Genomic DNA, 57,671 nt, shown 5'->3' with positions numbered 1-57,671 from the left:
CTGATTCGCAGGACAGATGGAAAGAAGCAATAAAAAGGGATAAAGTTGAACTTTGGCAGCATGGGCTTTCAGATCGGTATCAAAATGATATTATGGTTCTTTACGGAGTATCTATTTTACCTACTAAAATATTGATTGATCCTAAAGGAATGATTATTGGGCGTTACGAGAATGATAATAATCGGGCCTTGATAAATGATATAAGTCGAATTTATGACAGATCAGGAAATGATAGCCTATAAAGGTCGTTTAAAAAGTGAATGCGGGAGTAGATGGCGACGCCATTTTACTCCCGTATCCGGATTCTTTTATTGCCTTTTGAATAGTTCCTGGCGTTATCGCTTACACAATGGCATTGGTTGTTTTCGCGAAGAAATCATTTAGCGTTAATACTTTTATATGCTCTGCCTGTAAGGCTGTTTTCAGGTTTTGTGCATGCCAGTCGCCCATACCAGCCATTATATAATCCCCATCATTCTTTGCTTTTACAACAGCCTTAAACATAGAGAAGTCTCTGTATGCAAAAGCCTTCTTCCTATCATCACTCCATCTTGCAGCAAAAGCAGCATTGTTAACAGCAGTTACCCTTTCTCCCATGGTGGTACCGTCTGTAGGAAACTCCTGTTCTTTTGCTTCTTTTTTAGACAGGTATTCCATAACATACGACAGCTTGTCAATCAATACTATTGCATTCTTTAAACCCTTTACTTTTTCATCTGCATCTACCAGCGTGTCCGTTCTGGTTAATTCATTCAGCATGGCATCCACCAGCGTGCCTGCATATGCAGCAGCTTTGTTCTTATGTTTGGTAAGATAAGTTACGATGGCAGTATTTAACTTAGTGAGTAAGCTTTTAGCGGTAGCAACTACATCGTAATTTTCTGCAGCTGAACCGGTAGTAGCATAATACTTCTCACCATGATGCTTATAAAAAGGCAACTTACTACCAGCATCTTCACCGCGATCAGCCGCAGCCTTATAATCCCCTAACCAGGCACTTTCTGCCTGCATGTTCCTGGTACTCGCAGGCATCACTCCCCTATTACCGATCATTGCCTCCAATCCCACTTTTAATTCGGCTAATGCATAATAATTTTTAGCGAAAGTAGTTTCCATTTTCCCCTCTCTGGACGTACCATTTCTCTCTTTTAAAGCATCCGCACTCTCATTCATCTCTATCTTAGCATTGCCGGTAGCAGAAAGGATGTCCCTTGTACCGCCTTCGCCCAACACTTTCCCCGACAGGTTACTCTCCGCCACCAATTCACGGTACCCAAAAGTGCCATGGCTTTCACCCAGCACAAAAAATTCTTTATTTGATTTCAGTTCCGGTAACCTGTACCATCTACCCATTTTCCGGGCCAACCCCACTTCTACCGGTCTGGACTTACTATGATCGTTAAATTCAGCTTCATCGTTGTATTTTCGTATATATTCATCTTTTACAAATCCTAGTCCTTTATCCCTGCTATCAAGTGTCTTTTTTACTCCATTCAACAGTGCATTGTGCGATCGCTGCCCGTTTACCGGGGTCATCTCATTGGCACCAATAAAAACTCTCCGTTGCGCAACAGCACTATTGCTTACATGCCCAGTCATCCTGGCCTGCATGGCTTTCAGTTGTTGCACATGCCTGCTGTTGCCTGCTATTTTCTGAAACTGTCTTAACTGTTGTAACTGAATACTGTTATTCTGGTGTGAAGAAGTTTGTCCAACAGCGACAGGCGCCCGCTGGGACGTTTTTTTATCGGCATGGGTTTGCATTATCAGCAGTTTTAATGGAAATCAAATATACATGCAATTTACTATATCATAGTACAGCCACTTCCTCCGGTTTACATGGCCTTATCAGCCAGTATGTTGTAATAGTTTATGGCAATATCCCGAGAAACTACTGCTGCTAAAATCTTACAGGCATATCCCCTGCTATATACGGCAGCAAATAATTCTGTAACAGCATACAGATATTGTCTATTCCTAACATCACTTTTTCCCGGGAAGCATCCGGGCCTAATTCATTGAATTCATCCGGCTCATTAAAACCAGGTATCTGCTGCCGGAGTAACCTTACTTTACCAGCAGCCTCAAAAACACTGAGCGATGCCTGTGAGTCAGTCCGGCCAGACTGGCTGTTCAGGAAATAAGCATTCATACTGCTTTCAAAGCCTTCCATAAACACCAGTGTACAGGCAGGAAAATGCACCAGTATATTTCCGGCAACTCCATCTGTAAGGTCATAAGGTGCAGGCCAGGGATATTTATCCAGTACCTGCTTTAGTATATCAGCGGTTAAATATTTTTCAGGATAGTACGACATAATTCTTTTTTTATAGCAGTTCCATCTGCCTGTATCTTATACCCCTTTGATGTAATATACGCTACTTCTCTGCCAAAGATGGATGGCACCTTTTTTCCATTGCTCAAAACAAATTCACCCTTAGCATCCGTAACAAAAATAGCACGGTCTTTTGCAGGGTTCGACTCTAACCTGATCGGATCTCCCAACAGCACCGCTGCTTCCAGCCATGGTTCGTTAATCTCTTCCCAAAACTTATTTGAAATGCTTTCCCAGTCGTATACCCATTCATTCTTCCCCACCTTCTTTCCATATTCTTTTTTAAGCTCTCCCCACCGGGGCGACCGTAAAATATTTACACCACCGTCATTCACCTCACCCGAAAGCGTAATACCGTTGAGTGCTTTACCATCAGAAGTTCTTCCTCTCAACGCCACCACTTCCACATCATCCATCGTTCCTGTAATGGTAGTTGTTTTATCAGGCGCTAACTGAATTACGTTACCACCGTATAGCAAAATAGCTGGATCAGTAATAATCAACTGCCTTCCCCTTTCAAACTTCCCCATCTCCTTCCCCTTCCTATCTGTAAGAATAGGTTGAGTGGGCGGAATGATAGCTGGCATACTTTCCAGATTCACTACTTCTATCAGATTATCTGTAACAGGAAATGTCTCACTGCGCTTTTCGCCATCTTCAAAGGAATCTGTTTTGGTTACCACCACCCCATACCACTGTCGGCTAAGGGCAACAGCCCTGCCTGTATGTTTAATCTTAACTCCTGATAATGTATTCTGGCTACTATCATCCCGCTTATACATATAGTCCATATAAGCCTGGCAAGCCTGCATAACGGTCTTGTAAGTTTTCTCACTATACAAATACCCCGTTTGTGCCGACACGGAACAGGTAAGAAAAACCGTAACAGATAAAAGAACTGCCACCAGGCAATTTTTACCACATAACAACTTCTTCATAATTACTTTTTACAAATGTTGACGATACCATTATTGACATGAAAAAAAAGATAATGCACTGTCTCATTGGGGAAATGAGCAGAAAAATACATTGCCAATGCCCGACAAGCAGAATAGGCACCTGGTGAATAACATAGATTAGGTTCACCGTAGCTTCTGCTATTAACCGGCTTCATTTAAAATTAAGCATTTTCCAGGATGGCCACAAACCTTCACTACAAAAAGGCGCTATTACAACGAACTTATACTCTACCCAACTGCCAGTAAACCCTTTTTGCTTCGCCAATTATTTAATTACATTTACAACAGCAAACCATACCAATATCTATGAGTAATGAAAGAATCTTCTACGTCAAAGGTGACAGTCCCGCCATGCTTGCAGCGTATAAAAAAGCCCAAAACACATTTAAATACTTCTGGAGAGAGCTTTCGTGGGAATACCGCAGAATAGTACCTGCCTTAAACGTAGCCTGTGTAAAAGCTGTGTTTATGGAAGAAACCGGACCTGATACAGAACCGATCACAGAAAACATGTGGATCAACAATGTTGGGTTTGATGGCGAATACATCTACGGCATACTGGTGAACACTCCCAACGAGCTTACCAATATTGAAAACGGCGCAGAGGTAAAACTTACTCTGGATCAAATCAGCGACTGGCTTTTCGTTTGCCAGGACCTTACCTTCGGCGGTTTTACCATCCATGCCATCCGCTCTGAAATGAACGAAGAGGAAAGGGAAGATCATGATGCCGCCTGGGGTTTAGATTTTGGCGACTATAACGACATCAGCATTGTATACCAGCAAAAAGAGCATCCTGAAAACCTGGTGGAGCATCCCATGAGTAAAAACATGCGGCAACAAGTGATAGAACATATTCAACAAAACCCCGCTGAAATACATGTAGCAGATGAAAACGGCTACACCCTGTTACACACAGAAACCATTGCCGGCAACAGAACCTATGTAGAGGAGTTGTTAGCTGCCGGTGCAGATACATCACTTACCACAAACAATGGCAAAACAGCCCTTGACTTTGCCATAGCATTGAACTGGGAGCATATTATACCATTACTGAAAAAATAACTACCCGCCTGCCACAGTAAGCCTACATGCACCGCGCTTACTGTGGCAAGCTCTTAAAGTTTCTGATACCACACACTGAATAGCCCCTCTCCTATATGCATCCCTCTTTTGAAACTATCACAGTAACAGACGCCAAATCTCAGTATACCATCCACGAGAACATCTTTGAAAATAGCGATATGTTTGAGGATAGTATAGATACTAACAGTAGCTTCTATCTCCACAAAGGCGACCTTATACTAACAGATCATTTCCTATTGAATACAGATAAGCTACCCGCAGGTATAGAAGGATATATTGTTGATGGCAATCTGCAGGTACAAGGAAATATCATCAATGAAGAAGGAGACTACGGCCCGGCCTTATATGTAACAGGTAATATAGAATGCCGTAGCCTGCTCATTGGCGGATCGCCCACGCATGTCAAAGGGAGTGTTACCGCAGAAGAGGTGATCATGCTGCACTACAACCACGGCTGGATGAAATGCCCTGGCCTGTTTACAGCACCGGTAATGATTGTAGAAGACTATCACTTTATTCCAACCCGTAAAAACATTCGCGATTTTTATTACAACGACAACGATCCTGCCAGTCCGGAAGAGAATGCGTGTTTTGAAAATGACGAAGAAGACGAACATATCTCCCTTAACCTGCAAGCAGTACTGAATAATAAACTCACCTCGTCATTTGAGGAAATTCGTTACGACCTGGCAGAGGGTGAATACGTATTACAACCTACTGAACACAACATTCACTATTGGCAAAAAAAGATAGATCGAAACTACCGGAACCTGAAAAGAGTGCCACATGAACAGCGAACGCAGACATTATGCATGCAGGCACTTCACAAATCGGTTTTTGCCTTGCAACATTTCCCGCCCTCTCTTATCACTCCTGAACTGGCACTACAGGCGGTGAACATTAGCGGAATAGCCCTACGCAACCTTCCGGAAACACTCATTACCAGGGAACTTTGCCAGATAGCAGCTACCAAAGGCGCCATCATTGATCTGGACATTCCCGAACGCTTTTATGATGCAACCTTATTACAAACCCTCATCAGCCACAACGATTCCCAAATGGAACGCATACCGGCATCCTTTATTACAGAAGACCTGCTGGTTACGTATGTAAAAAGCGGTCGTGGTGCATGGCTTGATAAATATTGTAACGCTGCCGGAGTATCCAAAGAAAATGTACTAAAGCGCGTTATTGAAGCGGATGCTCAATATCTGGAGAACATCTTCGGTTGGCATTTTTCAGCCGACACCTATGCTTATAGCCAATTACTATATAACAATGAAATGCACAGTAAGGCCTGGAGTGATATTACGCAGAAGTACCAACGAAAACTGGATCGGCTTTAGATCAAGTAAAAACACCCAGGTCTCTATATAAAATAATCACTAATTATATCCTACATCAAAACAACCATCTGTAAACAGTAACGCTATCACAACCTGTTTTGATAATGCCATTCTGCGGTAAACCACAACTGAATATAATTATTAACATTTTTCTAATATTAGAAAAAACACGTACTATTGCGACGAAATTATAAGCCAGCTAAACTGGTTAATCACTCATAACCTGAACAAAATACTAGGACTATGCTAACTCATCGCATTTTTATCGCCTTACTTATTACACTTTCTTCTACCTCAGCGATTGCAAGACTTAAAATTCCTTTTGGAGAAAGAGAAGTACTCAACAAAGTGTATGACTTACCAGACACAGAGGAGTTTAAATTAAAGGATGGTACCCATCTTGACCTTGCTACTTTTCACAAAGAATTCAACATTGCCTACATTCTACCGCTGTACATTATAGAAGAACCAAAGCTGGTGGGATATAATAAGCAATCAGACACTTATTACGACATCCCTGAAAGCGAACTAGACGGCATTCTTGCATCGCAAAAGGTCAATAAGGCTGACATCAATAAATTACCTTTTTACACAAAGTATGGCGGTAAAATAGTGGCTGTATTGATTATTGGCCTTATCGTATGGGGTGCTGTTTCTTCTAAAAAAGAAGAAAAGACAGTAGAACCTACAACCGTATAATGCTAACGCCTTGCAAATTTTGATACACTATGAACCCAATGTATTTTATACCGGTAGTAGTTATTGTTGCAGGTATAGTGTTTTCGGTGATCATAAACAAGCGTCACAAATCTGCAAAAGCGGAAATAAATATCGACCAGGAACGCAAGTTGTATTCGCTTTATAAAACCGAGTTATTAAACCAGGATTTTGCCTTCCTCCAAAAATGGATGAAAGACAAACCCATTGACGCTTTCAGTACTGCATCCTCACCTCAAAGCACCGCCAATAAAGTGCAACAATTTATCGGAGACGGGGTTAAAAATGTAGCATTATCAACTGTTGGCGTACGGGTTCAACGCGTTGAAACAGATGCATTCTGGGTGTTGAGCGGTAAAGAATTACATCTTCTTTCTGCTGATACAGAAGGCGATCTGGAAGAACATTTAATTTTTAATGAATCGCGCATAGCCAATGCCCAACTACAAAATAACGGTGTATTAAAAACATCACTGGGATTTTATGCTAAGCAGGCAGAAGAATATCTACCCAAAGTGCACACGATTACCTTTGATGTGGATGGCAAGCCACTATCGCTGGAAATTCATGACAGATTAAAATATATTCCTACTACTACAGAGATGTGGAACCAACAAAAAAACCTGCAAACCAGGGCAAAGTACCAGGTTGTTGGGGAGCATTTTTTGGAGGAATTAAAATCCAGGTATCCCCATTTAGCAATCGTAAAGCAAACGGTTTAAATTAATTCCGAATAAATAAAACGAAAAGGTCTCACAGTTTTCACTTGTGAGACCTTTTCGTTTTGGGCATTGTTTAACTACAATTACAAGTCATAACAATACCTATGCACAAATTATGCTTACAACAACTTATAAATTATTTTACGACATCTCCTGTCGGCAATCTCTTGTATTTTTTTAGTTCTATTTATTATATACTTTCCCAAAAACAGCATCGCATCAGAAACTTGTCAATTTGGTAACACAGGTTATACATTCTCTACATTTTCATGTTATAACTTTCAATAACCAAACCTTAAACCTAAACACCTTATGAGGTTGCTATTCCTATTTTTGATTCTGTGCCTCTCGGCCTGTACAGAAAAACCTGTTATTGATCCCTGCGACAAAGAATTCACAGCAGATTTTAGCATAGGCGAAGATTTGCCTGGCTATGGCTTTACCGAAACTGATACCATTATTCGATTCGCATTCACTGCCCATTCAGTAAAGAAATACACCTCTTATATCTGGCAAATAGGAGAAGATACCAGAATTTTTCACGACTCCACTGTAGCATTAAAATTTACCGCCGTTAATGCAGGCCAAAGCATCCCCATAGCCTTTACTGCTACCGGCAATCCGGAAGGCTGCGCGGCAATAACAGATCTAACCAGTAAAACAATAAAACGCGTAACCGTACTATATCCTAAAGGCTTTGGACGCGACTCTTTATTTGAGCCAGAGCAATTGATTGAGCTGCCTTATGCAGGAAGATGGCAGGGCGCTTTTACAGATACCCCTGCTGACACATTCAGTGTTTATATCGTAAACAATGGCCCTGTACCAGACGGATCTTTCACTACCAGATCTTATGGTATGCGTATCTACAATTTACCACGTGGCTGTGCCGGCAATCCTACTACAGGAGCATGTGGTTTCAGCACACCTGGCGTAGACTATTTCGGTTACCCCATGGAAGCAGGCTACAAGGCTTTTTATTGCGATAATACCGGATTTTTACCCTGCTGCCCTAAAGCAAAGCTTTATGGCCGGGTAGACGACACTAACAGAAACAAAATAAGCATTACCTGTTCTTTTTTCACGGATGACAACGGCGTCTGGAAAGAAACAAAACGGGTATTTGCCGCTAACAGACTCTTATAAAACACGCTCTCCCGCTTTCTTATTACCTGAAACAAAACACTGGAACTATGAAGAAACTATTTACGCTATTATTTCTTATGGCGGCATTACACGCAAACTCACAGATTGTTTTTCATGACAATGCTCCCTGTATTAACGGCAGTGGCTCTTCCGGCAACTTTATTGACTGGACCACAGAAACCTACACCATTTATACTAACAGCCTTGGTCCGAGAACAGTACAATCTCCTTACTTTTCATCTGGATTAACCAACCCCAACACGGTTGAGTTTTCTCAGTATACGTTAAAGGATTTTGCCAATGCCGATGGCTGGGAGTTAATTCAATACGACTTTGGAAACCCTACCGTAGGAACAGATTTCCCTTACCTGATTTTGTACAACAAAAGAACAGGGCTTTTACGGGTATTTGTTGCATTTGCCAATTTGCTGAATCAGAATAACGCCATTACCATTGAGCTCAAGTATGTAGACAATGAAAGCCGTTCAGCTGTACTGGAAAACTTTTCCGGCACAGGCAGGCACGCTACAGAAAATTTCAATAACAACGTAGCTCCTATAGGCATCAATAACTTTTACCTGAATCAGATATTATACTGGTATCATGCTGATTTTTATTTACAGTACGATCCCTGTATCTGTAATTTTGAAACAGCACTGGAATTAAACGTAAAGCTGGCCAGCTCCAGCACCCTGCAATTCAACATTGAAGGAACCGCTATTCAAAACCTGGGCCCCGGAGTAGCCACCGACCTCTATGGCAGAACAGGCAATATAGGCAACCAGGCTAATGCAACATCCCCGTTATCAAGCATTGTAAGCGTACTAAAAAATGCCGGCAAAGGTGCAGAATGGGCGGCTGATCTGGTGAAGAATAAAAACAATTATCTGAACCTGAAACCCACGCAGATATCTAAACTATCTTCTCTGTTCTCTTCTATCTCCAATATACTTCCGGGCGTTGCCGGAGCAGCCGATTTCCTGATTACGCTATTTAACGGCAGCTCAGCAGAACCTCCACGCCCTTTAGTACTGGACATTTCGTTGCATGGCACCGGAAGCATAGTTACCAGCTCTCCTTACGGTTATAAAAAGCTGATTGTGCCTGGCTCGGAGCAAACGTTGATGTCCACCATTGTAAAACCATATTACAATAACTCTCCCGGCATTTTCACTTTGTTGAAGGAGCCGATTGTAAGAAATGCCTTCAATTATGTTTATTATGATGAGTGGACACCAGAATCTCATGAATTCCTCTCCTGGTCTACTTTCAAATTACAGGACAATATCTCTTATACAGTAAACCCTAATGCTGGATTCGACCTCTCTCAAAGCGAAATCACCGCATCTATTATTTACACAGATGGCAATCAGTCTTACGAAACAGACTATTATGGCCTGGGTTGCTTAAAAGACGTGGTTAAAAACTTTGACTATTATGAATATAATGGCTGGCTGGGCCATATGGTTACCGGATGGTCGCCAGGAATTGTAAAAATAAAAATAGTAGCCAAGTTTAAAGTAGCAGGGAGCAGCACTGTTGTGCCATACGTTGCTGTATATGAAACCAAGGCAGTGAGCGACTATGTGATGAACCCCGATTCAGACGATTATCTTCCGGATGCCAGCTGCGCTACAACATTGGCACCGGCTACCACTGCAGAAATTAAAGCGCTTTGTAACGGTTCACCTTATCAGAACAAAGTTACTCAGTATTTAAGGGTAGACCCATCGGTTATAGACACCAGCAACGCCGGGATAGACACCAGCGCGTTTAACAGAAACAGCGCCATTAAAATATACCCTAACCCTACCAGCGATCTGCTGAACGTAGATCTTACTGCTGTGCCAGGTTCAAGAAGGGCAACGCTGTTAATATACGACATGAAGGGGACGCTTCAGAAAACCGACAAAGTACAAACAGGAACCATCAACCCGGTTCATGTTGATCAATTGACAAAAGGCCTTTATATAGTCAATATACTGTATGGAGACAAAAAAACTTCTTACAAAATAATTAAGCTGTAAAAGAAACGTTGTTTATAAGAGTAGCGTAAAGAGACCTGATAATGCAGGTCTCTTTGCTTTTTAAGATACACCTGATAATTTCCGCAATGAGGTGATATCATTTTTATTTATATCTTTTGTCCATGAACACTAATATCTCCCTTTTCGGAAAAATCGCCGCCCGTTCATTCCTTGCCTGGCTCAGAGTTACTATTCCCGGCATACTACTCTGCATTACCGCATTCGTCTTTAGCCTTATTCTATTTCCCGTTCAGAGTCCCGGGTTTGCCGGAGCAGGAACAGGCCTTCCGGGTGTTATCTTGGCCATTCTCGTTTTATTATCTAGTGCCTTCTGGCCCACCCTACTGCTTATACTTTCACTTGGTGGCATGCTATTGTTCTCATCCATGGCTTCGGGCTATGCAGTAAGAACAGCACTCTCGCTGTGCTGGGAAAATAAACTGGGCGACTACCTTATTCACAAACTGAGTGGCTACCTGGACCGCGTACTGCCACGGCTGGCACTAAAAAACAACGAATCGGACGCCGCGCTTACCAAAGAATCTATTAAAGAACTGAAAGCAGAAACACGCCAGGATACCGGTACCAATAAACTACAAAAACGATTATTGAATTACCTGCTTGGCAAGGTAAAGCTCGAGGATATCAACTGGCATGCACCAGCTCCGGAAATAAAACAAGCCATATTGGCAAAACTGAAAGCACTTATTACAGACAAGCTCACACCTTCTCCATTGTGGATTCGTTTCACTATGATACTGTACGTAGTGGCTATTATTCTGGCCTGGCGCTATGGCCGCTAACAAAAATTACCTGCGTAAGATATATACCAACAGGGCGGCTTAAAAATAAGCCGCCCTGTTATTTTTAAGCCGGGAGGAGGAATATCAAGCCCACTTACCGCCTTTACAATAGCGGACAAAAAAGTGTTCATTTTCGTACACCTTCCCCCCTACCGCTACTCATAAAGCTTACAAATAATGTAGTTACCAGCCTGGCATACCTGTTGAAGCTGAAAACTATGGTTCGCATTAACTACCTACACAAATAACGTTATGTTTAGAAATTATGCCCTTATTGCTTTTCGCCATTTTACAAAGCATAAGCTGTTTTCTGCCATCAACATATTCTGCCTTTCCATAGGCATCACCTTTTCCATGATCATTGGGGTGTATGTGTTGGACCAGCAACGGATAAACAGTACACTTCGCCATGCAGATCGCCAGTACTACATTAAAACAGCCTGGAAAGAAAAGGGATTGGGGTCTGAAATCGTTTCCATTTCCCCCTGGGCTAAAACCATCAAAGAAGAATACCCCGCGCTGGTGGCAAATTATTTTCGTTACAACCCGGTTACCAATGTAGTATCGAGTGGTAACCTGCACTTTAAAGAAGACATTGCTATCTGCGATACCACACTGGTATCGATGTATGATTTTCCACTATTGCATGGCGATAAAAATCACGCCTTTACCAGTAACAATGCAGCTGTTATCACGGCCCAATTTGCCAAAAAGCTATTTGGCACTACGAACGCCATAGGTAAAACACTCAGCATTCAAACAACAGTAGCCGGCACCTCCCAAGACTATATGGTATCTGCGGTATTAAAAAATCTTCCTTATAATTCAGTTACCCATTTACTAAAAGACGAATACAGCGTGTATGTGCCCACCACCGGCAACAGGTATTATAACTCAGGCGATCCTTCGCTCAGCTGGGATAATGTAAGCATGCTCAGCTTTATAGAATTGAAGCCCGGCGTACATGTACAAGCAGTAAACGCTGCCCTAAACCAGCTTATTAAAAAGTACTCCTCCGATTTTATCTGGAAAAACCTGTGGGCCAACACGGTACCAGTGAAAGATTACTACCTGAACGACAACAACGCTGCTGTAAAAAAGATGACCACCATCCTCTCTACAATAGCGATGTTTATTTTACTCATGGTCATTATCAATTATGTAAATATTAATATAGGCACCTCTGCTTACCGTTTAAAAGAAATTGGCCTGCGCAAAACATTTGGTAGTGCTAAAAGACAGGTGGTACTGCAGTTTTTGCTGGAGGCACTGATACTTACTTTTATGGCCGCCCTTTTTTCCCTGCTCTTTTATCAGTTACTGACACCGGTGTTTTCAAAAGTGCTGAATACCACACTAAAACCGGTATGGAATTTTTCAGCAGCCGAATGCATGCAGCTACTGGGCCTGGTAACCGCCATAGGCTTGCTGGCAGGTGCCTACCCGGCTTTTGTATTAAGCAGCACGCATCTTATACAGGCAGTAAAGGGTAAAATAGATAGCTCCAAAGGCGGGCGGGGCCTGAAGCGCGCGCTGGTAGTAGTGCAATTTTCCCTGGCTATACTGGTGTTCATTTGCGCACTTAACTTATCCAAACAGGTTACCTACCTGTTTCACAAAGATCTTGGCTATAATAAAGAACAGATACTGGTAATATCGGCGTTTCCCAAGCAATGGGATAGCGCAGGGGTGTTAAAAATGCAAACGATTAAAAATGCGCTGTTACTGGTACCCCATGTACAAAACGTTACCGTAGCCTTTGACCTCCCTGAAAGCACGCCGTTTGGCAGAATCATATTGTTTCCTCCCGGTAGCACAGGCACAAAGAAACAGTTGAACTTACCCATCTCCAACGCCGATGAAGATTATGCAAAAACCTTTGGTATAAAAATGAAGGCAGGCACTTTCTTCGATCCTTCCGGCGGCGGCCTGGTACTAAACGAAACAGCAGTGAAAGAGCTGGGACTTACCAACACCAATGCAGTGGGACAACAAATTGAAACACCTGGCGGGCCTGCTACCATCAGCGGCGTAATAGGCGATTACAATTTCTCATCCATGCAGGATAAGATAGGCCCTTTGGGTTTTGGCAACCTGAAATATGCAAAAGCTTACCGGTACATGGCCGTGAAACTGAACACCAGCAATATCACTGCTACCCTGGATGATATAAAAGCGCAATGGCATACCCTGTCACCCAATGCCCCTTTTGATTATTCTTTTATGGATGACAGGTTTGAAGCTATGTACCAATCAGAGCTACAGCTGAAAACAGCAGCAGATGTGGCCACCGTATTAAACCTTATTATAGTACTACTGGGTGTACTGGGTGTAATAGTATTTACACTCAATAAGCGCATGAAAGAAATTGCAGTACGCAAAGTACTGGGCGCCAATGTGGGCAGTATCGTGATGCTTTTCTTACAGGAATACGCCTGGCTTATTGTCATTGCCAACATTATAGCATGGCCGCTGGCCTATATGTGCACCGAACATTTTTTACAAAATTTCGCCTATCGCGTTCAGCAAAACATGGCCCCTTACTTATTAGTGTTGGTGTCTGTAGCCGCCATGGCGTTTACCCTGATAAGTATACATTGCACTAAAGCAGCCATTGCCAGCCCGGTAAAAAGCCTGAAGGCGGAATAAAACAAAAGGCCGCCTCCCTGCAATACACTGCACAGATACGGCCTTTTTTATTGTAGCAATATTAGCTTTTATGCTCCTGCAACCATTTTTGCCTGCGCAAATCGGGTAAATGCTTTACACCAAAATTTTCAAAAGTAGCATCAAAGCCATTGCCATCCGGCGAAGCAGCCATTAACCCTACCATTACCGGGTGATTATCCTTTAAAGGACAATTACGCGTCATTACATAATTTTTGTCATCAAAAGAATAATATATCTCAACGGCATCCAACCGGCGCACTGCTTTTATCCAGATAAATGGCGGCGCTTTCTCCAGCTTCGTTACACTCCAGTCACTGGTGGTGTGGGTAACCACCGTGCTCACATTAAACTTACCATCTACGAACTCAATACCAGTTTTAATATAGTTTTCGTGATCCGTTCTTATCATTAATCCCATTTGATCAAAACGGGCCTTATAATCGCCTGTCAACTTTACTTTCACTTCAAACTCCCCTCCGTATGTACCATAGTAAAACGGAGCATCGTCTACCGTAAATCCATAATGCGAAATACGCCAGTAATCACTTTGTGGGGTTACAAACATGTGCAAAGCGTTATCCTTAATTTCCCATTTCTCCGGTTCGTTATACCAAAGCATTTTTTCCAGCTTTTGGGCAGCTAAACCGGTAACCATACAAAAAACCATTAGCACTGCGGTGATTTTTTTCATACGACTTGAATTATTGGTTTGAATGTTTTTTTCTGGCAACTTGAGAATTCACATCCCAGGCAACACTACAACATTACCTGCATTTCCGCATATTATTTCCCATAATGCCTGAATATTCTTATTCTTTATTGCATCCATATAAAGAATCGATATAAATTGCGCCGCCTAAACCTTTTTTTCTCAACGTAATCTTTTTCTCAACCAACATAAAAAATCTCTATGAACGTAAAATCATTGCAATGGTACAAAACGGCCATTGCTGCAATCATAACATTAAGCACTGCGGCCTCTTGTAGCAAAAGCGACAACAGCAGCCCTGTGGCAACCCCGGCACCTGCTTATCTGCCTTCTGTCATTTACGAGAATGAAACAGCCATAGACAGCTTTACCTACAACAGCAACAACAGCGTTGACAAAATCTACCTTAGCGACAACAGCGGCTCCAACAGCTACTACATGTACTTCCAGTTTAGCTATGATGCAAGCGGCCTGTGCACCGGCGCACGTGAATATACCATTGGCAGCAGCAAGCTGCCCGTACTGGATACCCTGGTATACAGCACCGGCAAAGTAACCTGGTACACCTTCTACCTTAGTCGGAACGAAACAATCGATCTTAGTGGAGAAGGCCTAGAGTGGACGCTTACCACTGACGGCATAGTACAGGAAGGAAGTAAAGACACTACCAGACTTGATGGTGAAAAACGCCTTCAATATGCAACATGGACATTCAGTGCAGGTAACCTGCTTACCTATGCTTATACAGGCTATGTAGCGTATTCCAATGGCAGTATTATCGAAAACCAGTCATTAAAACATACTTACACCTGCGATGCAAAAGACAATGGTTTGTACTGGTTATTCAAAAACAATCCATTTGCCGGTTACCTGCTTACTGGCAGAGATTATTCAGAGGGCCTGTATCTTTCGCAAGGAAAAAACAATTTCACAAAGATATTACGTGAATATACAAGCACTGATGGCACCACCTCAGCTACCTTTAACTTTACCAATACATACGATAGTGAGTCTGGCTTTGTAAAAACACAACAGACTGTAATAGGTGATTACACAAGCCCTATGCATACCTTCTACTATGTAAAATCTAAATAAACCGGCATCCGGAAACACAAACGAAAGGGCTTCTGAGTAATCAGAAGCCCTTTTTATATTATCCGGAACAGAACCGCTTACTACTTAGTCTGCACTAAACGGTTCTGCATTTGCCAAATGCCATTTCTCACTGAATAAGGTTTTCAGCTGCTGCAATTCGTTTTCATACATCGTTTTCTTGCGGGTGCCAAAATGCAGGGTATTCTCCCAGGGCAAACGCCCTTCCCATACCAGTTTAATCTTTCCTGCTTCAATGGCTTCCCGGCACAAAAAATCAGGTACTACCGAAAAGCCTTCTTTCTTACTCAGGCAACGGATAATAGAGCTGATGTTAGGTACAATATAATTAGGTGAAAAGTCAGGATGCTCCTCAAAATTCCTGCGCCAGAAGTTTTTCAAATGCTCCATATCAGCAGCAGTGCTATACCAAAGCTGTTGCTTCAGCCAGTTGCGGGCTGCCTCCATATCATCACGGGACAGTAATTCCTGTATCATTTCCGTGTCCGTTTCGCCGCCAGCAATCAACACAATCCTCTCTTTGGAAAAAGGCACAAATTCCAGGTTCTTCTCCTGTCCTTTTTGGGGTGTTACAATCAGGTCTAACAAGCCATGTTCCAGGTCTTGCAGCATTTGCGGGTACTCGCCAAACTTAATAATCAGGTTAAAAGGCAGTTCGGCAATATGCTCTTCCAGGGTATACTGAAAAGTTTCAAAACACATACCCACGCTAATAGTAGCCCTTTCGGCCTGTGAGCGTTTATGAAAATGCTTTTCAGCCGCTTCCAGCTTCAGCAACGGATCAAGGATGAAATTGTACAGCATCTTCCCTTTTTCCGTAGGCACCATGCGGCGGGCCGAACGATCGAACAGCTTACAGCCGGTAAAGTCTTCCAGCGAGTTCAGATGCAGGCTCACTCCTGGCTGTGATATATATAATTCCTGTGCTGCGCCCGATAAGGTACCTGTTTCATAAATAGCCTTAAAAGTGCGCAACCATTCCAGATTCGACAGCATAAGTATCATTTTTCTGATACAAAGATAGCATTTAAGTTATTTTACTAATACATTTTTCTGATAGAAATTTGCATTATCAATCATTAAAATAATAACTCATGCTATTTGAATCGTATACATTACAACATATCCCGTTGAAAAACAGGATAGTTATGCCACCTATGACCCGTTCCCGGGCCGCCCAGGGCGAAGTAGCCACTGACCTGATGGCAGCCTATTACGCACAACGCGCTTCTGCCGGACTGATTATATCAGAAGGCACTCAAATAAGCAAACAGGGGCAAGGCTACGCCTGGACACCCGGCATTTACACCCAGGCCCAGGTAGAAGGCTGGAAAAAAGTAACCGAAGCCGTACATCATAATGGCGGCAAAATATTCGCTCAGCTGTGGCACGTAGGCCGGGTATCGCACACTTCCTTACAGGAAAATGGTCAGCAGCCCGTTGCCCCTTCCGTGTTAGTAGCAGAAGGCGTAAAAGTATTCTTATCCAAAAACGGCCAGGGCGCCGAATCCGGCGTGGGCGAAATGATACAACACTCTACTCCACGCGAATTAACCATTCCCGAAATTCAGCAGATCATTAAAGACTATGCACAGGCAGCTAAAAATGCTATAGCGGCAGGTTTTGATGGCGTGGAGCTGCACGGCGCCAACGGCTACCTGATTGAGCAGTTTATTGACTCACAAACCAATCAGCGTACCGATGCCTATGGCGGCTCACTGGAAAACCGTCTGCGTTTTCTGAAAGAAGTAACCACCGCCGTTGTTGATGCTATCGGTGCCGATAAAGTAGGCGTGCGCCAAGCTCCCTTAACCACCTTAATGGGCGCTATGGACGACCATCCGGAAGTGACCTATATTGAAGCCGCCCGAATACTCAACGAAATAGGCGTTGCCTATATACACGTAGCAGAAGCCGACTGGGATAATGCCCCGGTAATGCCTGTAGCCTTTAAAGAAGCTTACCGCAACACGTTCAAAGGCACTTTAATCTATTCCGGTAAGTATAGCGTGGAACGTGCAGAAGAAGCATTACAAAACGGCTGGGCCGATTTAATTGGTTTTGGCAGGCCATTCATTGCCAACCCCGATCTCCCCCACCGCTTACAGCATGGACATCCGTTAAACGAACCCAAACGCGAATACTTTTTTGGCGGCAGCACTGTAGGCTATACCGATTACCCCGTTTACGCACATTAATAGCATCTTTTATGAACACAAATATTTTTGAACCGGCCACTATCGGTTCTTTACAACTGAAAAACCGTATTGCTATGGCCCCTATGACACGGGCACGCAATATCGACAGCATTCCTAACGATAACAACGCACTCTACTATACACAACGCGCCGGTGCAGGCTTAATTATTACCGAAGGCACAGCAATTTCACCCACCTCGGCAGGCGTGCTGTACATTCCAGGTTTATATAAGCAGGAGCAGGTGGCAGGCTGGAAAAAAGTAACCGCCGCCGTGCATGCCTCGGACAGCAGGATATTTACACAGCTGTGGCATGTAGGCAGGGTATCGCACACCTCCAACCAACCTAACAGGCAAGCACCCGTAGGCGCTTCTACCATACAGGCCGCCAACTCCAAAGCCTGGGGTTATGATGAAAACGGCAACGAAGGCTTTGTTACCTGCTCGGTACCACGGGCACTGGAAACAGCCGAGGTAAAACAGATAGCACTGGACTTTGCACATGCTGCCCAAAACGCAATAGCCGCAGGCTTCGACGGCGTGGAGCTGCATGGCGCTAACGGCTATTTAATAGAGCAGTTTTTAAACCCTGCTATCAACAACCGTACAGACGAATACGGCGGCAACATTCAAAACCGTTCCCGCTTTTTGCTGGAAGCCATCGACGCGTGTATCGCCGCTATCGGTCACGATAAAGTAGCTATCCGCCTTACCCCTTATGGTGGCTTGCACGAACTGCCCCACTACTCCGAAATAGAAGCCACCTATCAATACCTGGCAGAAGAACTGGGCAAAAGAAAGATAGCCTATATCCATATTATGGATCAGCAATCCCGCGGCAGCTTTGCCTTACCCGAAGGCTTTTTGGCACGTTTCCGCAACTGGTATAATGGCGTTATCATACTGGCCGGCGGTATGAACCGCGAAAAATCAGAGCAACTGATCAACGCAGGCCTGATAGACATAGCAGGCTTTGGCGAACCGTTTATTGCCAACCCCGACCTGGTAGCAAGGTTGCAGAACAACTGGGAATGGACGCCCCCTAAAAGAGAACTGCATTACGGTTTAACAATGGAAGGATATATCAACTGGCCTGTTTACCAGCAGCCAGCATAACATCAGGAACATATAAAAATTCAAGCATGGAATACAGAACATTAGGCAATACCGATTTACAATTATCCGCTATCACTTACGGCGCCTTTGCCATCGGTGGTAACATGTGGGGTGGCAACGAAAAACAGGATTCTATCGCATCGGTAAAAGCATCTATCGACAACGGTGTAACCACTATCGACACCGCGCCCTTCTATGGCTTTGGCCTGAGCGAAGAACTGATTGGCGAAGCCATCAAGGGCTACGACCGCTCCCGCATTCAACTACTTACCAAGTTTGGCCTAGTATGGGACGGCAGCAACCAGGGCAAAGGCGATTACTTCTTTGACGCAGAAGAAGACGGCAAAAAAATACCGATCTATAAATACGCATCCAAAAGCAACGTAATTAAAGAAGCCGAAGAAAGCCTGAAACGCCTAGGCACTGATTATATTGATTTGCTGCAAATACACTGGCCCGACAGCACCACTCCCATCCACGAAACCATGGAAGCACTGGAGCAGCTGATTCAACAAGGTAAGGTACGCGCCGCCGGCGTTAGCAACTACTCCCTGGCACAGGTGCAGGAAGCCCGCCAAACCATTCACATAGCCAGCAACCAGGTAGCCTACAGTATGCTGAACAGAAGCATAGAAAAAGACCTGGTGCCCTATGCAACGGATAACCAATTGGGCATTATCGCCTATAGCCCCATGGAAAGAGGCTTGCTTACTGGTAAATATTTCCAGGATAATAAGCTGAAAGATAATGACCACCGCAATGGCTATTTCCAGCAGTTTAACCTGGAGAAAGTGCAAGCTTTTCTGGACGCTATTACGCCTATGGCTAAAGATAAAAACGCTTCTTTATCACAACTGGTGTTGCGCTGGACCACTTTGCAACCGGGGATTTCGGTAGTACTTACCGGGGCGAGGAATGCGGAGCAGGCTGTGCAGAATGCAAGGACTATGGATATTCAGCTTTCAGATGGAGAGTTAGGATTTATTGAGCAGGAGTTGGCGAGATTGTAAAGCAGCAACACACTCTATTTATATATTTAGCAGCATTTATACATAAAGCATAGATGCTGCTAAATATAATGCTACACAATACACCTACCACTGTGCTAGCTTCAAGCCATCTATTTCGGAAAAGTGGTTATCACGAGTCACCAATGTTATATTATATCTTTGGCTGATAGCTGCAATCCAAATATCATTTTCCGGTATTGGTTTGCCTTTTCTTCTAAGTGTAGATTTTATATCACCGTAGAGGATTGTAGTGTCTTCATCAATCAACAATAACTCATAATTACGAGTTATTTGCTGTACATCTTTGATGTTTTTCTGTACATGCAAAGAATAAGCAGCGCCATAATACAACTCCCCTATAACTACAATAGGGACATATACTTCTGCATTATCTATTTTATCAGCAACCCCTTCTTCTCCCTTAAGCCATGCAGAAACGATATTTGTATCCAGAGCAAATCTATTTCCAATCATCTTCGTTTATTTGTTCGCATCCTTCCTCAATCGCTTTCTCTATCAAATCAGCATCTTCCTTATTCCAAACACCAGAAAGCTCATGTGCAGAAAAAGGACGAGGAGTACTGTGTATTCTTGTAAGTTCTTGCAAAATGGATTCCAAGCGAGTTAACGCTGCATCGTCGTTTACTTTCAACATCTGCTCAATTAAATGAATCTTTCTTGCCTCTATCATAATACCATTTTTGCTGTTAACAAATATACTAATTCCTTGGGCATTTAAATAGAAGCACCATTTACATTAGCAATATTCACATATAAGCTCCATAGTCCCTCAAAAACAGATGATTAAATAATACGGCTGCATCATCCATAAAACATCTCCGTTTATAAAAAGACATACCATTCCCCAAAAAGATAATGTAGCGAATTAGGACACAACAGAGAAGGCATCATAATCTATATCAAACTACTATCATACTAATTCTATAAATCACATCTCCAATAATAAATATAAAAAAACATAAACAATCCAATCCCACACACATCACCTCAGTTCCCCAAAAGCAAAGAGCCTGAAAGCTTTATGCTTACAGGCTCTTGCGTTTCATCTCATATGTGTGTAACTACAGTGTGTGTATTTGTGTGTAACTGCTTTGCTCGTGCAAAATACACTGGAAACTTATAAATAATACACCACATACACAAGAAGTATGATTATAAAAATATTAACGAAGTAAGCTTCTAACACTATGTAAGAATATTACAATTGTCAGATTCTTACATTCCCATCGTTAATGTATGGTATCTGCTGCCAGTTGGCGTGTGGTAGCCGTTAAGTCGGCAATGTCCTGGTAGGTGATTAATTTGTTCAAAAACACCTCTCTGCCGTTCGCGGTCATTATTTTCCGCTGCAAACTGGAATACAAAACCTGGATGCGCTCCCTGGGTTCGTAAGAACGGATATTGGCCAGCATCGATTCCGTTTTATTCCAGCGGAAAACGATTTTGGAAAAGGCCCAATCGGCCAGTTGCGGGTCGTGCGTTATTAAATGTTTAAAATAGGGCGTTTTATAGTAACGCAGCTCGGTGGCTGTTAGCACTTTACAAAATTCACAGAAATCCGGCCCTAAAAAAGCCAGATTTCCGAAAAATTCACCGGGTGTCAGCAATTCATATATGTATTCTTTGCCTTTGTTAGAAATACCCCCCAGTTTTACCGCACCGCTTACTATTTCAAAAATACCGGTGTCCTGCTGGGTAGTATCATAGAGTATATCTCCCTTTTTCAGCTTTTTAGTGATAACATTCTCCTTCAAACCGGCTTCTTTCCGGTCTGTCAGATACGCATATAATCCTTTTTCCATTATGGTAGGCATAAGAAATACTGGTTATCAGCCCAATGTTACAAAAAGTTAGGCAAAGAAGTTTTATCCATGGACAGTATGCCGCCGCAAAACGGTGGAATTACCCAAAATTGCCGCTATGCCAGCAAGGCAATCAGCAACTTAGGAAAACCGATGGCAATAGCCAGTCCATAGATCATGTCCAGCCAGAAAAAACTACTCAATGCCCCCAGGTACATAATACCCACAACAGGCGTTACCAACACTTTCAGCCAAAAAGGCGTTGTTTCGCGCCGGATAGACGACCATAGCGCGTTGGCATCACCAGTGCTGGGAAAAGCATGCATGCCAATGGCTACTGACAAGTACATCAGCAGGTAATGAAACAAATTGGCATTGCCATATTCAAACACAGGCAACGCAGCCGGTAAGGCTATTAAGGCGGCCACAAGGGTATTAAACAGGAAGGGACCAGTGCTGATAAACAACTGGTGCCATAAATTATCGGTGGCTTCGTGCAGCACATACCCTGCCGGGTTCTGCGCCTGAAAATACACCACTTTAAAAACCGGCACTTTGCAAATTCTGCAACAGATCTGATGAGCCAGTTCGTGTACAATAACACCGGGAAAGGTGACTATGGTGATTAAAATTCCTGGAACAAACATATAGTAGAAGGATAAGGGTTATTTAAAATTGTTCTTTGCCGCCGATTACGTCAGATACATATTTTGCCTGCTCGGAACCGGCAGAATCCTTCAGACAGTCTTTCAGCAAGGTATCACGCTCTTTTACCTTGTTGTTTACATGATAGGCCAGCACCATAGTAGTGCGCACATAACTATCACCGGGAAACAGTTTATAAGCCTGCTCGGCAACCCGGTAGCCTTCTGCTGTTTGCTTCTGCTGCAATAAAATGCGGGCTTTAGCGCTCAGCCCAAAAGAGCTTTCCTCGTTCTGTCTCAACAACCTGTTACAATAGTACATGGCAGAGTCAAATTGTTTCAGCTGCCTTTTAACACTTACATGTAACATCAGGCCAGGCACATAATCGGCATTCTCTTTTTCCATGCCCATTAAAAGCGTATCACACCTGGAATACATTTCTTTGTCCATCAGCCGTCTTATATAACTAGCTCCTGCTGCCAGATCTTTAGGATAATTTCTGTAATAGTTGGCAAATTCTGCATCAGGAACACTATCCAGTTCCTTATAAGTTTCCACCAACGTTTTCATTAACTCTAAAGGATACATGGCGTCCATGCCTGTCAGGCACCCATTAATTTCCGCCAGCAGTTCTTTGTTGTCAAAGTTCCTTTTCTCCAACTTTTTATACAGCTCTACAACCTTCTCAAATTTATTGTTGTGGTAAGATGTTACCATCAAATTACCCAGTGCTTCGGTGTAATCGGGCTCGTTGGCCAGCACTTTTTCCAGCTCAGCTTCGGCAGTAGCATAGCGCCGTTCTCTTTTAGCCTGTTCAGCACGCTTTAAGTGAATGCCCGTGCTTAGTTGTGCAGGCAGGCTTATCAAAGCTATCAACACTATCACACCTACTCCGGCGGCAAACAATTTAATGTTGCGGGGAATGGGGTATTTAATAAATCCTTCCCGGCATTCGTAACATAACTTATGTGCATGGCCCGGTACAGTGATAGTGTGGCCGCATTGAATGCAGCCATTGTTCACTACCTCTTCGGCAGTGTCGGTTTGGGGTTGGTTGGGTTGTTCCATAAAATAAAACTAATAAATAGCGTCAACCTGCCCAACAAAAAAGCGCCCCATGCAAGGCATGAGGTGCTTTTATCTGTATGTATTCCGTTACTGGATAATAACAGTTGACGATTTGGAAACTTTTCCGTTAGTCCAAATGATCTTATACATGCCTTTAGGCACAGAGGAGAAATAGAGCGTAGTTTGTACATCTCCCGGATTCACTGACTGCACCTGCACCAGCACACCGTTCATATTATACAGCATAATCACTGCTTTCTCTTTAATAGCCGGGTGCTTAACAGTAGTACTGTTTATTGCCGGGTTAGGATAGTTAGAGATAGCTGCTTTAGCCAGGGTATCTGTGTTGTTAGGCACCGTATCAATCACAGTTCCGAGGTAAGTAAAGCCATAGGCCGTGTCAATACCATACGTATTGCCTACCACCACCAGGAAGCTATCGAAACCAGCACCATAACTACCTACAATAGCCCTGATAACACTATCAGACAATACAGTGGAAGTATATGCATAATAGCCCCCTAAACGCACCTGGTTGATATTGCTGAAATGAGCGCCGGTGATCAGCACCGTATCGCCTGCATGGCCCGATTTAGGGGTAAAGTCAACAATTACAGGAGGATAGTTTTGTGGAACAGTATCAATAACAGTACCGCTAACAGCCATACCATATGCCAGGCCTGTACCATATTCACTGATTACAGCAACCAGGCTATCGCTACCTACACTATAACTACCCACAACAGCGCTGATAACGCTATCAGATAACACAGTGTAGCTGGATGCATAATAACCATCTAAACGAACCTGACTTGTTCCATTGAAATGAGTACCTGTAATAAGTACAGTATCTCCCACATAGGCATACTTAGGAGTAAAATCAACAATCGCAGGAGGATAGCCCAGGTATACGAATCCGCTATCTCTTGCTACGCCAAAGCTGGTAACAACTTCTACAACTCCTGACGCACCTAAACCAACTACTACCTGCAATACAGAATCGCTAAATTGACCAATTCCAACGATATCTACACCACCGAATAATACCCTTTCAGCATACTGAAATCCGCTGCCGTATATAGTAACGGTATCACCAGTTTTAGCGCTATCGGGTGTAAAGCGGTAAATGTGCGGAGTTACAGCACTGGCGCTATCCACGTACGTGAAGTATTGTCCAGATCTTATTGTTGAATCTGGCAGCACCATTTCAACAAACCCAGTTGCACCGGCACCTACTACTGCTTTAACAATAGAGTCATTTATTACAAAAGTGCGGGCTGCATATACCCCACCAAATACAGCATTGTAAGCATTTCTTAACCCTTTGCCATGTATAATAACAGTATCACCACTTCTGGCTTTGTCTGGGGCAAAGTAATCGATCCTTGCCAGCCCTTGTGGCTCATAGCGAAACGTGTCAACCGAGAAGCCACTAACACTATCTGTTAATATTACTTTCACTAGTCCCGTTGCCCCCTCACCTACATTGGCGTAAATAAGAGAATCCCCTAATAATTGATAACTAATGGCTTTAACACCCCCAAATGTAACACCGAGTAGTTTATTGTTCCACTCAGCACCAACCGGCGTAGGGAATAAACCACGTATTGCAACAAAGGCTCCTTTACCGCCCGATTGAGGGGTAAAACTGGTTATTTTGGGCAATAAAGTAAAATAAGCGCGTTTGAGCGTGTCCTCGCCATCATAATTCGACACAGTCACCTTCCCGTAATTCCCATTACGAATAACCACTTGTATTATCGAATCGTTCAGCTCTCTAAACCACTCTACACCATAATTGCCTATTACCACATATCGTGTACCAGTAAACCTGCTACCATGAATCAATACAGTATCACCTACATTTGCTTTACTAGGCCAGATGGAGTTTACTACCGGCAGGTTTTTAATGTAGGTAAACCCGATGGCACTCGCTTTTCCGTTATTGGAATATACAGTAACCGCTCCAGAAGTGGCTTGTGTTATAACAACAAACAACAAAGAGTCGTTCACATGATAAACACCTTGAGAATAACTTGCGCCAAAAGATGCTCCGTAAACAGCATTCAACTTTTTACCATAAATCCAGATAGTATCACCTATTCCACCACTTGTAGGTGAAAAAGAATAGATAGCTGGTACAAACTCATTAGCGCTGTCTATAAAAGTAAAGCTTTGACCTCCGCTAAAACCTGAACGTTCATGTGAATATACTGTAACACCACCTGAAGAACCCTCACCTACTACCGCATTAATAGTAGAATCATTCAATTGCGTAAAAGAAGCCGCATTTGTTCCACCAAACGTTACATTTACAGCAGGGCCATCTACAGTAAAAACACCATGCAAGGTAACTACCGTACCTTTCTTACCAGATAGCGGGCTAAAGCTGTTAATCTGCCCCCATAAATAAAAGTTAGCGCGCTGCAAAGTATCTGTACCGCTGGTAGTTGTTACATACACCGGACCGTAATTACCATAGCCTACCTTTGCTTTGATAATAGAATCACTTACCACATAAAATGATTCAACATTCCTCCCCTTGTTTCCTATGGCAACGTTTGTTGCATTGGAAAAGCCGTGGCCACAAATAGTAATTTCTGTTCTTAAGTAACCTGTACGTGGATAAACAGAATCAGTAACCGGTGCATTAGTGCTATAAGCAAACCCACCTAACGTACTTGAGCCATTATTACCATACACAGTAACATTACCTGAAGCACCAGCACCTACCACAGCCTTAATAAGGCCGGCATTCGCTACAGAAAAACTGCGTGCTGCCACTCCCCCGAATTGCACAGCATATACATTGGTCAGGTTTTGACCATAAATGTTGATGGTGTCACCTGCCTTGCCACTGGTAGGCGTAAAATAATACAATGTTGGGCTTGGCTGCTGATAACGAAAGGTGTCAGTAGAACTAATCACCGAGCCATCAGGCAATGTCAACGTTATCCGGCCGGTAGCACCCTGTCCCACTCTTGCCTCAATCAGGGAGTCGCTATAATACCCCCGGAAGGCGGTAGCATTCACTCCACCAAATGCTACGTTCTTGATAGTATCACCCGTAGCTACATTGTAGGGAAAAGTACCTGAAATAATTACATACTGCCCAATCGTTCCCGTTTTAGGATAAAAACCGGTAATCTTATAATTCTGGGCAAAAGCACTCATGGTGCTCAGAAAAACCAAAAACAATGTTGCCCATAACAACGACATTGCTTTCCTGTAGTGTAGATGTTTAATCATACAAGGTTTGTTTAGGTTTAGGTTTGAAAATTTAGATATTGTATCTATTATGTCTGAAACTGATCAATGATAATTCCCGTACTTGCCACCCCGGCTATAAAACAATTGATTACTAACACCTTACACCACTTTTTCTTTTCGTTAGCTGCTGTGTGCCATGCCCTCTCCTTCTATTACGTGTGATCCATGCAAAACGTTGGCAAAACATCACTTTTTTTATTGATAGGTTTTAAACGCACAGATGTGCCAAATTAGCCGCCATTATCCTGGTAATAAATGGTAATATTGGTGGCCGAAAAACATTTTCGCTATACCAAACACTCTAAACCATTCCACTTTTATGAAAGGAAGTATTCTCCTTTTGGCTTTTACCAGCTTTTCGTTTACCCTTGGCGCTTTTACCTGTTCCAAATCATCCGATAATCCAAATAGAAGCATTCCTAACGATAGCACTTCTACTATAGATTCTGTCATAGATTCTTCTATCACCAATGTCCCGGTAACGTTTATCTTTCAGGCCGACAGCACCGATATAGATGATGTGCACCTCGATTACTATATCAACAACGACGGCAACAATAATGCAAATGGTGGCAGTTTAAATGAATTACCTATTTATACCTGGACAGTAAACGGCAACCTGGTAATGGGCCGGGCTTTACTTCGTTTTAACCTCGATAAAATTCCGGACAGTGTAGAAATCACCTCGGCAAAGCTTTCGTTATACGGCATGCCGGCCAATTTTCCCTCTATTTCTATTCCGCAAGGCAACTACGGCGATAACGCTGTGCTGCTGCAACGTGTAACCAGCCCCTGGAACGAATACACCGCCACCTGGAATAACCAGCCCACCACCACCACAGTAGGCCAGCTTACCCTGGCAGGCACCAGCAACACCTGGGGCTACGATATAAATGGCGTAGATGTAACCAGCTTAATACAGGATATGAAAGAAGGAGATAATTATGGCTTTTGCATTAAACTGGAAACAGAAAAAGCATACCGCTCCATTGGCTTTTTAAGCAGTGAATATGCCGACTCTACCAAAAGGCCCAAACTGGAACTTACCTATAAAAGGAAATAGATCATTGAACCAATCTTTACTATAACCAACGGGTATCACAAATGTGGTACCCGTTTTGCTTATAGCCCGTCACGTAAAATTTATACTATATTTGACCGCGCAGGCAACTGTTTTTTAAGACCAGAAAACATCCAATATGCTTCAGAAGTTTGTCATTCCCTTTTTTATCATATGCCTTACAGGTGTTAATGTAACTGTTATCGCCCAACAAACAACTTTATGGAACCATAAGAAATGTGCGGTAGTTCTCACTTACGATGATGCCATTGATATTGACCTGGACAATGTAGTACCTGCACTGGATTCAGTAAACCTAAAAGGTACCTTTTACATTATAGGCGCATCGCCGGCTATTAATAACCGCATACCCGAATGGCGTAAGGCAGCATCCAACGGGCACGAGTTAGGCAACCATACCTTGTTTCATCCCTGCGATGGTTCGCTACCTGGCCGCGGCTTTGTTAGCCCGCAGCATAATTTGTATACTTATACCGTACAACGCGCTGTGGACGAAATACGGGCCAACAATTGCTTACTCAAAGCCATTGATGGTAAAACACGCCGCACTTTTGCCTATCCCTGTGGCGACCTCACCATACACGACACAGCCTTTTACCAACAGGTAGCCAGCGAGTTTTCAGGCGCAAGAGGTGTAGTCCCCGCCCTGCTTACTCCACACGAAGTGAAACTGGATAACATTAACAGCTACGCAATTATCAATCACGATGCGGCGTATATGATTAACCTGGTAAAAGAAGCTATGCGCACCCATACCTTGCTGGTATTCCTGTTTCATGGTGTTGGCGGTGGGCATGCTCTCAACGTAGATAAAACAGCACACAGTCAGTTGCTGCACTTTCTACAACAAAACGAAAAAGACATTTGGGTAGCTCCGATGGTAGATGTGGCTGATTATATTCAGCAACAGCAAAGCCAACCCTAACTATATATAATACCACTAATTGTTACTATCCATGAAAATACTTTTCTTCTCCGCCAAACCTTACGATAAAGTATTCTTTAACAAACACAACACCCACTCCCTGCAATTAGATTTCCTGGAAACCCACCTGGGGCCGCATATAGTGAATGCAGTGGATGCCGGCACCGAAGCAGTATGTGTGTTTGTAAACGACAAGCTTACTCCTGAAGTGCTGGAAGTGCTGGCTGGCAAAGGCGTAAAAATAATTGCATTACGATGCGCAGGCTTTAATAATGTGCATCTGGAAACGGCTAAAAAACTAGGCATGCGGGTGTGCCGTGTACCGGCTTATTCGCCCGAAGCAGTGGCCGAGCATGCAGTGGCGATGTTACTTACCTTAAATCGCAAAACGCACAAGGCTTATAACCGCGTAAGAGAGCAGAACTTTTCATTAACCGGCCTGCTGGGCTTTAACCTGTTTCATAAAACAGTGGGGGTAATAGGCACGGGTAAAATAGGTAAAGCCTTTTGCAAAATAATGCTGGGCTTTGGCTGCAAGGTACTTGCTTACGACCTGTATCCGGATGCTGAATTAAGTAATACCGGTGTGGAATATTGCCCATTGGAACAAGTGTTGCAGCAATCGGATATTATATCCCTGCACTGCCCGCTTAGTGCCGATAACAAACACCTGGTGAACGAGCAATCGCTACAGTTGATGAAGCAGGGCGCTACATTGATCAACACCAGCCGCGGCGGCCTTATTAACACCAGCGATGTTATACAGGCACTGAAAACAGGCAAGCTGGCCTATCTGGGCATTGATGTGTATGAGCAGGAAGAAAAGTTGTTTTTTAAAGATCTCTCCGGCAGCATTATTGAAGATGATACCATACAGCGTTTAATGAGCTTTCCTAATGTGCTGGTTACCGGCCACCAGGCATTTTTTACAGAAGAAGCGCTTACCCAAATAGCCGAAACCACTCTTAATAACATATACCTGTTAGGCGAAGGCAAAGAACCCGATGCCGCCTTTATGCTGGTATAACATACATTACACACACGTAATATCCCTTTATCTTTTATTTTTAATTTGTATCTATGGCACTGACAAAGACCCGATGGAAAATTGAACCGGATCGTATTGTAATTCACCCGAATGGACTATTCTTTATTTTAGGCGGCCTGCTGGCACTGGTGTATGCAGGCATTTTTATTGCGTACCGCGGCATTGGACAGCAAAACCCCATAGGCTCCGGCACCTTTGCCCTGTTTCTGGCGTTGATTGTGGTGGTGTTTATTATGGGCGGTTTTACCTACATTGAATTTAACCGCAACACCAGCACCATGCGCAAAATGTGGCTGGGCTTTATTCCTGTTACATCCATTGCTTTTGAAAAGCTGCATGCCGTAAACATTGTAACCAAAAGTGCAGGTGGCTATAACTACCGCATCTTTAGCAAAAGCAATAAGTTTGGCCGGGGCACTGCTATCTCTTCCGGCTATAGCAAGGATAGCGATAAAAATGCAGTGGCTTTTAGCAGTGAAGTAATTCCGTTAATCCACTCCTACCTGGACGCTGCTGATCCCTTACCGGCAGCGCAAACAACCACCATTACCGACTACCAGTATTTTACCATAGAAGAAGGAGGCCTATATAAACTAAAAATAAACAAAGCCCGCGTAGCGTTGCTGGGCTTAGTGTTTGTAGCAATAGGCATGTATGCATTCACCGGTGCTGGCTTTGTAAAAGACCTGAACCCGATAGGCAAAGCCCTTGTTACTTTCGGGCCGGTTATCCTGGGCCTGCTGGTTATTGCAGCTGCTTTTACCACAGTTACCTTTAACACCACCACCCGCACAGTAGAAAGAAAAAGCCCCATAGGCATCAATAGTATGAAGCTGGGATTTGAACAATACATCAATTTTCAAACCGTACGTAAAAGCTACAATGGCATTTACCAGGGCACGGATGTTATACTTTATTTCCAGAAAGAAGCAGGATCTGACAAAACCAAAAGCCTGTTATTATCCACCTTTCGCAACACGCAAAAAATTGAGCGCCTGATGCTGGAAGTGGAAAGCCTGCTGAAATAACAGGTCGTTTCTGTGTTCGTTTTTGTATCAAAAGCGAACACAGAAACGTTACACAATAGTACGATAGACAACCATTACCACACACTAACCTGCTGACAAATAATACTTTACAAGGCTGGTATATTCATTGGTATCCTACAGTAACACATAACACTGCTAAACGCACCTACTATGTTTAAAAGTTACTTTATAGCCACGCTGCGCAACATCCGGAATAATAAATTTTACTCTTTTATTAATATTACCGGCCTTACCACCGGGCTGGTGGCCGGGTTGTTTATACTGCTATGGGTGCAGGATGAATACAGCTTTAATACCTTTCATAAACAGCAACGCAATATATACCGCATCAGCATTAACGGCGGCGGCATTACTACACCGCAGCTATTCAATTATATTATAGCCCCCGCTGCCACGTTTGCTAAAAACGAGCTGCCCGAAGTGCGCAACGCTGTTCGTATTATGCCCGTTGGTAACACCCCTTTTATATATAAAGACAAATCTTTTTTAGAAAACGATGTAGCTTTTGCCGACCCTACCCTGTTTAGCGTGTTCGACTTTCCTTTAATAGCAGGCAACCCCAGGCAACCGTTTACAGATGATGCATCTATTGTCATTAGCCGCTCCGTGGCCAACCGATATTTTGGAAAGGAAAACCCGATAGGCAAAATGGTGATTGTAGGTAAAAATGAAAGTTTTCATGTCAGTGGTGTGATCAATGATATGCCTGGTAATTCCGATATACATTACGATGTAGTATTACCCCTTTCCCGCTTTAACCGGCTGGCCTACCAGGAAGGGCATACCAGCTACAACAACACCACCCGCATTGCCAGTATGGATGCCGACTGGCATAGTTTCAACTTTGCCACTTACCTGCTGCTAAAGCCTGAAACGGATATTACTGCACTGGAAAAAAAGCTGCAACAAATTCATGAACGCAATAAGCCGGACGATGCGCCTGTACCCTACCTGGTACAGCCGATTGCTAAAATGCACTTATACACTGCCGATGGCAATAACGCCGGCATTAAAACCGTGCGTATTTTTTCGGTGGTGGCCTTATTAATACTACTGGTAGCCTGCATCAACTACATTAACCTTAGCACCGCCCGCGCCATGCTGCGTGCACGGGAAGTGAGCCTTCGTAAAATAATAGGCGCCAACAGATGGCAACTGTTTATACAATTTCTGGCAGAGGTGACGCTGTTGTTTGTTTTGGCCACACTACTAGCCATAGTGCTGATGTTTTTATTGTTGCCACTGTATAATAACCTGGCAGGTAAGCAACTTAGTTTATCCTTATCCAACAAACAGGTATGGCTTACCATTAGTGCGGCTTTACTGGGCACCCTGGTTAGCGCCGGTATATACCCTGCATTACTCCTCTCTTCCTTTCAGCCTATACAAGCCTTACAAGGCAAGCTGGCAGCAGGTATTGGCAATGTAGCTTTCCGCCGCACGCTGGTAGTGATGCAGTTTTCTGTGTCTGTTATCCTCATTATCTCCACCCTGGTAATAGGTAAACAGCTACATTATATTTACAGCCGGGACCTCGGGTATAACAAAGAGAACATTATCCGCTTTCCTATGCGCGATAACATACCCGCCCATTACGAAACAGTGAAGGCTCAGCTACTGCAGCAACCTGGTGTGCTGGGTGTTACCCGCACCGATGCCGACTTTATCAGTTATGAAGGCTGGACAGGCGATAACGAGTGGGAGGGCAAACCCGCCAATAGTACCCTGTATATTCACCCGGTGAATATTGACGAAACCACCATCCCCTTCTTTCATATGCAAATGGCCCAGGGTAGCAATTTTACCGGAGCGGTTGCCGACTCCACCCATTTCATTATCAACGAAGCCGCTGCACGGGCCATGAACATGAAAGATGCCGTGGGCAAACCCCTGCGCATACGAAAAGTAAAAGGCACTATTACCGGTGTGGTAAAAGATTTTCATTACACTTCTATGCGCAAACAAATAGAGCCGCTGGTATTTACCTGCCAGCCCTCTGCTTTCTGGCAGCTGGCTATTAAAACCAACAACGCCCAGGCCCCGCAAGCCATAGCCGCAGCCGAAAAAATATGGAAGCAATACAATAGCCAGGTACCCTTTAATTTTCATTTTATGGATGAAGATTTTAACAGGCTTTATAATGCCGAACAAAAAGTAGGCGGCCTCTCGCGTTTGTTTGCCATCATTACTATTATTCTTTCATGCCTGGGTTTGCTGGGACTGGCCACTTACTCGGCACAAGTAAAAACAAAAGAGATTGGTATTCGTAAAGTATTGGGCGCCAGTTTAGCCAGTATTATTCAACTGCTTACCGGTGAATTTATTATGCTGGTGTTGCTATCCCTGCTTATTGCAGTGCCATTGGCCTGGTACGCGATGAGCAAATGGCTGAACGACTTTGCCTATCATGCCAGTATTGATTGGAGCATTTTTGCCATAGCCGGCATTTCGGCCATTGCCATTGCTTTTATTACTGTAAGTGTGCAATCGTGCCGGGCCGCTTTAGCCAATCCCGTAAACAGTTTAAAAAACAATGAGGGGCGTTAGCCGCACACCAGGCATCCCCAAAAAAACACACCTAATTAACATTTGCTGCTATATCACCAACAACATCAAGGGCCTTCTGGCCCTTTTTTTGTCTGCAAAGGATGGCTGCCGCAATAACCCGAACAGCTATTATTGGTAAACCTTTATAAACCGTCATTATTCCTATGATAAAAGCTATTCTTTTTACCGCCGTATTACTGGGCATTGTGCTCCCTGCCTGCTCCCAAACGGATACAGAAAAAGCGCTGACCGAAAAAGCAGATGCCTTTATGGCTGCACATCAGTCGCAGTGGGATAACCTGCAACAAGCAATGGACAGCATTCCCGACACCGCTTCCCCCTCCCGCATACAATTGTATAAAAAGCATCCGTTTTATATAGCCTACTCGCAATACCTGGCCGAAAACGGTAATGATTATGCAGCAATACGCAGCGAAGAAGTGAAACAATACGCTGTACCTCCTACCGCCCTGCAAAAGCTCACCTGGGAAAAATCTGCTTTACCCCAGGAGGAGAGCAAAGACGATATGCACCTGATGTCCATTGTTTTTTTGCGGGCGTTTGATCTTTTCAGTCCCGCACAGCTTACGGTGAACATGGTGATGCCCTATATCACTTCGGAGAATAATTTAACAATAGAAGAAGTGCAACGTATTTACCGCCAGCGGGAACTATACGGCTCCCTGGTATATGCCGCCCCCGCTTCGGACAGCGATAGGATAGTATATGTGGCGGATCACGCTTTTGCCGTGCGCTTTCGCTTTAACCTGCGTAATGGTATGATTTCGGAAATAGCCCATACCCGCTATAACGATCCCGCATACCATGCCCTTCAATGGCCGGAATCTATTACACAGCCCACCACCGAAAAACAGCAGTTAACCGCGCGTATTACACAAATGTTATGGAACAGCTACGCTGCCGACACTGACGCCAAAGCCAGCTATACCGAACTGCAATATAAACGCCGGGAACTGGTACAACAATTCAATACACAAAACAAGCAGCTGATTGTACAGGTGCGTGAACAGCAGTTGCAAACACTGGATAAAGGCAAGCCTTCTTTACAGGGTTTTAAGCAGGTGATCACCGAAAAAGACAACCTGCTGAACAATGCAGACACGGCTTATTACAACAACATAGCCTATCATCCTAAACAATGGGCGTCTGTATTGAGCAATGCCGCCAATCTGTATATGGAAATGGATACTAAAAAAATCATTAACCGGTTACAGGCCAATGCCATGTATTCCTCTGCCGCTTATGCCACCAAACTATCGGCCAATGAATGGGAAGTATATGTAGTAAACAATGCCGATGCAGTGCGCTACACCTGGAATATACAAACAGGCCATGTACACAATATCGGCTTCTGGTTAAAAGAAGCCGGCTTATAATAACAGCTTGCAGGTGATGCCTTTTACCAGCTTACCGGGTGAGCATTGAATTGCCACCTCTTCGGTTTCCGATAAGCTGCAGGTATCGCCACTGGCAAACATAACATCGTTTTCCAGTATATAGTGGGCTATGTTAAACAGAACAGAAGTGATGGCTTCGGGGCTGGCAGTAGCATCGTTTATTTCCAGCTCCATTTTACCAAACTCTTTTAAACCGCTGGTATATCCTGAATTACCTTTTTCATCCTGCTGCCGGCCAAAAGTCAGCCATAAATGCAATGGATAATAATATTCATCCATACTTTCCGCTTCTTCCAGGTAATAGGCTTTGGGTATCAGCAACGATTGCCCGGGCATGTATACCACCGTCCCTTCGGAAGTACGCAGCAAGGAAGCAGCCACTTCGGTCAGTATCATATAATGTTTCAACGCATCAGCTTCTTCTTCTGATATGGCAATCACCAGCTGGCTTTGATGCTTCTGCGCCTGCTGCACCACGTTAGGCCACTGGTAAGCATTACGACCCGCAGCGTTGATTTCTTTGGCATCTACCGGGGTGTTAACAGCAGAAATGGCCACCGTAGCGCCTTCTATGTTCAATAATAAAGTATTGGTGTCGCGCACCAGTTCTTTCATGGCAGCGGCCGACCATTCTGTAAAGTCTTTTACAAAGCCATCCGCATTCAACGCAGCAGCACCTTTTACCAAAACAATTCCTGTAAACATATTTCCCGGTTTCACACAAAGCTATTGATATACTGCAAACACAACAAAAAGGCCAACCAGGAATGGTTGGCCTAAACATTAACAGTGACACATAATTACTACTCAAATATGCCAGCGGGCACTTTGCCCTGTGCCGTAGGAAAGGAAATTCCTAAAGCTTTGGCTACAATGGGGGCTATATCGCGCAGGTTAAACTCCTGCACAGTAGCGCCTTTTTTAATGCCGCTACCTACCGCAATAAAACCTGTTTGTATATTATGAAAATCGGGGAAATAACCATGCGTACCGCCTTTACCGCTGGCAACAGCGGGCTCTTCGGGCTTGCCGCCAAAGGCTGCATTATTCTCGGCCGTTAAAGCCAGCACCACCTGCGGGTTAGCACCTATTTTATCCAGTTGCTTACGGTCAATGATGCGAAAATAACGCTGCACACTATCAGGCAAAGCCTTCAGTGCTTTGGTAGCAGCAGCCAGGCTGGCCTTATCATTGGCATCTTTTAAGTATAACCAGGCCGAACCACCGGAATAATTAAACTGTGCTTTCCAGTCGCCCTTTTCCCTGTTGTTCAACAGGCCCGCCTGTTGCAAACAGTTGTTAGGGTTAAACGTAGTGTGTACATCTACAAAACCATGATCGCCAGTTACAATCAACAGCGTGCTATCCCATATCCCCTTTTTTTGCAGGGCTGCTTTTACTATGCCTACCGCTTCATCCGCTTCTGCAATAGCTTCGTGTACCATTTCTCCTTCTCTACCGGTTACATGCTCGGCATGATCCACCGCAAACAGGTGCATGGTAATTAAAGCAGGTGCTTCCTTCTCAATCAGGTAAGCCGCAATATCAGCAGTATGTACATCACCACTATGACCTTTACCGGCCAGGGTTTGATGCATTTCCTGCGCAAAATTCACAGGTATGGAGTTTTCATCACGTACAGCAACGCCCCTGCCGCCAATGTCAGGTATATTATAATCCACTGGCGCACCTGCCGAAACAGGCCAATATAAAGAAGCTACTTTCATTCCCTTGCCATGCAGCACACTCCATAAAGTGGGCACATGAATAGAAGAGTCTTGCCAGTAGTTACCTACGCTGCCTTTGCCCGTAGGATCAAAACGGTCGTTATAATAAATACCGTGTGTAATGGGCTGCACACCCGTTACAATGGCTGTGTGCGAAGGATAGGTCATAGAAGGAAACACACTGTTTACTCCATTGGCCTGCACGCCTTCCTTCACCAGTTGTTTCAGGTTAGGCGCTTCCCACTTGGCTTGCTGGTAAAAATCCGGTCGAAAGCCATCTACGGTTATCAATACCACGTGCTTAATACGGGACTGTGCAAAAGCACCGCATCCCAGTAATAAAGCCAGCGCTGTTAATACATTCTTTTTCATCACACTTATTTATAAATGATTAGTCAACCCAGCCGGTGTTTTGTCCTAAACGCGGGTTCAATTGCAAATCTGAATACGGAATCGGGTTCAGGTATTTATAATCAAACCATTCGCGCGCGATGTTATTCAACCACAATATTTCGCCGGAAGTACCATTGGTTAAACGCTGCGGATCGGCTGCTACATTCACAGCAATACTTTTGTACTGGTCGGGAACAGTGGAGGTGGTGTAAAAATACGCGTCCATTACACCATCACCGTTTAAGTCCATAGGCGTGTCCAGCGAAGGCACATACATACCATTCCATGGCTGTAACAGTAATTCGCCATGCTTCCACCTGGTTAAATCTGCAAAACGGAAACCTTCCAGCGTTAACTCAATACCACGTTCCCTTCTCACTTCCAGTATCACCGGATCAGAGATATCTTTAAAGTAGTTACTCTGCAGGTAAGTATCTACCGTGTTAGGCAAAGAAGTTAAACCACCGGTGATACCCGCTCTTGAACGTAATGCGCCAATAGTAGCCTTCCAGTCGTCACTGGTTAAAGTACCCAATTCTGCTTTTGCTTCGGCATAGTTCAGTAACATCTCCGCATAACGCATTAAGCTTACTGAGTTGGTGTTTAACGAACCGCCATCATAGTACATATCATCCAGGCACCATTTAATAGGCTGGTAACCAGTATAGGTGTAAGAGAACACCGGAGGACCGGCAATTTCTTTACCACTGCTGATACGCTTATAGTTTCCGGTTCTGATGGTTTGCTGCAAACGCAGATCCCTGTTCTTTACTTCCTCCACAAAAGGAGTGGTTTTATACGCTTCATCGCCAGTGAACGGCGTACCGTCCAGCTTTAGATAAGTATTAATAAAGGTGCGGGTAAAGTTAAAACGCACACCGTAGGTGGCGCTGGTAAAATACCAGTTGGCATCGTTATACTTAGCCAGTGAAGTGCTGGTTACATCGGCCAGCATTATTTCGCTGGTTACCGGGCCCGAGCTGATAAACAGGTTACGGTAAGCCAGGTTGCCACCGCTGGTATTGAGCGAAAACTTGCCGCTGGCCATTACCAGTTGGGCCGCATCAGCCGCCTTTTGCAAAAATGCGTCGGCAGTAGACTGCAGGTTATAACTGGTTTGGTATTTACGGAAAGTGCCTTCAAACAAACACACACGTGATTTAAAGCCCAACACTACCCACTTGGTAATTAAACTGCGGGTAGCATCATCGGTAAGCGTGATATGGTCAGCCGCATAATCCAGGTCGGCCACCACTGAATCCATAATCAGGGTGCGTGAATCGCGGCCTTTGTATAAAGCAGCAGTATCATCTGCATTCAGCGGCGTGTTGTACCAGGGCACATCACCAAAACGCTTTACTTTTTCAAAGTAGAAATAGGCACGAAAAAAACGGGCCAGGCCAATATAGTTTTCCCTTATGGTTTGCTGCACACCCGGATTGTTGCAATTAACGATAAAGTAGTTAATATTACGCAGGTCGGTCCAGGTCCAGCCAGTGCTTAAACGTGAGTTAAACGTATTTTGCCCTATATAAGTAGGTACTGCGTTGATAGCCCCATAATCACTCAGGTTACAGTCTGTTCTGAACGGAGTGTTGATATCAGGTAAAATATTGTAAAAGGAGTAAGTATATAACTTCAACCCGTCTTCACTGCTAAACACGGCATTTTTATCGGCTGTACTTACCGGAGTTTGCTCCAGGTTTTTAGTACACGATGCCAGCATCAACACAGCACAAAACAATATCAATGACTGTTTTATATGAATTCGCATAAATTATTTTTTACTGTTTTGTTATACATTAAAAAGTAACAGACAAGCCTACTGAATAGCTCTTTAAAATAGGATAGTTGTTACCATTACCACTGTTAGAAGTACCGGTAAGGATAGCATCGGAAGCACCAATACCTTCTACATCCATTGCTTTGGTATGCTTGTACAGCGGAGACACGGTAAACAGGTTTTCGCCCGATACATATACCCTTGCAGCATTCAGATGCGCTTTGGCAATTAAACCTTTGGGAAGGTTGTATCCAATTTGTACATTTTTCAGACGCAGGTAACGAACGTTTTGAATGTATTTGCTCTGTGCGTTTACCAGCTCACCAGAACTATTTTGTGCTACATAACCTCTTAAACGTGGGAAATAAGCGTTCGGGTTGCTTTCGCTCCACATGTTACCCACCTGCGATTGAAACAGGTATTGATAAGGTCTGTTATATTGACCCCAGAAGATAGCCGCTTCTGAACCAGGCCACCAATCCTGCTTGCCTACACCCTGAAAAAACAGGCTGAAGAAAAAGTTGTTATAATCACCGCTGAAATTAGCGCCATAGGTATAACGTGGAGTAGAGTTTCCTACTATGCGTCTGTCGCCCGGCTTATAAATAGTGTTATCACCATTGTTAATAACACCGTTACCATCCAGATCTTTAAACTTCAGGTCACCAGGTAACCAGTTACCACCGTTAGAAGGCTTAAACAGGGTTTGAGATTTTTTAGCAGCTGCCAGGTCGTCTTTATCAGTAAAGAAGCCATCGTTCACATAACCCCATATTTCACCCATTTTCATACCGGCATAGTAGTTACCGCTGGCCAGCGATCCGGTAGTGTTATTGTATTTATCAACAGTAGCAGAGTAATCGCTCATCCAAACACTTACGTTGTAATGGAATGGCTTATCGGCAATCTTAAACTCATCTTTCCACGAAATAGCCACTTCCCAACCTTTAGTAGTTAAGTCGGCATAGTTACCCTTTGGTTGCGTAGCACCAAACACAGCAGGTAATTGCTTACCTACGGTGAACATGTTTTTAGTTTTACGCTCGTATAAATCACCGGTAAAAGTTAAGCGGTTATTGAGAAAAGCCACATCTAAACCTAAATCGGCAGTTGTAGCCGTTTCCCAGGTAAGGCCATCAGGCAACACTACCGGAGAAGAAGTGGTTTGTGGCAACACACCATTTAACACACGACCCGATTGTGCAATAGCAAATTTATCCTGGTAAGTATATGAATCAATGCTGCCGTTACCCAAAGAACCATAAGAACCCCTGATTTTTACATCAGACACCACTTTAGGGTTTACGTGCCAGAAATTTTCTTTAGATACGCGCCATCCTGCAGAAGCAGATGGAAAAAAGCCATAACGCTGACTGGCCGGAAATTTAGAAGAACCATCGTAACGGCCATTCACTTCCAGCAAATACCTGTCGTTAAAGGCATAGTTAAAACGGAAGAAACCACCCAGGATAGCCCATTTGTCATAACCACCGGCAGTGGAAATGCTCTGCCCTAAAGCCAGGTTTAAGTCAGAAATAGGGTTATAGATTAAACCATTTCTGGTAGTAGAATAGTTATTGTAAGTACTCTGTTCGTAGTTATAACCTAATAATGCTTTGAAGTAATGCGCACGGTTAAATGTTTTTTCATACTCACCATAGATGTTCGAAGCCAGGTAGTTGGTTTGCTTACGTGCTACAGTAATATCGTTATAACCGGTACCCACATACGCAATAACACCAGGCGTTACACTGTAGGGAACAGGAACACGCACCTGGGAACTGTTGGCGCTGGTATTTTGAAAAGTGATGTCACCTTTAATACGCAGGTTATTTTTCAACACTTTGGCTACAAAGCCAGCTGTATTACGAATTACCTGGTCGGTCATATCAATACCATTTCTGCCATACACAAAATCACCAACGGTGTAAGCCGCAGAGAAAGTTAAGGTACCATCCGGGTTAAACAACATAGAAGAAGGGTGTGCTTCCGCGCCCATGTTAGCCCAGATGCTACCACCTTCACCCACGTTCAGCGGGTTATGATAAAAACGGCTGTTGAACTGCATGGTGTTATATACCTGTAACCAGTCAGTAACCTGTACAGTTCCTTTGGCCGTTAGGTTATACATATGGTACTTGTCGCTATTGTAGCGGAATAAACCATCCTGGCTGTTATAACGGCCAGTGATATAAAAGCTGGCTTTACCACTGTTACCCGAAACAGACAAACTTTGATCTATTGCGCCCAGGTTCTTTTTATACAACAGGTCAAACCAGTTGGTATTACCATAATATACATAGTTGCCATTAGCGCCTACTTCTACTTTAGGTAAAGAAGGATCTTCATTTCTGCGCTTATATTCTTCCAGATAAGCAGCAGAAAAGGTTTGTGTTTTGTTTACGTTCTGCGCAGTTTGTGAATAGTCGTTCCAGCCACTCCAAGCATCGCTGAAGCTTTTAGCATATTGGTAACCATTAGAAACAATATCCGGCACTACGGTAGGCGACTTGCTGGCGTAGTTAGAATTGTAGGTTACAGACACTTTTTCTTTACCAGGCGTTTTAGTGGTAATCAACACCACACCAAAAGCTGCTCTTGCACCATAGATAGAGGCAGAAGACGCATCTTTTAACACCGATACAGAAGCAATGTCGTTAGGGTTTAACAAAGCAGGATCGCCCTGTACGCCATCAATTAACACCAGCGCGTTACCACCTTGTCCAATAGAAGTGGTACCACGTATGTTAAAAACAGGCGACTGCACAGGCTTACCATCTCCCATTATCAGGTTCAGGTTAGGGATAAGGCCCTGTAAACCCTGGCTAACGTTAGGCACAGCGCGATTTTCAAACACCTCTCCTTTTACCTGCGCTACTGCGCTGGTCAGGTTTTCTTTGCGCTGTGTACCATAACCTACCACCACTACGTCGGTAAGGTTACTGGCCTGGCTGTTCAGCTTTAAAGTTAATAACACCGATGCATCGGGCTTTAACTGATAACCGCCCAGCGATTGTTGTTCGTAACCTACGGCCGAAACACTGAATGAATAAGGTCCGCCGGATGGTAGTTTTTTAAAATTGAATACTCCCATGCTATCACTGAGCGCATTAGCAATAAAATTGGTTTTTGCATTTTTTACTACGATGGCTGCGCCTGGTAAGGGATCGCCCTTTTCGTTACGCACCACACCCGAAACATTGCTGCTTTGCTGGGCAATGGCTGCCGGCAGTGAGATGATAACCGCCAGCCACAGCATCAGCTGACGTTGAAGTAGACTTCTTTTCATTTTGTTGTGCATTATATAGTCCGGGCAATACAAGGCCCTTCGCCTTTTGAGGGGCGTTTTTTAAAATCCTGAAATAACTTGTGTTTATCCTTCTTTCCTGGTAATGATATAGGTATCTCCCTGATGTTGAATCTGCAGCTTTTTCAAAAGGGCTATACAATTTAATATTGCTTCTATAGAGTCCGTTTTATCAAATCGTCCAATGAAATAGACATTGCTCACATCTGCATTATTATATTCAATATTCACTTTATATTGTTGCTCCAGCTGGTTAAACACCTGGGGTAATTCTTCGTTCTGGAAATAGATTTCCTTGCTGCTGGTTTTTACAGGATTTAATTCAATGGTAGCAGATTCTGTTCCATGCTTCCTGGCTTTTACCACATTGCTGCTTCCTCCCGACAATACCACATCCTGTGCATGCTTATTAAACACCAGCTGTTGCCCCGGTTGCAGGTACACCGGCTGTTGCCAGTGTGGTGTAGGCGTTATAGGCTTTACCACCACTTTACCCGATTGCAGGGCCACTACAATCTGCACACTGTCCTCCTTTACACTAAACTCGGTACCCAACACCGTGGTAGCCACATTATCAGCATACACCGTAAATGTTCGTAACCGGTTGGCATATACCTGAAAATCCACCTCCCCATCCATATACACCTCTTTCACCGTTTTTCCATCCAGGCGCTCGAAACGAATAGCTGCACCAGGCAGCAAACGCGCAACAGAACTATCTTCCAGGTGCACCACCATTATCTTATTATAGATATTCTTCCGCTGCTCCCACTTTCTGCTGCCTTCGTTTTTAGCCAGCGGCCTTTCCTTGTTGTGCTGCCACAACCACCAGCCACCTGCCATGAACGCAACAACAGCCGCAGCCGCCGAAACTCTTTTTATCCATCGCACCCGTGCATAAGGCGACACCGTTTTTGCCGTAACAGCCTGCAGCATGTCCCTGCTTTCCTGTGCTGTTAACAGCGTGTGTGCCGGCTGGCCCCACTCTTCGTCTTTAATAAAGCTGTCCAGTACATGCGGATTATCTAATAAATACGCCGCTACTGTATTAGCTTCTTCCTGGGTACAGGACTTATTAAAAAACTGTTCAATTACCTCCTCTGATATATCCATTCCCTCTGTGTGAATAATGTGGTATATAAATAGTACGCTTGTATGTTGTAATTACCCCGGCAGGAAACAATTTGGTAACATAGCCCTCTGTTATGGCATGCTGTCCAGCAGAAAAAACAGCAAAAAGGGTACTGATAGTGTAGTAGTAGCTCTTAATTCGTGCAGGCCTTTGGTTACATGATCTTCCACTGTTTTTACCGAAATAGACAGCAGGCCGGCTATTTCTTTGTTGGAATAACCATTCAGCATTTTCAGCTGCAATATTTTTTTACGTGTAGGTGGCAGTTGTTTCAGGCGGGCTATTACATAGTCTTTGCCTTCAAAAAAGGAATTACTGAATTCGGTAACCGCCTGTTGGGGCGTGTAAGTGGCGGCTACTACGTCTTTACTTTTTTCGGCCCTTGCTTCGCGGCGGATATAATCTACCAGCGTATGTTTGGCCATCACAAACAATTGCCTGTCTATTGTGTACGACAAAGACAGCGTATGGCGCGACTGCCATAATTTAATATAGGTAAGTTGTGTAAGTTCTTTGGCTTCTTCCCTGTTGCCTTGCATGCGGTTCATAAAAAAGCCAAACACTTTTTCATGAAACTGTTCAAAAACCATGGAAAATGCGTTGGGGTCACCATTCTTTACAGCCTCTACTATTTCCATTGTGCATTTTAGTTTCAATTACCGGATTAAAAGAAAGCACTTTCTGTACCATTTCAATCGGTCAAGCAACCCATTCCAATGACAAAACTACAAGGGCTAATATTATCTCAAGATTAACAAATTGTAAACGCAAAGGCCCGGACAAAAAACTGTTCGGGCCTTTGCTTTATAGAATAACCTAACTAGTAGCCTGGGTTCTGTTGCAGCTTGCTATTCGTGTTCCTTGCAGAAAAAGGAATCGGGAATATTTTCACATGCGCATCCTGTGGCGTGTGGCTTAACCACGACTTGGTAGTAAACACACCAAACCGGATTAAATCCTGCCTGCGGCGCGCTTCGCCTATAAATTCCCAGGCCAGCTCATCTAAAAAGCGGCCATATTGTATATCAGCACCACCTTCCAGCCTGGTGATAGATCCGTTTTCATAAGTACCATATTGATAGGTGCTGCCACCTGCCAACTGTGCACCGGTTACCTCAGCTTTGGTAGCATCATTAAAGTCTCTGCCGCGTATTTGTGTAACAATGGCAGCCGCGCCATCTGCATCTCCCTTCCTCAACAAACACTCTGCTTTTATCATCAGCGCATCGGTATATCGGTAAAACGGCGCATCGTTACCTTGGTTGCCATTCAACCCTTTTCTTATCTCATACTTTACCATGCGATAACCTTCTGTAGGCATAGCTGCATTCACCGATCCCATATAATTGGTATAATTCAGCTGTGCGCCATCTACAATAATAGGTTTGTTATTAGCATCAACCTGCGGACCTCCCAGGTAAATACCTAACCTTTTATCAGCAGGGTCATAAGTATTTATAAACTGCGGAATCATGCCGGTACCGCCCCATGGCGCACCAGTCATTTTAAAAGTAGCCTGGCTGGCAGGATGCAGTGTTTTATAAGGATAATAACTACCACCAGCCTTCACCTCGTCGTAAGGAATAGACAAGATCTCTTCTACAGATTCGGCATTGTCATTCAAGAAAGGATCTTTATAGTTATCGGCCAGCTGAAATTTTTCACTGTTGATAATATCATTTACCTGCGCCAACGCTTCATCCCACTTGTTTACACCAATAAAAACACCTGAATTCAAATACATTTTTGCCAGCGTCATTTTAGCCGCCCACTTGGTCATACGGCCATAAGTAGTTCCATCATTAATTTCGCTTAAATCGTTCACCGACTCCGTAAGCTCCTTCATAATAAAATCATACACCTGCTGTCCTGTACTTTGCTCCGGCAGAAATCCCGCAGGCAAATCGTAATCAGTAACAATAGGCACATTGCGATAATAATCCAGCAGAATATAATAATAGGTGGCACGCAAAGCCCTTAGTTCATTAATATATTTTTGTTTATCGGTGAGGTTTTCAATTTGCTCCAGGTCGTAAATCGCCTTATTAGTGGTGGAGATAGCCGTATATACATAGCTCCAGATAGCTTCCACATCACTGGTAGCCGAGTTCCAGGTATGCTGGTGCAGGGTGATATAATAATCCCCCCATCCTATACCTATACGATTGGGTGTTACTGCCAGGTCAGATACATCTTCCGATGCATCAAACACGCCATCCCATCCAAAAAAGATGTCACGAAAAGCAGAATAGGCCGGGGCCATAATAGGCACCACATCTTTAGCGGTAAACTTTACATCTGTTACCAATAATTTGTCATACACCTCTTCATCCAGCTTGGTACATGAAATACCAGCGCTCATGCTTAAAGCTACTAGCAGAAAACATTTTTTTATAGTAAGCATTCTCATTGTAGTAAGTTTAAAAAGTTGCAATTACACCCACTGTAAAGGTTTTGATAGTTGGATATTTATTCCGGTCGTCGATACCTGCTGTTTTAGGATCGGGACGGGCAATTTCCGGATCAATTCCCTTGTAGCTGGTAAAATATCCCAGGTTAGAGCCACTCGCATACATTCTCAATGATTTGATGTATTTATTAGGCACCAGCTTAGGTGAATAACCGAAAGTGATATTATCCACTTTTACATAGTTGCCATTTTCGAGATAGTAGCTTACAAATGCCTGTGGGTTTTTCAGCACCGCTTTACCAAACACCTTATCGTAAGCACTTTCGAGCACGTTATATTGTATGGTAGGGTTTTCGTAGAACATTCTTTGACCGTTCAGAATTTTGTATCCAAAAGCACCAGTCAACACTACGCCTAAATCAAAACGCTTATAGGTAAAGGTGTTGGAGAATCCGCCTGTAAACTTAGGTAAGCCATTGCCCAGGTATTGCTTATACTCATCCTGGGTATACATGGTAGTTTCCAGTTTTTTACGCTTACCATCTGCCGCTTCTACAATCCAATAGCCGTCGTCGGTAACATCCACCGCTTTAAATCCATAAAAATTACCCAGCGATTTGCCTACATCTATTCTATGTGAATTCATAGAAATAGGTTCGGTAATAGCACCATAATCCAACCTGTCTTTATCGATCTTATACAAATCGTTAGAAAGGCTCAACAGCTTGTTCGTATTGTGCGATACGGTAAGTGACGCATTCCATCTGAAATTCTTTGTTTTTACCGGCACTGCATTTAACAGTATCTCAACTCCCTTGTTACTGATTTTGCCCACATTCGCAATGGTGGTGCTATAAAAGTTAGGCGGTGTAGGTACAGGATACTCCCATAACAAATCTTTTGTTTGTTTATCGTACACATCCACACTACCACTTAACCTGTCGTTTAACAGGGAGAAATCCAAACCAATGTTCAATTCGGTTGACTTTTCCCAACGTAAATCGGGGTTAGGGTTGCTACCTGGCTTCAACGTGTAAATAAGATCATCGCCATTCTGGTATAAACCGCTATAAACATAAGTACTCAGCGACAGGTAAGAACTGGAAGGCGCAATACCTGTTACACCCCATCCCGCCCTTAGTTTTAACAGGTTGATGCCTCTTACATTTTTCATAAAGGCTTCATTGCTGATGGTCCATCCGGCAGATACAGACGAGAAATTACCCCACTTATGGTTTGCTCCAAACTTGGAAGAGCCTTCTCTTCTTAAACTGGCCATCAGGTTAAACCTGTTGTCAAAGGCGTAGTTAAGACGCCCCAGAAAACCTACCAGCTTGTTACTGTTCTTATAACTGTTCATAGAAGCCCGGTTATCCTGAATGGCCAACCCTGCACCTATATTGTTATAAGAAAACACATCATTCTGAAAATTATAGTTATACGCACCAAAGCCATCGGTAACATAATACTGATAGCTATAGCCACCCAATAAAGTAAACTGGTGTAAACCCAGGTTTTTACGGTAAGTGGTAGTAAACTCCAGGTTATCTGTTTTACTACGGCTGGTGCTTAACGATGCCACACCATTCATATTATTCAGCGTAGTGGTATAGTGCTGCCAGGTTTTGTAATAGCCGCCATAGCCCGAAGTTCTGTGTGTGCTCAGCAATAAATTAACATCCCATCCTTTCAGGATATTCACACCTATATTACCAGCAAAACGCGTCCAGTCGGTAGTAGTTTCACCCCTCGTTTCATTAATTAAAGCCAGCGGGTTATAGTACTGCATAGGCGTTGTAGATTCGTGCCAGCTACCATCTGCATTGCGAACAGTGTCGGTAGGATTGTGGTTCACTGCCTGCCTGTAAGGGTTGTCAATAGCGCCGATGCCTGCAAACAAAGCATTCACCGCGCTTACTTTCTGATAAGCCCTTATCACGTTCATGTTCAGTTTCACTCTGTCGTTAAACATATAGTGATATAAATCCAGTGACACCTTCAACTCTTCATTGAACGTTTTCTTAAACACACCGTTCTGTTTATTGTAGTTGACGTTGGCTACATAGCTGGAGCGGCGGTTGCCGCCTTTCAGGCTCAGGTTGTGGTTATGCATATTGCCTGTTTGGGAAATAGAATCTAACCAGTTTACCGAGTTACCCAGGTCGGTCATATTCATAGAAACCCCTTGCGCCTTCAGGCTGCGCATTTTATCGGCCGTTAAAAATTTGGCTTTTTTAGCAAATGACGATACCGATCCGTAACCTGTATAGGTAACAGTGGTAGGCACTTCGCTACCTGCCGATTTAGTGGTAATTAAAATAACACCATTAGCGCCCCTGGTACCGTAAATAGCCGCAGCAGAAGCGTCTTTTAATACATCAATAGAAGCAATATCTTCCGGCGCTACCGTGTTAAAACCACCAGGTATACCATTAATTAATATTAATGGAGCAGTGCTACCCTGTAATGAAGCAAAACCTCTTAAATTTATTTCAGAACCATCGGATGGGTTGCCCGAACCGGTAGTGATATTTAAACCAGCCACCTTACCGCGTATAGCTTCCGACACATCCCGTATGGCACCTGCCGTAAAATTTTCGGCTTTAATGGTAGCTACCGCACCGGTAACTTCGCGGCGCTTTTGGGTTCCATAACCCACCACCACTACCTCATCCAGTTTAGCATAGTCGTCGTTTAACACCACGCCTGCTTCCGCTAAAGCTTCCACACTGGTTTCTACAGTTTTAAAGCCTGTTGCAGAAAACACCAGGGTGTTATCGCCAGGCATTACCGTGATAGTATACCGGCCAGAGTCGTTGGTTACCACTCCATTGGTTTTTCCTTTAATGAAAACAGAAACACCTCGTAGCGGTACACTGTTTTTATCTTTAACTATTCCGGAAACAGGCTTTTGTGCCAGTAGTTGCCCACTACATAATGATAGCGCGCATAGCAAAGCGAATACAAGCAGATTCCACTTATACTTTCTCATAATTAGTAGTTAGATGAATAATAAATTAATACAATGGCATTCTAGTACAGCAATCTTTTTTTCATGTTTATTTGGTCATTCTAAATTACTCTGTGCGGGATAAAAGAATTACCATATATTAACTATTTGTAATTAGATTCTCGCTGGTATATATAAACAACTTATTTAACGATACGACTATGCTATTTAGCGTATTTTACTTTTTTGCTACTATTGTGCAACACTCCTGATACTAAACTTGTCAGCCTTTAAAAACATATGAAAAAACCTCCGCATCACTCCGATACTTTAAAGCATATGCTGTTAAAATAATGCCACATGGCTAATAGTTCGGGAGCTGATAAATAATACCAGCCCTGCAGCCCATCAAGCAAACAGGCCCTACTGCTAAACGCAGTAAGGCCTGTTGCATAGTGTGGTTGTTTGTGTTGATTACAGGTTATCTACCTGCGCTTCAATAACGTTTTGAATTGCTGTAGGCACATTAGATAACAGATCGTATCCTGTAGCTGATTCAATGGCATTTACAGAGGTACGGTACGATTTCCAGGTGCTGCTTACGGTGTTAATATTCGGTGTATTTACAGCAATAACGCGGGTAGAAGTGGTGATTCTGCTTAAATCATTGTTACCATTGCTTAACACTACCACCACCTTCCATACATTAGAAGGCACTGTTACATGACCATTGTCTATAGTAGTTGCCGAGCCATTGCTTCCGGTGCCACCCGTGCCATAGCTACCCATAATCACATACACTTCGTTACCTGCGGTAACCAATGCACGGATATCATTTTCCATATTAGCCCAGGTTTGCTGGTTGTTTTGCGGGGCCTGTGGTATCATATTAGTCATTAAAAAAGTAGCACTATTGGCAGTTACGCTGGCCGTGCGATCGGCCGAAGGACAGTTATGCCCCCTGTCAAAGCCGCTACCGGAATAGCTGGTGCTGCCTACCTGGTACCAGCCAGTTGGTAAAGCTGCATCTGCCCTGAAATCGTCCTGCCTGCTGGCGCTGCCTAAATCAGCAGAACCAATATGCCAGCTTACCCAGTTAGGCGTACCGCGTACACTGTTATAAGAAGAAGTGTAATAGGTTTTATCCATCAGGTAATTGGTAGTGTAAGCTACTCCTGCAACTGCACCACTGGGGTTACCCAGCATGAGGTTGCTGTTGTCGGTAGCAGAAGAACCTCCACCGCCCGATGTAGTGCCGGTGCTGGCAGTAATATCATCGATATTAATACGGTTAGTACCGCCGGATACTTTGCGGATAGAAACACGGAAGTTACCACTGAGGCTTACGGTAAAAGTAGCCGTTTGTAAAGTGGCAGACGAAGTGGTAATAGTGCTACCTGTTTGTGTGTAGGTAGAACCACCGTCTGTTGAAATCCATAACTGCCAGGTACTGCTTCCGTCAGAACCATAGAGTGCGTGGGCTACTGTAATGCTGGTAGCACCACCGGTGGCATTAAAATTCATAGTAGCTGCGCCCGTGTTGCGAATGCGGATAGATTGGGTGCCGTTTTTAGCATCACTGGAAGTGTTGCCTATCAATGCATCCGACAGGTTCCAGCTACCACTGCTTAATGTTACATCCGCAGCTGCATAAGCTGCTTTAGTGCCGGATTCAAATGTTTCAGAGAGGGTAACGGTAGCTTCGGTAGATGCCTGGCGTTGGGTGTTGGCGTCAGGCAAGGTAATATCTTGTTTTTTACACGCAGGTAAAACAAGAAAGCTGATGGCAACCAGTGCCAGCAAGTGGTGTTTCATGCTCATTGAATTGGTTTTCTACAAATTAATATAATAATATTTTTATACAAACATTAACTTATAGTAAACAACTCAACCGAACACCACTAATGTTTCAACACTTTTACAGAAAACGTTACCGGTACCATAGGAACATCCTGCTTATTGGTGGGAACATTATTAATAGATTCTATTATTTCTAAGCCATTGGTTATTTCGCCAAAAATAGTGTAATCGCCATCCAGCCGCGGTATACCACCTATATTTTTATATACAGCCCTGCGAGTGGCAGAAATGGCTACCCCGGTTTTCCTTTCTACCGAATCCAGTTGCGCATCGGTATATTTCTTTCCTATTACAAAATAGATCTGCGTAAAAAAAGAAGCCTTTTCCGGGTTATCATCTCTGCCAGCCCCCAATGCACCTTTCTTATGAAAACAGGAGGGTTTTATTTCCGCCGGAAAACGTTGTATTTTCTGTTCCGGATGTTGCTGCTCCCTCAGCAGGATAGAATCGTCCAGCTCACCGCCCTGGTTCACAAATCCTTTAATAACGCGGTTAAACAACGCCTGCTGATATACGCCTTTTTGCACGGCTTTTACAAACATATCCCTATGGTGTGGAGTGGAATCATATAACATTACTGTAAAGCTGCCTTTACTGGTAGTAAAACGTACCCTTACCGATTGTGCATGGGCCAGTGTGCCCCATAACAAAAACAATAAACACCCTATATATTTTAGCATACGAAACCAGTTTACCTGGCACAATATACGCTACTGCCACCACAGCACCATGGGCTGTGTAGCATCTGTAGCCGCTTTATAAGGCTTTCCATCTGCCGGCAGGGTAACGCCTTCGGGTACATCTGTGGCGGTTATTTCCAATAGCTGCGCATTCAGTTCATCAGCAGCGGTGTACAGGGTAGCACCGCTTTGCACTTTACCTATATTGGCAAAACAATTAGTAACCTCAGCAATGACAGCAGCATTACCGGTATAGTATATAGCAGAGAAGTTTATCTCATTCAGCAGGTCGGCGGCAAATACATAAGAGTCGTGAATTTTTACACCAGATACACCATTGGTGGCAGTTAATTGCCCCACAATGCCCCCGCCCGTACCCGCATCCACTATGCCATTGTGATAACAGTAGCCCACGGTGGTATTGCCTGCTTCACCCGCTATGCCTGCCACCAGCGTACCTTTTATAGTGCCCGTGTGCGAACTGCCAATAATTCTGGTATTATCCCCCTTGCCTACGATGCCTCCGGCAATAGCCAACCCGTTGTTACTTACATCGGTAATATTTCCTTTGACAGAACAGTTGCTGATAAGCGCCTTATTGGCAACAGCGGCAATACCGCCGGCATAACCCTGGTTTATCATAGCAATACCGGCAGTCCCTAACTCCAGCCGCACATTCTTTACCACGCTGCCAGAATCCAGGCTGGAAAACAAACCCAACCTGTCTACACTGCCCGACACCTCGCGTTTTACAGAAGCGCAGGTTAAATTGGTTATTTTATAATTCCGGCCATCATATACTCCTTTAAAAGCGCCCTCTATGGGTGAAGTGGTGTAAACAATGGCAGGAAAAGCAAAATCCTGTGCCTGTTTATACACCTCATCTGCATAGCCGTCGGATAAGGAAACAGGAATACTCTCAAAATCCTGGTAATCCCTGATCACGTATTCCTCTTTCACAACCGTATCCAACAACTGCACATCATTATCCAGCGACATTACCACCTGCAACATCCCATCCTTATACTTCATCAGGTTATAATTATATACACTAATGCTGCAGTTGCCCGATTTATCCATTTTACCCGATCCGGAAACAAGCACATCCCCTTCTTTTTTCATGCCGCTTAATCCCACTATCGTGTAAGCAAAATCTGTTTCAGGTATTCCCTTGTACACTTCTATCATCGTGTATCCGGTTGACATATCGCGCAGGTGTAAGGTGTCGTTTACTTTTATAGTAAGGCTGGTGTATACAGTATCGATAGGTGGGTACAAATTGTCATCTTTTTTATAGCAGGAAGAGAACAGTGTAATGACAACACAATAAGTCAGCATCTTTTTCATGGTATTCGCTTAATACATCAACAAAAATAATATAACTAATCGTACATCAATGACCGGATAAAGGCCCTTATCCCGGGGGGCTGCTACCACACTGGCATACAGTCCTGTACGAAAAAGAAGTAATAAATTCACATTTAGTTACATGATTAAACGCTCATTTCCAGGAAGAATATTATGGTATTAATTTCCGGCGGCCTTTCTCATCCACTGCATAAAACTGCCCATTCTCTATCAGCAGCGCAGCATGATGCCCTTCGTGTTCGTTTACATCAATGCCAATTACTTTGCCATCATACAAAACTACCAATGAAGTGTCTGTGATAGTATGGCCTACCACAATGGTGTTACAATTATATAATTGCAGCGAACTATCTACCTGCTCCTTCGTGGCTTTAGGTGCCGTAAAATAACCCCGGTACCAGAAAGGGGAATTGGCATCGAAAAATGATTTCACGCTTTCAGGTCGGTCTTTACGGGCAGTAGCATAATAGGGCCGGCAGGTTTCGTTGATGCTTTGCAGGCTCATGCCCTTGCGTGTAATCTCCGGCGAAAGGCCGGCGTGCATCACCAGCACACTGCCTATTTTCTCTATAATATTTTTACTTCTTAACCATCTGCCCAGCTCCGCATCTTCGCCAAACACATTTCTCAGCTCTCTTCCCATCAGCCAGGCGTTTTTAAAATAAGCAGCTTCGGTATATCTGAAATCTCCGCTTAACTGCATAATGTCGTGGTTGCCTAAAATAACATGCACCATACCGCCTGCTGCTTTTGCCTTTTCTTCCAGGCTATACAACAACCACAACCAGGGCAACACTTCTTTCCCCCTGTCAAACAGATCGCCCGCTATTACCAGGTGGCCTTTGCCAAAAATCCAGTTATAGTTTTCATCTATTACTTTACCCGCTATCAGCAATTGCCGGCCGGCAGCAAACTCCCCTTCAATATCCGAAAGCAGGTACATTTTTTCAGGAGCAGGATAACTTACATCAGGGCTGGTAATGTGCGGCTGTATATGTGTGGTAAAAGTCCAGCCTGCATTTCCAGGCACATTTACAGTAATAACAGTCGTATTTAGCGCAGCAACAGCTACTTGTTTCACTACAGGCTTATACAGATCTTCCTGCTGTGATATTGTTTTAATCAATGCAGAATCCTGTTGATAATAGATATACGGACCGTCAACTATTTCCTGCGCAAAAGCAGTGAACGGTGCCAGCAACAGCACAGATAGCAATGTTTTCATATGTATTTTTCCAATGGGTACTATTCAAATATAAACACACATATGATGGATTCCATCGCCTTCTTTTTCCTATCGCATAAACATAACCTGCTAACCTGATTTTCATATAATTAAATATCTTATATTAGTAGTAAGTAATCGCTGCATCACATGAACCCAACCCTGCTGTTCTCACCAAACATGCCTGCATAGGCACGCATGTATACGCAATGCCTTTTTGCTAAAACGGCTGATTCCCTGTTAGTTACGGAAACCAACCGAATTGTTTAACTTCAAATCAATATCTGCGCTTTATGGAAAAACAATATTTTGCCGATTTTGAGCTGGAAACTTTTTGGGAAGATACCGCCTACGCACTGAAGGAATACATTGAAAAGCCCCCTTCGGACGATATGATTGCCGCTGTAGAACAAGCTACCGGCTATCCGCTTCCACCATCCTACATCGCTTTTATGCGCATGCACAATGGTGGCATTCCGTGCAACACCTGCTTCCCCACCCGAACGCCCACATCCTGGGCGAAGGACCATGTGGAAATTTCCGGCTTTTACAGCATTGGCGATAGCAAGCCCTATTCGCTGCTGGGTCTCCTGGGTAGCCGGTTTATGATAGAAGAATGGGGATACCCAGATATTGGCATTTGCATTTGTACCTGCCCATCGGCCGGACATGATATCATTATGCTGGATTACACCAAAAGCAACAATGGTAAATACGAGCCTGCCGTAGTGCATGTGTCGCAGGAAACAGGTTTTAAGAAAACCCTGCTGGCCAAAAACTTTGAGCAATTTGTAAGAGGGTTGATCAGTGATGAATATTTTGACACATCGGAAGAAGAGCTGAAAAGCACCCTGCGCATTTTACGAACCGGCAATTTTTCCAGCACGCTGCTTACCTATATGAAACGGGAAAAGCATATTTCGTTCGACAGGCATTTGCGCAATATCCTGCTACAACTCACCAATCATAAAGGCGCTTTTGCCCTGCAGGAAGATGAGCTGTCGTACCTGGTATACGATATCCAGTTTTATTTATATACACAAAACCAAAAGGTATACGACACCACCGATTACCTGAAAGAGTACCCGCAAATGCTGGCGCTGAGCGATAACGAAATAAGCACCAATGGTTATGCGGCTTCTTTTGTGGAAAACTGGCTGAACAGGGGGCTGGAAGAAAACAAAATTATTAGCCAGCCTTCGGGCGTAATTACTTTTTCCAAAGAATACGAGCAGGAACTGCTGCGCAAAGTGCAACTTTATTAAGGGGTATACAAGCATTTCAACAATACTGTATCTTTAGCGCGGCAGTAGGCCCTTTTATTTGTATTCAACCCCAAACCAATGAAACTAACAAAAATTTTTACGATTGCTTTGCATATAACCAGTGTAGTACTATTAACTATGATTACCCAAACAGGTGGCTTTATGTACCTGGCTGCACTTTGTTCCGGCAAGCTTTCTGCAACCCATCCTTTAATGAACGTTTCACAGTAAACCGGGATAAAAATTGTAAGAATGGGCCAGAAAACCGATCTGAAAAAAGTAGAAAAAATTTCCAAGGCGTTAGGCGATCCCTATCGCATACAAATTATTGAAGCCATTAAAAAAGAGAAAGACTGGATGCAATGCACTGCTATTGTAGACATGTTTGATCTGGCGCAATCCACTATCTCTCACCACGTTAAGCAATTGGTGGATGCCGATTTGCTGCTGGCCGAAAAAGATGGCCGGTGTGCCCGGTATAAGATTAACCAGGAAGCATTTAGCCAATATGTGCAGTTTTTAAGCGTGTTTGAAAAATAGCCCATTCGGACTAATCAATCGAAATATTTCGTTTTATCAATTAATCATTCTAATATTGCACCTGGAAATGCGAGTGCATTTTTTTTGATTGAACATATCGATATTTTTAGATAGATAGATTAAATGTGTGCTATGAAAGTAGGTTACCTGGCAGCCATCACTGCCGACAACGAGGAGAAAAAGAAAAAAGGATTACTCAGTTTTACCAAATCGCTTTTTTCGCGTTCCTCCCGGTTCCCATCCACAGAACAACAGAATTATGAAAGAGGATTGCGTACCAGCCAGGGCAATGCGCGTAAGCAGGACATTGCTTCCACCGCCTGGGCTGCGGATTATAACAATCCCTGATAGCGTTGCCACCTATGAAAAACAAACCTTGTAAAATGGGATAGTATGGACAAGAAAACAGTTGAAAAAATATCCAAAGCGCTGGGCGATCCTTACCGGCTGAAAATTATTGAGGCCATTAAGGAAGAACCCAATTCATGGATGGCCTGCAGTGCACTGGTAAGCATGTTTAACCTCAGCCAAAGCACTATATCGCATCATACCAAGCAACTGGTAGACGCCGACCTGCTCGTTGCCGAGAAAGAAGGCCGATGCACACGCTATAAATTAAACTGCAGCGTTTTTGGCAGCTACATCTCTTTTCTAAGCGGTTACGAAAAGGTAGCCCCTAACCCATAATTCCGGCTTTTTTTTGCCACAATCAATCGAAAAATTTAAATACATCAATTATTACAGTATGAAACAGATCCAGGAAAACCACCAGGGCCCCAGCACCTTTCTGGCCTTTGCCCTGATACCTTTGTCTGGTTTTGCCACCGACATTTACCTGCCCTCCCTTCCTTCTATGGCCAGCCATTTACAGGTAAGCGGCGCGGCAGTGCAGTTATCACTGGTGGTGTTTATGATCAGCTACGGCATTGGTCAGCTGTTTGTAGGTAGCCTGCTGGACAGCTTTGGCCGTTTTAAACTGAACATCGCTTCCCTGGCCGTTTTTGCACTGGCCAGCTTTGTTATTGCACTTACCAACAACATTTACCTCATTTACCTGATGCGCGTAATTCATGGTATTACCGTAGCCTTTATTGTGGTAGGTAAGCGTGCCTATTTTGTAGACATATACAAAGGCGAAAAGCTGAAACACTATACCAGCCTGTTTTCTATCATCTGGGCCAGCGCCCCTATCATAGCCCCTTTCATTGGTGGTTATTTACAGGAAACCTTCGGCTGGCAAAGCAACTTCTACTTCCTGGGCATACTGGCGTTTACGTTTATGGTGCTGGAACTGATATTCAGCGGCGAATCGTTGCAACAATTCCATCCCTTTCACCTGAAAACCATTGTGAACGTATATAGTAATATTTTAAAAACCACCGACTATACCCTGGGGCTGGTAATACTGGCGCTTTGTTACTCTATGTTGCTGGTATTTGGTATGAGCAGCCCTTTTATCATTGAACACCTGTTTCATCAAACATCGGTAGTAACCGGCTACGCCGCTTTATTATCCGGTGTAGCACTGATGGCCGGTGGTATGCTTAGCAAGGCATTGATTAAACATCCATTGATTAAAAAAGTATCTACCGCCATACTGGCTATGGTGCTGGTGGCCGTGTTGATGATAGCCTTATCGGTATACATCCACAACCTGTACATACTAATGCCGTTTGTGCTGTTACTGCACATGTTTTCCGGTTTTATATTCAACAACTATATGTCGTACAGCCTGGGACGTTTTTCTAAAAACGCAGGCATGGTAAGCGGTATTACCGGTGGGGGCAACTATGTGGTTACTTCCATACTCAGCTATACCGTGCTAAACTCGGTATCTATTCAAAACCCTATGCAGCTGGGCATTGCCTACCTGGCTATAGCAGCACTGCTGGGCATAACGTTTATGCTGTTTATAAAAGCACGCTATGCACAGGATGCTACCGTTTTAAAACCGGCTTAATGATGACAACTATTTATTCCATCACCCATATAAACACTACAATATGATTGATACTATCACCCAGGGTACTACCACTACTGCCGCCACCGAACAGGTGATACAGCAGTTTATTCAGGCATGGCACACACAGAATAAGGCAGTGAGCAAGTACTTTCAAAAATATGACGATGCCGTGTATATGCAGGAAGTGGCTCCTGGCCGCAACCGCGCCATATACCTGCTGGGTCATTTAACCAGCGTA

49 protein-coding genes (2 of these 49 cut by a window edge) are annotated in these 57,671 nt (G+C 43.7%); 26 read left to right on the top strand and 23 right to left on the bottom strand.

Translation table 11 applies throughout. The annotated features are described in order from the left end of the window. Positions 1-242 carry the 3' end of a TlpA disulfide reductase family protein gene (locus FLA_RS01845; RefSeq protein ID WP_159445173.1) on the top strand. It extends 916 nt beyond the left edge of the window, so the window shows 242 of its 1,158 coding nt (coding positions 917-1,158); its start codon lies off the left edge, out of view; the stop codon is at positions 240-242. A 100-nt stretch (positions 243-342) separates the two neighbouring features. Here the strand turns inward: FLA_RS01845 and FLA_RS01840 are convergent, their stop codons facing one another. From FLA_RS01840 to FLA_RS01830, 3 genes are all read right to left on the bottom strand, one after another. After that, entirely contained in the window at positions 343-1,764 is a 1,422-nt protein-coding gene (locus FLA_RS01840) for a hypothetical protein (protein WP_076381705.1), read from the bottom strand. A gap of 136 nt (positions 1,765-1,900) precedes the next feature. Then, positions 1,901-2,317, bottom strand: a complete 417-nt coding sequence (locus FLA_RS01835) for a hypothetical protein (RefSeq protein WP_076381704.1) — start codon at positions 2,315-2,317, stop codon at positions 1,901-1,903. After that, positions 2,290-3,273, bottom strand: coding sequence for a hypothetical protein (locus tag FLA_RS01830; protein WP_144264139.1), 984 nt, complete (start codon positions 3,271-3,273; stop codon positions 2,290-2,292). Before FLA_RS01830 ends, FLA_RS01835 begins: the two co-directional genes overlap by 28 nt. Before the next feature lie 327 nt (positions 3,274-3,600). Here FLA_RS01830 and FLA_RS01825 point away from each other — a divergent pair, with 327 nt between their 5' ends. The 8 genes from FLA_RS01825 to FLA_RS01790 all read left to right on the top strand — a co-directional run bounded on the left by FLA_RS01825 (position 3,601) and on the right by FLA_RS01790 (position 13,790). Further along, positions 3,601-4,359: a DUF2314 domain-containing protein gene (locus tag FLA_RS01825; RefSeq protein WP_076381702.1), complete on the top strand. Its 759-nt coding sequence runs from the start codon at positions 3,601-3,603 to the stop codon at positions 4,357-4,359. Between the two features lie 95 nt (positions 4,360-4,454). Beyond that, complete coding sequence (locus tag FLA_RS01820; protein ID WP_076381701.1) at positions 4,455-5,726, top strand: polymer-forming cytoskeletal protein; 1,272 nt, start codon at positions 4,455-4,457, stop codon at positions 5,724-5,726. A 243-nt stretch (positions 5,727-5,969) separates the two neighbouring features. Then, positions 5,970-6,425, top strand: a complete 456-nt coding sequence (locus FLA_RS01815) for a hypothetical protein (protein ID WP_076381700.1) — start codon at positions 5,970-5,972, stop codon at positions 6,423-6,425. Positions 6,426-6,454: 29 nt separating this feature from the next. After that, positions 6,455-7,165: a hypothetical protein gene (locus FLA_RS01810; RefSeq protein ID WP_076381699.1), complete on the top strand. Its 711-nt coding sequence runs from the start codon at positions 6,455-6,457 to the stop codon at positions 7,163-7,165. 312 nt (positions 7,166-7,477) lie between these two features. Beyond that, the gene (locus FLA_RS01805) at positions 7,478-8,311 is read left to right on the top strand and encodes a hypothetical protein (protein ID WP_076381698.1); all 834 of its coding nucleotides are present in this window, start codon (positions 7,478-7,480) and stop codon (positions 8,309-8,311) included. A gap of 47 nt (positions 8,312-8,358) precedes the next feature. Beyond that, positions 8,359-10,338 (top strand): T9SS type A sorting domain-containing protein, encoded by a 1,980-nt coding sequence (locus tag FLA_RS01800; protein WP_084206467.1) that lies wholly within the window; start codon positions 8,359-8,361, stop codon positions 10,336-10,338. Positions 10,339-10,706: 368 nt separating this feature from the next. Further along, positions 10,707-11,141: a hypothetical protein gene (locus tag FLA_RS01795; RefSeq protein ID WP_144264138.1), complete on the top strand. Its 435-nt coding sequence runs from the start codon at positions 10,707-10,709 to the stop codon at positions 11,139-11,141. Between the two features lie 252 nt (positions 11,142-11,393). Continuing rightward, the gene (locus FLA_RS01790; protein ID WP_076381695.1) at positions 11,394-13,790 is read left to right on the top strand and encodes an ABC transporter permease; all 2,397 of its coding nucleotides are present in this window, start codon (positions 11,394-11,396) and stop codon (positions 13,788-13,790) included. Between the two features lie 61 nt (positions 13,791-13,851). On the opposite strand, the gene FLA_RS01785 is transcribed toward FLA_RS01790, so the two are convergent. Further along, positions 13,852-14,502: a DUF1349 domain-containing protein gene (locus FLA_RS01785; protein WP_076381694.1), complete on the bottom strand. Its 651-nt coding sequence runs from the start codon at positions 14,500-14,502 to the stop codon at positions 13,852-13,854. Positions 14,503-14,721: 219 nt separating this feature from the next. On the opposite strand from FLA_RS01785, the gene FLA_RS01780 reads away from it, so the two are divergent. Next, a complete protein-coding gene (locus tag FLA_RS01780) occupies positions 14,722-15,615 on the top strand; it encodes a hypothetical protein (protein WP_076381693.1) in 894 nt (297 codons plus the stop codon). A gap of 84 nt (positions 15,616-15,699) precedes the next feature. Here the strand turns inward: FLA_RS01780 and FLA_RS01775 are convergent, their stop codons facing one another. Continuing rightward, entirely contained in the window at positions 15,700-16,629 is a 930-nt protein-coding gene (locus FLA_RS01775) for a LysR family transcriptional regulator (protein ID WP_076381692.1), read from the bottom strand. A 98-nt stretch (positions 16,630-16,727) separates the two neighbouring features. On the opposite strand from FLA_RS01775, the gene FLA_RS01770 reads away from it, so the two are divergent. Genes FLA_RS01770 through FLA_RS01760 form a run of 3 tightly spaced genes read left to right on the top strand, consistent with a single transcriptional unit; the run spans position 16,728 to position 19,956 of the window. Then, positions 16,728-17,831, top strand: coding sequence for an alkene reductase (locus FLA_RS01770; RefSeq protein ID WP_076381691.1), 1,104 nt, complete (start codon positions 16,728-16,730; stop codon positions 17,829-17,831). Positions 17,832-17,842: 11 nt separating this feature from the next. Next, the gene (locus tag FLA_RS01765; protein WP_076381690.1) at positions 17,843-18,946 is read left to right on the top strand and encodes an alkene reductase; all 1,104 of its coding nucleotides are present in this window, start codon (positions 17,843-17,845) and stop codon (positions 18,944-18,946) included. Positions 18,947-18,972: 26 nt separating this feature from the next. After that, the gene (locus FLA_RS01760; protein ID WP_076381689.1) at positions 18,973-19,956 is read left to right on the top strand and encodes an aldo/keto reductase; all 984 of its coding nucleotides are present in this window, start codon (positions 18,973-18,975) and stop codon (positions 19,954-19,956) included. Between the two features lie 84 nt (positions 19,957-20,040). Here FLA_RS01760 and FLA_RS01755 read toward each other — a convergent pair whose 3' ends face one another. The 6 genes from FLA_RS01755 to FLA_RS01730 all read right to left on the bottom strand — a co-directional run bounded on the left by FLA_RS01755 (position 20,041) and on the right by FLA_RS01730 (position 26,741). Next, positions 20,041-20,430 carry a type II toxin-antitoxin system VapC family toxin gene (locus FLA_RS01755; RefSeq protein ID WP_076381688.1) on the bottom strand — a complete coding sequence of 130 codons (390 nt, stop codon included), beginning with the start codon at positions 20,428-20,430 and terminating at the stop codon, positions 20,041-20,043. Beyond that, positions 20,417-20,647 (bottom strand): hypothetical protein, encoded by a 231-nt coding sequence (locus FLA_RS01750; protein ID WP_197705851.1) that lies wholly within the window; start codon positions 20,645-20,647, stop codon positions 20,417-20,419. Before FLA_RS01750 ends, FLA_RS01755 begins: the two co-directional genes overlap by 14 nt. A gap of 559 nt (positions 20,648-21,206) precedes the next feature. Further along, positions 21,207-21,791: a Crp/Fnr family transcriptional regulator gene (locus FLA_RS01745; RefSeq protein WP_076381686.1), complete on the bottom strand. Its 585-nt coding sequence runs from the start codon at positions 21,789-21,791 to the stop codon at positions 21,207-21,209. Between the two features lie 104 nt (positions 21,792-21,895). Then, complete coding sequence (locus tag FLA_RS01740; protein WP_076381685.1) at positions 21,896-22,426, bottom strand: metalloprotease family protein; 531 nt, start codon at positions 22,424-22,426, stop codon at positions 21,896-21,898. 22 nt (positions 22,427-22,448) lie between these two features. After that, positions 22,449-23,492 carry a tetratricopeptide repeat protein gene (locus FLA_RS01735; RefSeq protein ID WP_076381684.1) on the bottom strand — a complete coding sequence of 348 codons (1,044 nt, stop codon included), beginning with the start codon at positions 23,490-23,492 and terminating at the stop codon, positions 22,449-22,451. Between the two features lie 87 nt (positions 23,493-23,579). Beyond that, the gene (locus tag FLA_RS01730; RefSeq protein WP_084206466.1) at positions 23,580-26,741 is read right to left on the bottom strand and encodes an IPT/TIG domain-containing protein; all 3,162 of its coding nucleotides are present in this window, start codon (positions 26,739-26,741) and stop codon (positions 23,580-23,582) included. 340 nt (positions 26,742-27,081) lie between these two features. Between FLA_RS01730 and FLA_RS01725 the strand changes: the two genes are divergently transcribed. From FLA_RS01725 to FLA_RS01700, 6 genes are all read left to right on the top strand, one after another. Then, on the top strand, positions 27,082-27,825 hold the full coding sequence (locus FLA_RS01725; protein ID WP_076381682.1) for a DNRLRE domain-containing protein: 744 nt from the start codon (positions 27,082-27,084) through the stop codon (positions 27,823-27,825). A gap of 136 nt (positions 27,826-27,961) precedes the next feature. Beyond that, positions 27,962-28,768: a polysaccharide deacetylase family protein gene (locus tag FLA_RS01720; RefSeq protein WP_076381681.1), complete on the top strand. Its 807-nt coding sequence runs from the start codon at positions 27,962-27,964 to the stop codon at positions 28,766-28,768. A gap of 31 nt (positions 28,769-28,799) precedes the next feature. Beyond that, positions 28,800-29,795, top strand: coding sequence for a 2-hydroxyacid dehydrogenase (locus FLA_RS01715; RefSeq protein ID WP_076381680.1), 996 nt, complete (start codon positions 28,800-28,802; stop codon positions 29,793-29,795). Between the two features lie 53 nt (positions 29,796-29,848). Continuing rightward, a complete protein-coding gene (locus FLA_RS01710; RefSeq protein WP_076381679.1) occupies positions 29,849-30,844 on the top strand; it encodes a hypothetical protein in 996 nt (331 codons plus the stop codon). A gap of 171 nt (positions 30,845-31,015) precedes the next feature. After that, complete coding sequence (locus tag FLA_RS01705; protein ID WP_076381678.1) at positions 31,016-33,412, top strand: ABC transporter permease; 2,397 nt, start codon at positions 31,016-31,018, stop codon at positions 33,410-33,412. Between the two features lie 164 nt (positions 33,413-33,576). Continuing rightward, positions 33,577-34,809, top strand: coding sequence for a hypothetical protein (locus FLA_RS01700; protein WP_076381677.1), 1,233 nt, complete (start codon positions 33,577-33,579; stop codon positions 34,807-34,809). Here the strand turns inward: FLA_RS01700 and FLA_RS01695 are convergent. From FLA_RS01695 to FLA_RS01640, 12 genes are all read right to left on the bottom strand, one after another. After that, positions 34,804-35,535, bottom strand: coding sequence for a DUF4261 domain-containing protein (locus FLA_RS01695; protein WP_076381676.1), 732 nt, complete (start codon positions 35,533-35,535; stop codon positions 34,804-34,806). The genes FLA_RS01700 and FLA_RS01695 overlap by 6 nt on opposite strands. Before the next feature lie 98 nt (positions 35,536-35,633). Then, positions 35,634-36,929, bottom strand: a complete 1,296-nt coding sequence (locus FLA_RS01690) for an alkaline phosphatase family protein (RefSeq protein WP_076381675.1) — start codon at positions 36,927-36,929, stop codon at positions 35,634-35,636. 19 nt (positions 36,930-36,948) lie between these two features. Continuing rightward, positions 36,949-38,724: a RagB/SusD family nutrient uptake outer membrane protein gene (locus FLA_RS01685; RefSeq protein ID WP_197705850.1), complete on the bottom strand. Its 1,776-nt coding sequence runs from the start codon at positions 38,722-38,724 to the stop codon at positions 36,949-36,951. 28 nt (positions 38,725-38,752) lie between these two features. Then, entirely contained in the window at positions 38,753-42,022 is a 3,270-nt protein-coding gene (locus FLA_RS01680) for a SusC/RagA family TonB-linked outer membrane protein (RefSeq protein ID WP_197705849.1), read from the bottom strand. Positions 42,023-42,106: 84 nt separating this feature from the next. Next, positions 42,107-43,153 carry a FecR family protein gene (locus FLA_RS01675; protein WP_076381673.1) on the bottom strand — a complete coding sequence of 349 codons (1,047 nt, stop codon included), beginning with the start codon at positions 43,151-43,153 and terminating at the stop codon, positions 42,107-42,109. Between the two features lie 90 nt (positions 43,154-43,243). Continuing rightward, positions 43,244-43,810, bottom strand: coding sequence for an RNA polymerase sigma factor (locus tag FLA_RS01670; protein WP_076381672.1), 567 nt, complete (start codon positions 43,808-43,810; stop codon positions 43,244-43,246). A 182-nt stretch (positions 43,811-43,992) separates the two neighbouring features. Then, a complete protein-coding gene (locus FLA_RS01665) occupies positions 43,993-45,582 on the bottom strand; it encodes a RagB/SusD family nutrient uptake outer membrane protein (RefSeq protein ID WP_076381671.1) in 1,590 nt (529 codons plus the stop codon). A gap of 10 nt (positions 45,583-45,592) precedes the next feature. Continuing rightward, positions 45,593-48,574, bottom strand: coding sequence for a SusC/RagA family TonB-linked outer membrane protein (locus FLA_RS01660; RefSeq protein WP_084206464.1), 2,982 nt, complete (start codon positions 48,572-48,574; stop codon positions 45,593-45,595). A gap of 432 nt (positions 48,575-49,006) precedes the next feature. Then, positions 49,007-50,353, bottom strand: a complete 1,347-nt coding sequence (locus FLA_RS01655) for a DNA/RNA non-specific endonuclease (protein ID WP_076381670.1) — start codon at positions 50,351-50,353, stop codon at positions 49,007-49,009. Between the two features lie 80 nt (positions 50,354-50,433). Continuing rightward, positions 50,434-51,072: a peptidylprolyl isomerase gene (locus FLA_RS01650; protein WP_076381669.1), complete on the bottom strand. Its 639-nt coding sequence runs from the start codon at positions 51,070-51,072 to the stop codon at positions 50,434-50,436. A 30-nt stretch (positions 51,073-51,102) separates the two neighbouring features. Beyond that, positions 51,103-52,419, bottom strand: a complete 1,317-nt coding sequence (locus tag FLA_RS01645) for a hypothetical protein (RefSeq protein ID WP_096510646.1) — start codon at positions 52,417-52,419, stop codon at positions 51,103-51,105. A gap of 172 nt (positions 52,420-52,591) precedes the next feature. Next, a complete protein-coding gene (locus FLA_RS01640; RefSeq protein ID WP_076381667.1) occupies positions 52,592-53,665 on the bottom strand; it encodes a metallophosphoesterase in 1,074 nt (357 codons plus the stop codon). 293 nt (positions 53,666-53,958) lie between these two features. Here FLA_RS01640 and FLA_RS01635 point away from each other — a divergent pair, with 293 nt between their 5' ends. The 7 genes from FLA_RS01635 to FLA_RS01610 all read left to right on the top strand — a co-directional run. Beyond that, complete coding sequence (locus FLA_RS01635; protein ID WP_076381666.1) at positions 53,959-54,930, top strand: SMI1/KNR4 family protein; 972 nt, start codon at positions 53,959-53,961, stop codon at positions 54,928-54,930. Positions 54,931-55,008: 78 nt separating this feature from the next. After that, positions 55,009-55,161 carry a hypothetical protein gene (locus FLA_RS31330; RefSeq protein ID WP_159445172.1) on the top strand — a complete coding sequence of 51 codons (153 nt, stop codon included), beginning with the start codon at positions 55,009-55,011 and terminating at the stop codon, positions 55,159-55,161. A 21-nt stretch (positions 55,162-55,182) separates the two neighbouring features. Next, positions 55,183-55,470, top strand: a complete 288-nt coding sequence (locus tag FLA_RS01630; protein WP_076381665.1) for an ArsR/SmtB family transcription factor — start codon at positions 55,183-55,185, stop codon at positions 55,468-55,470. Positions 55,471-55,602: 132 nt separating this feature from the next. Beyond that, complete coding sequence (locus FLA_RS01625) at positions 55,603-55,818, top strand: hypothetical protein (RefSeq protein WP_096510644.1); 216 nt, start codon at positions 55,603-55,605, stop codon at positions 55,816-55,818. Between the two features lie 45 nt (positions 55,819-55,863). After that, positions 55,864-56,157: an ArsR/SmtB family transcription factor gene (locus FLA_RS01620; protein WP_076381663.1), complete on the top strand. Its 294-nt coding sequence runs from the start codon at positions 55,864-55,866 to the stop codon at positions 56,155-56,157. 58 nt (positions 56,158-56,215) lie between these two features. Then, entirely contained in the window at positions 56,216-57,430 is a 1,215-nt protein-coding gene (locus tag FLA_RS01615; protein ID WP_076381662.1) for an MFS transporter, read from the top strand. A 43-nt stretch (positions 57,431-57,473) separates the two neighbouring features. Further along, a protein-coding gene (locus tag FLA_RS01610) for a DinB family protein (protein ID WP_076381661.1) crosses the window boundary here: on the top strand, positions 57,474-57,671 show its 5' portion. It continues 333 nt past the right edge of the window; 198 of the gene's 531 nt are visible here — the first part of the coding sequence; the start codon lies at positions 57,474-57,476; the stop codon falls past the right edge of the window.

Origin of the sequence: Filimonas lacunae (genome assembly GCF_002355595.1) — a bacterium.
Classification (GTDB): domain Bacteria; phylum Bacteroidota; class Bacteroidia; order Chitinophagales; family Chitinophagaceae; genus Filimonas; species Filimonas lacunae.
The sequence above is the reverse complement of the archived record's forward strand: the minus strand, read 5'-3'. Positions and strand labels throughout refer to the sequence as shown.

Coding starts and splice junctions, on each gene's coding strand:
- FLA_RS01840 (WP_076381705.1), bottom strand. CDS start 1,764: ATGCAAACCCATGCCGATAAAAAAACGTCCCAGCGGGCGCCTGTCGCT.
- FLA_RS01835 (WP_076381704.1), bottom strand. CDS start 2,317: ATGTCGTACTATCCTGAAAAATATTTAACCGCTGATATACTAAAGCAG.
- FLA_RS01830 (WP_144264139.1), bottom strand. CDS start 3,273: ATGAAGAAGTTGTTATGTGGTAAAAATTGCCTGGTGGCAGTTCTTTTA.
- FLA_RS01825 (WP_076381702.1), top strand. CDS start 3,601: ATGAGTAATGAAAGAATCTTCTACGTCAAAGGTGACAGTCCCGCCATG.
- FLA_RS01820 (WP_076381701.1), top strand. CDS start 4,455: ATGCATCCCTCTTTTGAAACTATCACAGTAACAGACGCCAAATCTCAG.
- FLA_RS01815 (WP_076381700.1), top strand. CDS start 5,970: ATGCTAACTCATCGCATTTTTATCGCCTTACTTATTACACTTTCTTCT.
- FLA_RS01810 (WP_076381699.1), top strand. CDS start 6,455: ATGAACCCAATGTATTTTATACCGGTAGTAGTTATTGTTGCAGGTATA.
- FLA_RS01805 (WP_076381698.1), top strand. CDS start 7,478: ATGAGGTTGCTATTCCTATTTTTGATTCTGTGCCTCTCGGCCTGTACA.
- FLA_RS01800 (WP_084206467.1), top strand. CDS start 8,359: ATGAAGAAACTATTTACGCTATTATTTCTTATGGCGGCATTACACGCA.
- FLA_RS01795 (WP_144264138.1), top strand. CDS start 10,707: ATGCTATTGTTCTCATCCATGGCTTCGGGCTATGCAGTAAGAACAGCA.
- FLA_RS01790 (WP_076381695.1), top strand. CDS start 11,394: ATGTTTAGAAATTATGCCCTTATTGCTTTTCGCCATTTTACAAAGCAT.
- FLA_RS01785 (WP_076381694.1), bottom strand. CDS start 14,502: ATGAAAAAAATCACCGCAGTGCTAATGGTTTTTTGTATGGTTACCGGT.
- FLA_RS01780 (WP_076381693.1), top strand. CDS start 14,722: ATGAACGTAAAATCATTGCAATGGTACAAAACGGCCATTGCTGCAATC.
- FLA_RS01775 (WP_076381692.1), bottom strand. CDS start 16,629: ATGCTGTCGAATCTGGAATGGTTGCGCACTTTTAAGGCTATTTATGAA.
- FLA_RS01770 (WP_076381691.1), top strand. CDS start 16,728: ATGCTATTTGAATCGTATACATTACAACATATCCCGTTGAAAAACAGG.
- FLA_RS01765 (WP_076381690.1), top strand. CDS start 17,843: ATGAACACAAATATTTTTGAACCGGCCACTATCGGTTCTTTACAACTG.
- FLA_RS01760 (WP_076381689.1), top strand. CDS start 18,973: ATGGAATACAGAACATTAGGCAATACCGATTTACAATTATCCGCTATC.
- FLA_RS01755 (WP_076381688.1), bottom strand. CDS start 20,430: ATGATTGGAAATAGATTTGCTCTGGATACAAATATCGTTTCTGCATGG.
- FLA_RS01750 (WP_197705851.1), bottom strand. CDS start 20,647: ATGATAGAGGCAAGAAAGATTCATTTAATTGAGCAGATGTTGAAAGTA.
- FLA_RS01745 (WP_076381686.1), bottom strand. CDS start 21,791: ATGCCTACCATAATGGAAAAAGGATTATATGCGTATCTGACAGACCGG.
- FLA_RS01740 (WP_076381685.1), bottom strand. CDS start 22,426: ATGTTTGTTCCAGGAATTTTAATCACCATAGTCACCTTTCCCGGTGTT.
- FLA_RS01735 (WP_076381684.1), bottom strand. CDS start 23,492: ATGGAACAACCCAACCAACCCCAAACCGACACTGCCGAAGAGGTAGTG.
- FLA_RS01730 (WP_084206466.1), bottom strand. CDS start 26,741: ATGATTAAACATCTACACTACAGGAAAGCAATGTCGTTGTTATGGGCA.
- FLA_RS01725 (WP_076381682.1), top strand. CDS start 27,082: ATGAAAGGAAGTATTCTCCTTTTGGCTTTTACCAGCTTTTCGTTTACC.
- FLA_RS01720 (WP_076381681.1), top strand. CDS start 27,962: ATGCTTCAGAAGTTTGTCATTCCCTTTTTTATCATATGCCTTACAGGT.
- FLA_RS01715 (WP_076381680.1), top strand. CDS start 28,800: ATGAAAATACTTTTCTTCTCCGCCAAACCTTACGATAAAGTATTCTTT.
- FLA_RS01710 (WP_076381679.1), top strand. CDS start 29,849: ATGGCACTGACAAAGACCCGATGGAAAATTGAACCGGATCGTATTGTA.
- FLA_RS01705 (WP_076381678.1), top strand. CDS start 31,016: ATGTTTAAAAGTTACTTTATAGCCACGCTGCGCAACATCCGGAATAAT.
- FLA_RS01700 (WP_076381677.1), top strand. CDS start 33,577: ATGATAAAAGCTATTCTTTTTACCGCCGTATTACTGGGCATTGTGCTC.
- FLA_RS01695 (WP_076381676.1), bottom strand. CDS start 35,535: ATGTTTACAGGAATTGTTTTGGTAAAAGGTGCTGCTGCGTTGAATGCG.
- FLA_RS01690 (WP_076381675.1), bottom strand. CDS start 36,929: ATGAAAAAGAATGTATTAACAGCGCTGGCTTTATTACTGGGATGCGGT.
- FLA_RS01685 (WP_197705850.1), bottom strand. CDS start 38,724: ATGCGAATTCATATAAAACAGTCATTGATATTGTTTTGTGCTGTGTTG.
- FLA_RS01680 (WP_197705849.1), bottom strand. CDS start 42,022: ATGAAAAGAAGTCTACTTCAACGTCAGCTGATGCTGTGGCTGGCGGTT.
- FLA_RS01675 (WP_076381673.1), bottom strand. CDS start 43,153: ATGGATATATCAGAGGAGGTAATTGAACAGTTTTTTAATAAGTCCTGT.
- FLA_RS01670 (WP_076381672.1), bottom strand. CDS start 43,810: ATGGAAATAGTAGAGGCTGTAAAGAATGGTGACCCCAACGCATTTTCC.
- FLA_RS01665 (WP_076381671.1), bottom strand. CDS start 45,582: ATGAGAATGCTTACTATAAAAAAATGTTTTCTGCTAGTAGCTTTAAGC.
- FLA_RS01660 (WP_084206464.1), bottom strand. CDS start 48,574: ATGAGAAAGTATAAGTGGAATCTGCTTGTATTCGCTTTGCTATGCGCG.
- FLA_RS01655 (WP_076381670.1), bottom strand. CDS start 50,353: ATGAGCATGAAACACCACTTGCTGGCACTGGTTGCCATCAGCTTTCTT.
- FLA_RS01650 (WP_076381669.1), bottom strand. CDS start 51,072: ATGCTAAAATATATAGGGTGTTTATTGTTTTTGTTATGGGGCACACTG.
- FLA_RS01645 (WP_096510646.1), bottom strand. CDS start 52,419: ATGAAAAAGATGCTGACTTATTGTGTTGTCATTACACTGTTCTCTTCC.
- FLA_RS01640 (WP_076381667.1), bottom strand. CDS start 53,665: ATGAAAACATTGCTATCTGTGCTGTTGCTGGCACCGTTCACTGCTTTT.
- FLA_RS01635 (WP_076381666.1), top strand. CDS start 53,959: ATGGAAAAACAATATTTTGCCGATTTTGAGCTGGAAACTTTTTGGGAA.
- FLA_RS31330 (WP_159445172.1), top strand. CDS start 55,009: ATGAAACTAACAAAAATTTTTACGATTGCTTTGCATATAACCAGTGTA.
- FLA_RS01630 (WP_076381665.1), top strand. CDS start 55,183: ATGGGCCAGAAAACCGATCTGAAAAAAGTAGAAAAAATTTCCAAGGCG.
- FLA_RS01625 (WP_096510644.1), top strand. CDS start 55,603: ATGAAAGTAGGTTACCTGGCAGCCATCACTGCCGACAACGAGGAGAAA.
- FLA_RS01620 (WP_076381663.1), top strand. CDS start 55,864: ATGGACAAGAAAACAGTTGAAAAAATATCCAAAGCGCTGGGCGATCCT.
- FLA_RS01615 (WP_076381662.1), top strand. CDS start 56,216: ATGAAACAGATCCAGGAAAACCACCAGGGCCCCAGCACCTTTCTGGCC.